Consider the following 57671-nt stretch of genomic DNA (forward strand, 5'->3'; position numbering starts at 1 on the left):
TTGTTTGTAAACCTGGTTCTACCCTCAATTAGAAAAGATTTGTCAGGCAGTCAGGATATCTGCTCTAGCAGATCGCGCTATCACAAGTTGAAATTTGCGGCTCAACTGTCTCCTCAAAGTACCAACTGGGATTGAAGAAATTTTCAACAAAAAAGGGCAGGTACATCACCCACCCCCATCATTGAGAGAATCATTAGAGAACGCGATCGCCCCTATTCTTCAGCATCAAAGTCATCATCATCTTCGTCTTCAGCCTCTGCTATTCCAACAGAGTTAGCAGAAACTACCGCGCCCATTTCTAGCTTCTCGCGCACCAGTTTTTCGACTTCTTTGGCAAAGTCAGGCTTTTCTTCCATGTACTTGACCGCATTGTCACGACCTTGACTGATGTTGTCGCCGTTATAGCTATACCAGGCACCCTTGCGAACGATCACGCCCGTTTCTTCTGCCAGGTCAACCAGACAGCCCAATGTCGAAATGCCTTTGCCAAAAATCACATCAAACTCAGCAATTCGGAACGGAGGCGCAACTTTATTCTTGGCCACCTTCACCTTGACGCGGTTACCAAATTCTTCGTTGCCCTTTTTCAGAGTTTGAATCCGACGAATGTCTAAGCGAACGGACGCATAATACTTGAGCGCCTGACCGCCTGTGGTCGTTTCGGGGCTTCCGTAAGTCACCCCAATCTTTTGCCGCAGTTGGTTAATGAAAATCACCGTACAGCCAGACTTGCCGATATTACCTGTGATCTTTCGCAGCGCTTGACTCATCAGACGAGCTTGCAGACCCATGTGAGAATCGCCCATTTCGCCTTCGATTTCAGCGCGAGGAACGAGAGCCGCTACCGAGTCAATCACCACGACATCAACGGCGGTCGATCGCACCAACTGATCCACAATTTCAAGGGCCGATTCGCCCGTGTCAGGTTGAGAGATCAACAGGTTAGCAATATCAACCCCCAAGGCGGCTGAATAGCTGGGATCAAGGGCGTGTTCGGCATCCACATAAGCGGCCACTCCACCCGCCCGTTGCACTTCGGCCACCGCATGAAGCGCCAAAGTCGTTTTACCCGAACTTTCTGGGCCATAAATTTCGATGACGCGACCTTTGGGCAATCCGCCACCCAGGGCGAGATCCAGCGTCAAAGCACCCGTGGGAATCGTCTCCACCTTCATGCGGGTGGCATCACCGAGGCGCATAATGCTGCCTTTCCCAAAATTGCGCTCAATTTGGTTTAGCACCAAAGTCAGGGCTTTTTGCTTGTCGGAAGTTTCAGATTTACTAGTAGCCATTAGCGCCTCAGAAAAAGAAAAATTGTAGAGGGAATGTGGAAAGGGTGAGCGCCCCTTGCGGTATCTGCAAAACAGTCCGCAGTCGGGATTCAGAATTTACGTTTGTAACACAGGAGAGCACGATCGTAACCAAAAAACCGTTCATTATTTAAGTGGCCCTTCCTCCAGGTTACACGCGATGTCAATGAATCTGCCTAGCATGATGGTTCCAGATGCGCCGCTCTCTGTGGGCGGAGTGACGGCTTACATTCAGTTTCTTCTAGAGCAAGATGACCAGCTTCGTCAGGTGTGGGTGACGGGGGAGGTTTCGAGCGCCACGAAGTATCGGAGCGGGTTGTTTTTTACGCTGCAAGACCCCGATGCCAAGGCTGCGATCAGTTGTGTGGTCTGGAGTAGCCAACTCGACAAATTAGCTGCGCTGCCAGCCCCCGGAGAACAGTTGATTTTGCTAGGTCGGGTGCAGGTTCATCCTCAGCGGGGCAGTTACCAGTTGATTGTCTGGCAAGCCCTGCCTGCGGGAGAAGGTCTGCGTGCCTTGCGCTATCGACAGTTGCGGCATCGGTTGGAGGCTGAGGGACTGTTTGACTCAGAGCGAAAGCGCCCGTTGCCAGCCCACCCCCAAACGGTTGCAGTGGTGACTTCGCCGCAAGCCGCAGCCTGGGGAGACATCCAACGCACGCTCAAACGCCGCTATCCAGGGTTGCAGGTGTTGTTTTCTCCGGCACTTGTCCAGGGAGAACAGGCTCCTGCTTCGATCGTGGCCGCGATCGCACGAGTCGAGCGAGATGCTAGAGCGGATGTACTAATTCTATCACGCGGCGGCGGGGCGATCGAAGATATGGCTTGTTTTAATGATGAATTGGTGGTGAGGGCGGTGGCGAACTGTTCGATCCCTGTGATTGCGGGCATTGGGCACCAGCGCGATGAGTCTTTGGCGGATCTGGCGGCAGATGTGTTTGTCCATACGCCCACGGCGGCAGCAGAACAGGCAGTTCCCTGTCTAATGGATCTTCACGACGAGCATCAAGAGCGGTTTCGACAGTTGACGATCGCCGTTCAGCAATACCTGGCGGTGGAGAACGATCGCTTGCAGAATCTGCGGAATCGATTCAAACGGTTAAAGCTCGATCGTCAGCTTAAACAAGAGGCGCAGGTGGTTTCCTGGATGCGAAGACGCTTGATCCAATCCACGCAGCAACGCTTTCAAGAAGCGGCTCAACATCATCAAATGCTGCAAGAAAAGCTGACGACCCTTGATCCCCAGGCAGTGCTGCGACGCGGATATGCGGTGGCGAGATTGGAACATGGGACGATCGCACGATCGGCTTCTGAGCTAACGGTTGGGCAAGCATTATCAGTTCAGTTGGGTCAGGGATCAGTGACGGTTACGATTACTTCAATTCAGTAGCGTTTCAGTTAGCTGGTCTGTCGAGCGTTTCAGTTAGCTGGTCTGTCGGAGGAGAGAGACGATCGCCTTAAAACTGTTATTTTTAATACAACTTGTGAAAGATGGCTAATCAATTTTTGTCCCCTAGTCTTGATATAGCTGGTAAATGACAAATACCAGTCAACCAAATTAAACACTAGGAGAAAGATCATGAGTTTAGAAGAAAAAGCTAAGGCTGCTGGTAAGAATATTGAAGGTAAAGCTCAAGAAGCGTTGGGCAACGTGACAGGTGACGCTGGTGACCAAGTTGAAGGCAAAGCAAAGCAAGCCGAAGCAACTGCACGCAACGCGAAAGAAGATGTGAAAGATGGCGTTAAAGATGTCGTCGATAAAGCATAGTTAACTTCAAAAAAGCCTGGGCGACTCTAGTAGTTTCTCAGGCTTTTTTTATGGATTAAATAACTCATCAAGCTTGTAGCTTAAAAGGAGAATAAAGTGAGTTTACCTCAACAATTTCGTAAAGCTTTGCTTGCGTTGTCCTTAGTTTTGGTTTTGGCGCTAACTGCCTGTCAGGGAGCCGTTGCGACTTCTCCATCGGGGAGCCAAAAAGTTAGCAATAACCCTCAAGTCAGCGTTAATAAAAGTTACGGTCAAACTGAACGCGGCACGACTCAAGCAGGCCAAAATTTTGGTGATTGGGTTGTGCAAACAAGCAAGGGCTTGGTTCAAGATGCGTATGTCCGGGGCAGTGACAAACTAGGAGTGGTGGTTTCTTCTCAGGTGCGCCCAAACGAAGTCCGTCCTTTGGCAAAATCTCTGGTACAAGGCTTTCGTAAAAATGCCCCTGATCGCGATCTGACAGTCTTGATGTATGCGCCAGATAAGAAGCTGATTCTGACTGCAAAGTACGACAATGCCACCAAGCAAATTCAGTACGAAGGATAGAATTTGAGACTGTAAAAATTGCAGTTTGAGACTTCAAGAATCCGCTTACAAATTATTAGCAGGAGTTTAATCAAATGCCCAGCAGCGACGAATATAAACGTCAGATTATGCAAGATTTGGCGCGGGGAGACAAAGAATCTGCGGACGATATCATTCCTAACGACGCTTCGGAAAACTACGAAAATTTTGACGATTTTGCTCAACGATCGTCCCGCGAAGAGCGCCGTCAACTCTTTGGCAAATCCTTTCATCCCGATCGCATTCCCTCCACTCAAATGGAGCCAGAACTTCAAAAAGCGATCGCTCAAATCAAACCCAACGAGCGCGATGATGTTGCTAAAGAATTTCTCAACCACTTCAAAAAACGGGGCTTGAACGATCGCGACCTCGAACAGCAATTGGGACTCTCGACCCACCACGCCAGCCGGATGCACGCCGATGATGTGAGTAAACTTGCAGCATTTGCTTACCACAACCATCCCGACATCTTCCAAGATGTGTTGGCTGACCAGCCTGCGCTAGTGAAGTTTATGAGCAATCCTTTGGTCGGTGCTGCTTTTGGAGCGATCGCCGCCAAGTGGCTCGGTAAACACAAATAGTTTGAGACTTGATTTAAAACAGGAAAGGGATAGAGACGAGCGATCGTTTTCTATCCCTTTTTTGGTGTGAATTTGAGGAAATTTTTGGCTTAAAGTCGCTTGCTGGTAAGGACTTCAGTTAGTCCAGGGCTTGCAACCAGGGCAAAAATTTCACTCGACTCAAGGATTAGGTGAATCTGCCCAGCGATCGTTTGCGCTGAATGCCGATCACAGCAGGTTTGGGCGGCCCTTCTGGGTTGCCTTGCAGATTGCTAGGCCAGTTGCTTCCACGAGAAACAGTACGAGTCTGGTTAAACAAGCTGCCATCCAGCGCCAACATTTCAATCTCACGACTCAAGGTAGCCTTGGGCACAAAGGGACAATCTTCGCCAGGGTGCTGCACCGCAATGATGAGCGTCTCTCCCACAAAAGTCGGCCCCGTCATTTCACAGCGAGGTGGCCCATAGGCAAACGGCACGACCTCACCCGCGTGTTGTCCACGAGTCGGGATGTAGAACAGCCAATTATTGCCAAAGACTCCTGTAAAGCTAGAAACATTGCCTTTGCTGGTGTGATTGATCGATGTTGGCTTGCCAGTTGCGCCCACCTCAAATCCGTTGTGAGTGCCTGTAGACATGTCGGTGACACCCCAGACGTTTGCAAGCTTATCGAAGGCCAGGTTGTCCACATTGGCAAACCCTGCGCCATCTTCAGATCCTGCCTCACCGCCTTGAGCAAATCGCTGCCAGCGGAAGGTAGTCCCGGCTCCGTCTCGGCTGTTTTCAATAATTTTGTAGAGTCCGCCTGACTGCTGAGTGTCTGCGGGCGCATCGCTGTACTTTGCCACGACAAAAATCCGCGAATCAGGATAGCCATCGCTACCAGGTGCCCCATCGGTGTAGGCGATGAAGACTTCCTTAGTTTTAGGATGAACTTCGAGATCCTCTGGGCGAGCGGTTGGCGTTCCTCCAATCAGGTTAGCCGCCAGGAAAGCATCGACCAAAATCGCCCCTTGTGAGGTGTAAAAGTCAGATAGCTTTTTGCCCTGGTAACCCGGTAGAGCAGCCGCCTCATTGAGACGAGTCAGCGCAAAGCTTCCGCCGTCTACGGTTTGTCCAGCTACTCCATTGCGACGCGGTAAGGGCAACAGTCCTTCGCGCTGGGCTGATCCCAAAGCGGCAAACTCCACCGAAGATAAGACGCTAGGAGGAATCGGATTCGTTGGAGAATTCAGGTTCAACGGCAACCATTCGCCCGTTCCGTCGGCGTTGTATTTGGCGACATAAAGCGTACCGTCTTCAAAGAGACGGCTATTTTTTTTGTCTTTTGGGTTGGTAATTTTGCCCTTGCTGACAAATTTCCAGGTGTGACCGCCGCGACGATCGTCCCCTAGATAAGCCACCAATTTTCTACCCGCTTCGGCTCTCATGGCGACGTTTTCATGGCGATAGCGTCCTAGCCAGGTATGTTTGCGAGGGCGATAGTTTGGATTGCCGGGGGCGATTTCTACTGTCCAGCCGTACTTTTCGCCGACTAGACCAAATTCGGTTCCCGTTGTGCCTGTGCTATATCCGGTCTGGGTGCCGTCGGGCTTGACCGCTTCGGTGACTCCTACAAAGAACGCGCTGCTTCCCTGGAAGTTTTCTTCACAAGAAAGAATAGTTCCCCAAGGGGTCGTGCCGCCAGAGCAGTTGTAGGCGGTGCCGATGATGCGGTTGCCCAGTCCGTCTGAGTTGATGGCTGCAAAGACTTCAGTGGCGGCGGGGCCCGTGCCAATCAGATAATTTTGATCGCCCTGTTGATAGGATTTGCTGCCCCAGGAGGTAACAGCGCTGTAGGAGTCGGAGCGATCGCGATTGATCCCCAGACCCGACAACCCATGCAGACGGCGATTTTTGGAGTCTTTGACGACAGCATAGCGTCTATTTCTACCCTGGGCAATCCGCACGATCGAGCCGCCCAGATTGTAGAGAAACTCACCCGATAGTTCGCGGCCTTTCACCGTCGGAAAGCCTGGAATGACGATCGGCCCACTTTCCTGAAACGCTTCTGTAATATCCGCCGGAGCTTCGGGAGCAAACCGCGAGATCGGGAAGCTGGCGTATTCGTGGTTGACCCACAGATAGCCTTCTCGGTTGCCATTGATCGGCACATAACCCGTGTAGTCGCAGTTGTAGCCAAAATACTCTTCTTCATTGGGAAACACCCGATCGCCCCAACTGACGATTAAGTAGCGCTCATATTCGGGAGGCACGACCACATCATCGATCGGCGTATAGCTGCTCAAATTCATCTGAGCCGGGGAGGTGGCTTCGCCCAAGAGCGTTCCTTGACCGTTGGCGATCGCCAGGAAGCTGCGTTGATTTTGGTAAATTGGCAAGGGATGAGGCAGCCGCACTGGGGTAAACGAAAGCTCGGTAGCCGTTGCGACTGAGGAGTCACTCCCAAAAAGTTTTTGACCAAAGGTAGGGGCTAATGCGGTGGTAGCGGCACTACTCCCAAAAAAAATCAGCAGTTGTCTGCGAGTTAAAGACATAAATCTCTCTAGAGGAAAAACAGCTCGAAGAAGACTAAAAAACCAGGCAAAAGCCTCAACAAGCACCCTGAGTATTGATTTGTTTCACTGAGACGGGTCATTGATATAGAAGGCCATAGGGCTGATAACCGTTCTCACCTCAGCAGTATAGGGATCTGACTTTAAGGGAGGATAATCCTTGGGTTAATACTGAGAAGTTTTGGACGTTAAGGATCATGAACTAGATAAACCTGGTGAATTTTCTTAGAAATCAGAATTAGATGACATTGAGTTTTGTAGGGTGCGGTGAGCGATCGAGAAAGGCACCGCCAATGGTCGAAATTGGGGCATTTCGCGTGTCTCAACACATCCACGCAATCGTCGGTTTCATCAAATTCACAATCCTTTGTTTTTGCAAGCGATTTGAACCGCCACCCAAAAGTGCAGGTTATTTTAATCCCTGCTCTTAGTCATCTCGAAAAGCAGGGTCATCTGCTGAGTTTTGAGAAATGGAACTGAACGGCGGGGCAGTTTGACCAACTTGACCCTCAAACTTGAGCAGTCTGGCCGCGATGCTGTAATAACGAGCGTGCGATCGCAACCGAGAATCCTTTTGCCAATCCGATCGCGTCACCTTCACTGTTAACAGAGGAACGGACTCCCCAGAGCGATCGCCCGATAGCCGCATCAAAACTTCTGTGACATCAGCCTGCTTAAACGCTTGAGACACTGATTTCTCAGCCAACTGCTCCGCCTGCTGCATCAGGGCTGCAAACGAAGGACTCATCTCCGCCTCAAGGGTCAAATCTGTTTGCACGACTCTTGCGCTGACCGATCGAGCACCGCCCAATCCCAACCCCACCAGCAGAAAAGCCAATCCCAGCCATCTATCCAGTCTTAAAAGCTGCATCAGGTATACTTTGCGCCGATCGGCGCTATCCTATCTCGAAGCCACTGGCAACTCGTGTTTTCTAGCGCACAACCACGAAATTCATGCGGTCTGAGTTTGTAGCAGTATCATGGGCGATGCGAGGCTAGGGGGAAGCCCATTAGCCCGGAGTTGAGGAGATTTTCTGAGGAGTTTAGTGATGTCATTCTCTCGCGTCTGTCAAAGGGTTGGTGGAGTTTTGCTAGTTTTGGGCTTGCACACCGGGGGAAACGCTGCTATCGCTAGTCCGATCTCTTCGAGTTATCCGCAAGGGATCGCTCAGTCAACTCCTCGGTCTGATGCGCCCATCTATCCGCCGATCGCGCCTCCGCCCCTTGTGCCGCCTCTACCCAGTCAACGTCGCCAGCAAGAAGAAACGACGATCGGGACAGATTACCGAGTCAGCGCCCTACAGCGAGACTATCAGGGCAATCTCTGGATCGGCACCTGGCAGGGATTAGCGAAGATTGACCCCAACACGGGCAGAGTTTTGGCGCGAGTCACGATTCCCAATGTGACGATCGGTGCCCTTGCTCAAGACAAAGTGGGCCGCATCTGGGTCGGCACCTATGAAGGACTACAGCGCGTCGATCCCCGCACCAATGAAGTCACGGCTCAAAATTTCTTTTTACCTTCCAATCGAGTTCTCTCGCTACAACTGGACAACCGTGGCTATTTATGGGTAGGCACTGACCAGGGGTTGGCGATGATCAGTCCTGACCAGGGATTGTTAATGACGACGCTCAAAAATTTGCCAGGAGTAAGCGCAAATGCCCTGAGTCTGGATGCGGACGGTCAGCTTTGGGTGGGCACCCTGGACGGACTGGTGAAGGTCAACACCGCAAGCGCCCTGATCATGAATCAAATCACAGGCTTATCTGAGGGAACGGTACAAACCTTAGCGCTCGACTCCAGGGGATCGGTCTGGGCTGGCACTGTCAACGGCTTATTGGAAGTAAATGCTAAAGAATCGCGAGTGGTGCGATCGGTAACCCAACTCAGAGGACGCAACATCACCTCAGCCCGATTTGATAAAGTCGGTAGCATTTGGGTGGGTACGACCAGTGGGCTGTTTCGCGTCAATCCCTTTAATGGGGCGATCGTCGGTCAGGTGGGCAATCTTCCATCTAGTCAGGTGATCAGCGTCTCGCCCGATACAGGCAACAAGCTTTGGGTCGGCACCAGTGACGGACTGGCCTGGGTCAGTATGAGTAGCTATCAAACTCAACGCCATTCTGTGTTTAGTCGAGCCTCTCAGTAAGCTGAAGTTTCTGGAACTGACCCTCTGGTTAGCCCTCTCAGTCACTACAATCCATCAGCTTCGTTGTGATATTTTAGGCAAGAAAAGCACTTATAATCTACCTAGAATATAGTCAGTGATCGCACGGCACAATGGAAACTTTAAAGGACTCTCAGATTGAGAATATTCCAGTTCAATTGGAGAACGGGGTACAAATCAGGGTTGAAGCAACCGTAATTGGTTCTAGTCTTCAAATTGGCGTTGAAGGTGAAGAGATTGAGTCAGATGTGGGAGCAAGGATTCAATCTCTTAAAGAGGTGACTGATGCGATCGAGGGAATTGCTGGTTCAGTCGTTGAAAGCCTCAAAAAATTCAGACCCAGCAAACCCAGCATCGAATTCGGTGTTGAGTTTGGCTATGAGTCTGGGCAGCTAACAGCTTTGATCGTCAAAGGTACAAGTAAGGCAAATCTCAAGATCACGATGGAATGGACTAAAGAGTAGATTGAAGAGAGGCTGGGTAAGAAGTGGTTGATCAAATCTATGACTTGTTTCGAGATTGTACCGTTCGGATAAAAACTCCTCAAGATCAGGGGACTGGTTTCTTTGTCACTCCTGGGCAAATTCTTACCTGTAAACATATATTGAGCAAGGGAGACAAAAAAGACAAAAAATATGTGGACAAACATGAAATTGAGATTTTCTGGAAGGAAAGGCGACTTAAACTGAGAGAAGTTGAAAAAGCAGAGGATCTGGATTTAGCCCTTCTGAAAGTTGATTTTGAAGATGGCCACCCATGTGTCTATTTAGATAGAGAGACACAGCCAACTCATCCACTTTACAGCTATGGTTATCCTCGTAGCTCTGAGGAAGGACAACCAATCAATACGACGTGTATTGGAATTAATAAAAGTCAGGTACTTACTATTGGTAACGAAAGTATTCAACCTGGGTTAAGTGGAGCGCCGCTTCTTAACTTACGCACTTATAAAGTATGTGGTCTTATAGTGCGCGAAAGGAAAAGGAATCTTGTTGATGATCTTTCAGATCTACCTCGCAAGGTTTTGAGAGTTGAGGGAGGGCAGGCAATTCCAACGCAAGTAATTTTTGATCAATGGATTGGTTTAGAAAGTGAACATAATGGCTTTCACTACCGCGATACTCGTTGGCGATCTCTGATTCCCAGGGCGATCGGAGAAATTATTTTTGGCAGACGACTGTTTACTTTTTTGTCACGAGTGGGGGTTAGAGTTGATCCCTTACCGTTCAATAAGGACATTCCTCAACCAATTGCCCTACAGAGTCCACTAAACCTACTGCCTCTACGTCCCGATTTGCTGGGTCGCAGAGTAGAACTTGAAGATCTAGCAGTTGCACTGAAACGCGAAGGCAAAGAAAAAGTAGCATGTTTTTGGGGCAAGCCCGGAGTTGGAAAATCTATGCTACTTAAGGACTTTGCTCATCATAAGATTGCATCAGAATTTCCTGACGGTGTAGTGTATGTGCCAGCAAAGCGATTTTATGTGGAAGCAGATTTACTTGAAGAAATTTTCTACCATTTTAACGAAAGGATTCGTGGTATCAAGTTTGACCTCGAGAAAATTAAAAGCACGTTAAAGCTTAAGAAGATATTGATTCTGTTAGATGATATTAGGTTGCCGCTGGATCAAATTCTTGAGTTACGCGAGGCAATGCCAAAGTCAGCCTTCGTGTTCACGCAGAAAGATGATCCCTCCAAACAAGGTGAACGTGCATTTGAACTTAAAGGCTTCTCCGAAGAAGAAGTGTTTGATTTAGTTGCTCAAGAGCAATCGATTGGACGACCATTAACTGAAGAAGAACATAAGGCTTTTCTAGGTGAAAAACCGTGGGGCGAATTTCTAACAAGTGAAGAAGATCGTCAAGCAGCTAAGAGCCTTTTAGATAAGTACGAGGGGCATCCCTGGAAAATTCGTCAAGCAGTCAAACTTGCAAGAAATCAAAATAAGCCATTGAAAGATATTGCTGAGGCAATTAAAAAAGATCCATCTGCAATATCAATCACTCAGCGAAGAATTCAATCTTTACCAGAACCCGCCCGTCGAATCTTAAAACAACTGTCTGTTTTAGGTGCAGCAGGAGCAGCACTTCTAATTTCCATCTCCCGTTCTGATTCTGCTGAAATTTCCAATATTGAACAGCATTTGAGTTCATTAATTCAACAGGATCTCATTCAAGTTTCTGATTCTCAGTACAGACTAACCTCCGATATCAACGAAATCTTGAGTCAAGAGTCAGACCTAAACGAGTTGAAAGAAAAGGCTCTGGATTATTTCAAAGGATTTGTCGAGCAGAACCAGGTAGAGCCTGATTTGGTCTTTCAAGATGCTGATGCCATCTCAACCATTTTGGAATGGGCTTTCGAGTCCGGTCGATATGCAGATGTAATCAAACTTGGTCAAGGATTGGAAGGCGCACTGGTATTTAACGGACTGTGGGGAATGTGGGAACGAGTTCTGCAATGGGAACTTCAAGCCTCACAAGCACTCAACGATGGACAATCCATATCTTGGGCGTTACATCAGCTTGGCACACGTGCCCTATCTCTGGGCGACAGTAGCACTGCTCGTTCTCGTCTCACACAAGCACTGACTCTTTGAGAATCACTAGGGGATACCGATGGTGCCGCTGTCACCCGCCATAATCTGGGATCATTGGCACCGCTTCCGATCGTTTCCCATCTCATGCCTCCAATCACTGTTGGCACTGTAGCTGCTCTACTATTGCTCGGCTTTTGGTTGATTCCTGACCCCTGTTCTCGTGGCTCAACAATCTGGCGGTTGCCTATATTGAATTGGCTGAGTTCTTATTTTTTTTCTGAGAATTGTCTCCTAGGTGAAGCTACGCTGAGAATTCCCGCCAAACCCAAAACTCTTGAGCCGACACCTTGTGTGATACAAGGAACTGAAGTATTCACCATTACACAAACCAAGGATCGTTTTAAGGGAGAAATTTCTTATCTTTTAAGGGGAAACCAAAAAAGAACTTTAGTAGAAGGAAATCGAACGAAAAGTGGCTGGTTCTCCATGAAATCTGTTGAACCTCAGCTTGACGAATGCTTCATCACTTTTGATGGAGAACAGCTTCAAGGTCTTCCTTTCTCCAGAAAACAAGGAGAAATAGTTGGAGGTGTAAGTGCTGATGAAGTCTTAATTGATGAGAAAACAAAGAAAATTAAAACTGACAAATCTCAAGGAGCATCAGGGGCGTTTCGTATGCTTGAAACTTCACTCAACACGTGGGCGCTTGAGATTCCTGAAGGAGAAAAATTTAGGCTAAGACCATCCCCTAAACCTGGACTACCTTCAACTGGTAATGGTTCATTTACAACTCCCTCAACTTCTACAAGTTCTTTAAGATCACAGACTCAACCGCCTTCGGGAGGTGATTCTAGCTCAAAGCCAAGCCAAGCCGACAAACCGATAACCCAAATCACAGAAGTGCCACCAATTTCATCCGGTTCTACTCAGGAGGAGCTTCGAGATGCTCTAAATATTGCAGTAAATAAGAAAGATTGGAGCAGTGCGATCGCAATTGTGGACAGATGGCTTAAAAATGCGTCCCCCAAAGAAGCCAAGGATCTTCAGGAATACCGAGTAGTGCTACAGAAGCGACTAGCTGAATCCTCTAATAATCCAGTGCAGACACCGAGGAACTAATCTTTGTCAAGTCGTGTGTCAAAACTCTTATTAAATGCGGGATGTGCTATGTTTCCTGTCCTCTCGCACAGCCGCTATAATTTTTATCATGATGCCAGTTTCTTCCCATAGTACCAAATGACCCTTTCTCAACCCCTATCTCCTCCACCAGGATTTGAGCAACTCACTAAAACACAACAAATTAATTACGTTCAGCAGCTCTGGGATTTGATAGTCACCACAGATGATGAGCTACCTATTCCTCAGTGGCATTTAGAAATCGTAAATGAACGTGTTGCCTCGCAGAGCAATTCATCGTTGAGCACATGGGAGGAGGTGAAGCAAAGATTATTGAGCAAATATAGTGAGCGATAATCTACCGATTGTGCTTGATTCTAGGGCTGAAGAGGATCTTGATGCCGCAGCCCAATGGTATGCCGAGCAACGCATAGAGCTTGCGTTAGAGTTTTTGGATGCCGTTGATGCTGTATTTGCAGTCATAGTTCAGTTTCCCCAGGTAGGTCGAGAGGTTGCTGCTGGTATTCGCAGAGTATTGACTAAGAAATTTCCATTCTGTGTCTACTATGTGATTGACGATGGACGTTTGACTGTTTTTGCAATCTTGCACCTTCGCCAAAGCCCTGACACTTGGCTGCAAAGGCTGGCGTAGCAAGACTTATTGGTGAGAAGCGAGGGCTACCAAATCATTGCAGTGGCGGAATGGAGATGCAGACGCAAAGCTCACTAGCCGTTGTTAAACTCAATCGAGCCGCTCGGCTGAAAATAGAGGCGAAAATAGAAGTTGGACAATCCGGTACAGAATCTCCACACTTCATAACCCCACACTTTACACCCCACACCTCAATGCCTGTCACGCCACAGCAGCTTATTCAGCGCAAACAGCAAGAACGCCCGATCGTGGTTTTGACCGCGTGGGACTATGCGATCGCTCAAATTCTCGACCAAGCTGGAGTTGACGTGATTTTGGTGGGCGATTCTCTCGCGATGGTGGCGTTGGGCTATGAGACGACGTTGCCGATTACCTTGGATGAGATGCTGCATCACGCTAAAGCAGTGCGGCGAGGGGTCAAAAACGCTTTGCTGGTCGTGGATTTGCCGTTTTTGAGTTATCAAGAAAGTTCCCAACAGGCCATTCATTCAGCCGGGCGAGTCTTAAAAGAGACGGGGGCGCAGGCGGTCAAGCTGGAAGGGGGGTATCCGGCGATCGCTGAAACAGTATCCCGTCTGGTGCAGGCTGGCATTCCCGTAATGGGACATGTAGGACTCACACCGCAGTCTGTTCGGCAAATCGGTTTCAAGCAGCAGGGCAAATCCCCCGAAGCCAGCGATCGGATTTTGAGTGAAGCGATCGCCCTTGAGCAAGCGGGAGCCTTTGCGATCGTGATTGAACACGTCCCCTCAGCTTTAGCCCTTCAAATTACTCAAAAGCTGACGATCCCCACGATCGGCATTGGGGCAGGGGTTCACTGTGACGGTCAAGTTCTCGTCACCACAGACGTTTTGGGACTCTCGACCTGGAAGCCTCCGTTTGCGAAATCCTATCTAGATCTGCACGACTTGATCAAGAATGCAGTGCAGTCCTTTGCGGATGAGGTGCGATCGCATCAGTTCCCGGAGCCATAATCAAAAACCTTGGGCGAGAACTTCTCTTAACGTGAATTCGATGGGAGTTTTTCGCTTCGGTATTTAACGCTTCTGCTCCCCAACCCTCCAATCTGGGGGACTATTAGATACTATTCTTCGTTTAAAGTCCCTCACTCGTGGGGGATATGGGGGGCTGCCCGGATTTGTGACGGCAGCGAAGGATTTCATCGAATTCACGTTAAGAGAACGTGAATTCGATAGAGTTTTTTCGCTTCGGTATTTAACGCTTCTGCCCCCCAACCCCCCAAATCTGGGGGACTTTCGGACAGGATTTCTTGCTCAAAGTCCCCCAAGCTTGGGGGATTTAGGGGGCTGCCTGGAGTGATCGCCACAGCGAGGGATTTCATCGAATTCACGTTTCTCTTAACGCGATGTGAACTCAATGAGATTGTTCGCTTAGATTGCCGAGTCGGGTTGCTTCCTAAATTCCTATGGGTAAGAGACTCTGAATCGACGGCCTCGTCCAAAAGTTCCCAAAATTGGCAGCTTGGGGGGCAGAAGCCGTAAACAACGAAGCCCAAAAACGCCTCAAATTGGCACTAAAAAAGCCCGGAAGCATAACACCTCCAGGCCAACCGAGATCTTTTGGGCGAAACTACTTCATCAGACCCAGCAACTCGTTTTGCTGAATGGCAGGTGCCACAAAGGAGAACTGAGGGAGAGTTTCGAGGTGCTGATTAGCCACAACCGGAACCGCACTTCGGACATGAGCCGCAATTTGGACGGTCTTCACATCGTAGGTTTGCGTGATCAGCTTGGGATAGAGACCAATCGCGACGATCGGCAGCAGCAGACAAGCTGCAATAAAAGACTCACGGGGCTTGGCATCTAGCAAAACTGCGCCCGCGATCGCCTTGCCTTCTTCGCCATAAAACATTTCGCGCAGCATCGAGAGCAGGTAAATCGGAGTCACAATCAGACCCACCGCCGAAAGCAGCACAATCACCGCCTTGAAAGAAGAACTATAAGCATCACTGGTTGTGAACCCTAAGAAGACCGCTAGTTCGCCGACAAATCCACTCATCCCAGGCAGTGCCAGCGAGGCCATCGACCCGATCGTAAAGAGCGCAAACACACTGGGCATCTTTTTCGCCAAACCGCCCATCTCATCTAGATCGAGCGTGTGGGTGCGATCGTAGGTGACCCCTGCCAAGAAGAACAGCGCCGCCGCGATCAGTCCGTGGGACACCATTTGCAACACCGCCCCACTCATTCCCAGGTCGCTAAACGAAGCCAATCCCAGCAGCACAAAGCCCATGTGCGAGATCGAGGAGTAAGCCATCCGCCGCTTCAAGTTACGTTGGGCAAAGGAAGCCAGCGCCCCGTAGACGATGTTGACGATGCCCAAAATAGCCAGCACTGGAGCAAAGTAGACGTGAGCGTGAGGCAGCATCTCCAGGTTCATGCGAATCAGCGCATAGCCGCCCATTTTGAGCAACACGCCCGCCAGCACCATTGAAACGGGAGCAGAGGCTTCGCCGTGAGCATCGGGCAGCCAAGTGTGGAATGGGAAAATCGGCAGCTTGACTCCGTAGGCAATCAGCAACGCTCCGTAAACGCACAGTTCAAAGGTTAAGGAGTACTCTTTCAGCCCCAATTCCTGCATGTTGAAGGTGACGTGATCCCCATAGAAGGCCATCGCCAAGGCAGCAATTAGGATAAAAGTAGAACCGATCGCCGTGTAGAGAATAAATTTAGTCGCTGCATACATGCGTTTTGGGCCACCCCAGATTGCGATCAGAATGTAAACCGGAACCAGTTCAATTTCCCACATCAAAAAGAACTGAATCATGTCCTGGGCACAAAACACCCCAATCTGAGCCGCATACATCACCAGCATCAAAAAGTGAAATAGGCGGGGCTTTTTGTCTACTCTCCAGGCTGCCAAAATCGAGAGCGTGGTCACCAATCCTGTCAAAACGACCAGGGGCATTGAAATGCCGTCTACTGCGAGAGACCAATTAATGCCCAACTGAGGAACCCAAGCGTAGCTCTCAGTGAGTTGAAACGCTGAATTCTGGAAGTCGTAGTGGTTCCAAAAGCTGTAGACAATCAGGGCGAGATCAGTCAGCGCTACGCCCAGCGAATACCAGCGAACCGTCTTGCCCTGCTTATCGGGAATGACCGGAATGAGGAGAGACGCTACCAGGGGCAGCAGAATGATCGTTGTTAGCCAGGGGAAGTGTGTACTCACGATGAGAACCTAAACAATTTTGTAGGGAGGACGCTGTTTACTGTTCGTTGTGAAACTTCTTTATTGAGTCTGTATCCCCGTTATCGAAGGTGGAAAGCCTGTAGAGTGCCAGACTCAGAGCGATAGGGGGGAAGCGGGAGTGGCGGTGTAATCGGGGTGTCTCAGGGTGAGGCGGTGACTTTCCACAAATCCCAGGGGTTGACAGACCAGGTTAGAGGCGTTTCAGAAGTCAATGAGGATTTATACTTACTGACCTATCTTACCCACAAATCATTAAGAAATGTAAAGCTGTGCAACGCTTTTGATTTGAAGTTCGATCGGCTTTCCATAGAAATCTTTGATGCACTCATGTTTTGCAGGGTTGATATCGCTGAATCTAGAATCAAGTGGTTGTCCACCCTTTCCGTAACATTCCTTAATATTGTAGTTGTTAAGAGATGTAAAGCGGAAAAACTTAACAATCGCCTATAACGGTTGCTCAAAGCCAGTTGTGAGCCATTCCCAAGTCAGCACAAAAAAAGAGGCAGTAAAAGTTGCCCCTCCCAGTCTCGGTATTTTCCGCAAAACCGCCCGTCAGGTTGCAGGTTTATTGAAATATTCAGTCGTCATCAGACCCGATCGACTCGATCGTCGCGTGTAGTTTTTCATCATGTAGCTGAGGTCTTCAGGGTTGAGCGACACGGACACCGCATCACTTTGGGTCACAACGCCCGCTTCATAGAGGTCAAAGAGAGCTTGGTTCATCGTTTGAGAGCCGTCTTTACCTTCTTCCATCAGTTGATAAATCTCATCAATACTGCCCTTTTGCAGGTAATCGCGAATCGTATCGGTGTTGAGCATAATTTCCATTGCGGCGGTGCGGCCGCCTTTGACCGTTGGCACCAAAGCCTGACCAATCACTGCTTGCATGGCTTCGACGATTTGCATTCGTACAATGTCTTGCTCGTCAGGCGTGTAAAAGTTGAGTAGGCGCTTAAGGGCGTTGACCGTGCCTTTGGTGTGGAGTGTTCCCAGCACCAGGTGTCCCGTTAGCGCAGCCCGAATCGCCGTATCCACGGTTTCTCGATCGCGCATCTCCCCAATCAGAATAATGTCGGGATCTTGTCTCAGAGCAGCTCTCAGCGCTTCTTTAAATTCTTGAGTGTGTAGCCCGACTTCTCGCTGGGTGATCAGACATTGGTTAGAAGTATGAACGTACTCGATCGGGTCTTCGATCGTCACAATTTTGCGCGGCAGCGTATCGTTAACATGGCGCAACATGGCGGCCAGCGTCGTTGATTTTCCAGAGTTGACAGGGCCGGTGACCAGGATGAGTCCCTGCCGCTCTTCTGCGAGTCTGCACAGGACATCAGGCAGCCCCATCTTGCCCACAGTCGGCACTTCTAAAGAAATCAACCGCAACACCATCACGCCGCCCATAATCGACTGAGCGCAGTTGACCCGACAGCGGACTAATCCTTTGTAAAAAACGGCGGTGTCGAGTTCTTGCCGACTGCGAAAGTTGTCTTTTTGTTCTGGAGACAGCACCTCCTCCAAAAATTCCTCAAATTGGCGAGGCGTAATCACTCCATAATTTTCTTGCAGGCGGATATGTCCTTGAATCCGGTAGCGCGGCACCTCACCCACCTGGAGGTGAATGTCAGAAGCGCCTTTTTTGCAGGCATCTTCGACCATGCCGCGAATCGTGCCCTGTTGCTCAATCTCGCTGCTGGGCTGATCGAGGGCAATCGAACTCAAACTCATCGCCTGAACGCCCTGTGTCGTCGGCCCACAATTGACGCGCCCCTGCATAAAGCCAGGAATTTGTACATTGGTATCCAGCTTTTGGGTCTCTAGATACTGCTTAAGCTGAGGCGCTGTCAAAACTTCTTGAACGTAATGACTAAAGCGATCGGGGGTCAAGATCGGTAGATGGTCTTGCGGAATCAGCTTTCCGTGGACGCGAAAGAACGGCGATCGACCAATCTGCATGTAAAGGGCCGTCGCACCCTGATTATAGGCATCCTGAATGAGTAGCCGAATCGAGGTGGTCGTCTGGGGTGCAGGGTCAGTAGAAACCTGGATCGCAGTCATAGCAAATCGCGTCGAGAGTTAATAAGAAAAAGCGGTCTAGTCAAGCTAAATAGTCAATCTAAAACTGATCAGACACTCATCAAAAACAGAAACACACTTGGAATCAGCTTAAAAACTGTTTCGTAGATTTTAGTTGAGAAATCAGTCAAACTACGCTGAAAAAACTCTAAAGGGATGAATTGCGCTTTTAATGACTCGATCGCTGAAAGAACGGAGGCGTTTTTGACAGGAGTGCTTCTATCTAAGGTTAAGTTGTAGCTTATAACGGATGACTCTTTTGGTAGAAAATTGTTCTCGTTACGATCGTTTAACTCCTGCTGTAGGGGACAATATCCCCTGAGTCGCTTTGATCAAGTAGCCGATTTGACCATAGCTGTAAACAAGATTTTCAAACCGCTGTGCAGGATCAGATACAAACTTGACCGCTTTGTACAGTCCCCGAATCAAACGCTCACCGCCACGACGAAACTGCCCCAGACCTGCCTCGCCTGCGAGTTGTTCGCGGTAACATTCACTAATTCCTTGCCACCAGCCTCGACTGAGAAACCAGCTTTGATTGACGCGCTCAGGAGCAACATGGTGAGCTACCAGCGCATCGGGTAGATAAGCAACCTGCCAGCCCGTTTGCAAGGCCAGATTCGTCATGTGCAGTTCTTCGTTAGAAAGCAGGTTTTTGCCGACGCGACCGAGGTTGGGATCAAAGCCACCAATTTGGTCTAGAAACGTTCGCCGAATTGAATAATTCAACCCTCTAGGAGTCAAACCGGGACGATCGACATACACTAGCGAATCTCCCAAATCGTAAGCACCCAGGTTGCCAGCCAATCCATCAGAGAGCCAGGGCGGAGGAGTCATATCATTCACCCAGAGTAAGGTTACCTTGCCGCCTGCGATCGCCAGCTTCTCATTCTGCTGATAGGCTTCGTAGAGATGTTTTAGCCAGTCAGGAGTGGCGATCGCGTCATCATCCAAATAAGCCAGAATCTCACTGTTTGCCGCTTTTGCCCCCGTGTTTCGAGCAACCGAAAGTCCGGTAATTGGCTCGTAGACGTACTTTAACCGGGGATCGCTCAAGCGAGCTTCGACGACTTCGCGGGTACGATCACTCGACGCATTATCCACCACCACCACTTCAAAATCGGCAAATGACTGGGAGAGGAGACTGTCGATCGCGAGTCCCAAATAGTGATCCCGATTGTGGGTACAGATGATGGCAGATACCTGGGGGTCGGGCATGGTTTCAGTTTCCAGAGAGGGTTTGACGCTTGGAGTTGTCTACATCACAACACACACAGGCAAGATCAAGATCCGTAGAATTCTGGTTAAACTTTGCAGGGACTGTAGCGCGCTTAAAGTTTTTGTCTTGATGCTTACTCTTTAAGATGGCTGTGCATGACGACGAGGGTTTCTGAAAGTTGATTGAGGCGAGTTTCGAGGTGTTGTTTGCGTCCGAGCAGCTGACGAAGTTTTTGGTGACGGGCGATCGCTAGGCTCAGACTCGGCACCTGTTCGGGAGGACAAGGACAAGACCAAAGCTGACCGTCTGCATTCAGCCCACACAATCGATAGCCTGTTCGTGGCGTTTCACAAGTCACTTGCTGATCAGGACTGGCACAGATTTCTTCGATGTAGTCCAACAAGCGATCGACTTCGGCGTGACGCAAAACTGAGGGATCGACCTCTGGCTCTTGAGAATGCGACTCTAGCCAACCGTCTACGATCGGGCCTTCCAGATAGAGATCTTGAATCTGACGCAAAATTTGGTGATGCTCAGTCTGCCAACTCTCGACGGTGGTTTGCAGTTCTTTAAGTAGATTGCTGGCTAGAAAGGGATTGGCCCCATTTTTGTGGCTGCTAAAGGTGGGCGTTTTGAGCCTGGGTAGATTAGGAATTTTGGATTCTGACGGCTCGACAGTGAAAGGCTGAACAAAGACTTTTTCTGCGTCCAGAGTAACGGTTTGAGTCGCGGACTCCTCTGGGGCAGAAAGTTTGGCGGGAGCGATGGCGGCTCTGACAGGCTTGGTCGCTGGTGGCTTGGTCGCAGCTCTGGGTTGCACCTCAAACGACAGCGCCTTGGTCGCACTTTGAGCAGAAGCGTTGGGAGCACTCACGGATGTCGAGCCAGGAACCTTAACCGTTAGCTGATTCAACGTTTCTTCGATTCGTCTTAGTTCTCTTTTCATAATTTCGCCACAACCACTGCCGGAACTCAAACCCGATGTCCTTGTGTAGTGGTTAATTGTAGCGGTGAAAATAGCGAGGATACCTATTTTCTTAAAAAAATACTGACAATTCTTTAGATTTTTTCTTCTAAAGGCTGACAAAAGGTTTGCACCCCTGTCTTGAGAACGTAGATAGCCACCGGGATGACCAGATTAGAGGGAATTTCGGTATCGGCAGCGATCGCGTCCATCACGTCGCCTGACAGCCCATCTTCTAGCCCTTCTTTAATCTCGGTATGACAGAGAATATGTCGCCAGCGTTTGGCTAACCCTTCGATCCAGCGCTCGTTGGTGTCGGGTTCTTGCCCCGCTCGAATCGCTAATGAGATTGCTGCATCTTCTAAGTCACCGTCACAGTCCTCAATGACTCTCAACGCTTCCAGAGCAGCGGGGTGGTCAGCTAATTCTGAGCGAAAAAACTCAAGCTCTTGAGGCGTGACAACAATCAGAGTCATGGTGCGATGAAATTATGCTTCGGGGTCTAGTTCTTATGATACGAAAGGGATGAGGGAATGGGTCGGAATTTCTCAAGTGGGGTTGAGATGAGTGACGATCGTCTCCACTGTCAATTGAAGCGATGTGATCATAGTCTTGAGATCTGCCACATCACTGCTCAAATGCTCTAATCGACGTTCGATCGCTTTCAGGTCGGGTTGGCTTGTTTGCCAAAGTGAACATTTGAGGGCTGAGAGAATCTTTTCAACGGTCGAAAAGGTTGGTTCGTACTGAGGATCATTCAAAATGCGGTGAATTTGTTGCGTATAGCCCAGGGCGCTTCCTCCATGCTCTTTGGCGATCTCTGCCGAAATTTTGCGAATACTCATGCCCTGAGTTTTCATCATTTCTCGAATCACCTCCACCACTTGTCCTTGCATAAATTTGCCTATTCCACTACTCTTTTCTGAAGAACTTGAATCAACTGAGTGACCTGCGCCGATCGGTGAGGGTCATTTTTTTAATTGCGAACGCGATAAAGTTTTTTTGCTGCGTTGCTGGCAAATTTGCGGTTTAACGTCCCTCACGGCTGGGGAAATCGAGGAGCGTTTCTAAATTTGCAGGCGATTCATCGAACTGAAGTTAGTTTCACATTTTCAAACGTGAAAGCTCCAAACGTGAAAGCTCAAACGTAAAAGCAGCAGAACTTGAGTTGCTCCACTGCTTATCCTTGAATCATTGACTGAGATTACAGACCAACCAATTCGCGGGATTCGAGTCCGGTTAGCTGTTGGGCGATCGTAAGACGGGTTTCTAGTTTGGCGACGCTAAACTCATTGCGTAAATGCTCTAAATGAGCCAGGGCATTCGATTTTTCGGTGGTGGCCCGATTGAGAGCATCGACGGCGCGGGAGTATTCTTGGTTGACTTGCAGCACTTCAAATCGGCGGGCTTTGCGCTGGTTGTCATTTTTAAGCGCAGTTTCAAAAGCCACCACCATATCGGCATTGCCTTCTAATCGAGCGATGTGTTGACGGACTTCAGCAATGTGTTGCTCCAATTCATTCACATGTTGGGCAGCTTGAGCGATCGCGGCGGGATATTGACCTAAACGAAGTTTCATGACGGCATTCCTCGAAGATTGGGTGTGGTCAGTAGCGGACTGAGCGTTTAATCAACGCTGGACTACGAACAACGGACAAAAAGCAGCCCTTAAGCCACGAGTTCTTGAAGCTGGGGGAGCGCCGATCTCTCCGAGTTACCCGCAAGGGGTCGAGTTGGCAACTCGTGCGTGTGAACTGGCTGGGAGGCAGGAGCCGCTTTTTCTAAAACTTGGACTTCGATCTTGACGGCGACCAAATAAGAGCCAGCTTGCTCACCCACGGCTTCGGCAATCAGTTCGGCAATGGCGGGGCGATCGGCGGTAATGGGGTCACGCAAAGAGCAACGATCCCATTCGTACTTGGCGGCGGGGTCAAGGTGCAGAATGTAATGTTTGGTCATGACATGAGAACCTGAATCATTTGTACTATTGTAGTTCAAAACCACAACGATTGACAAGGGGAAGAGAGGCGGGAGGGGTGAGGCAGGAAATCAGGCGGCGACTCCTTGCGGGTGACTCGAAGCGATCGCGGCTTCTCGTTTGGCTTTAGGAGCGGCAACAGGGGGCTTGGAGTTAAGACCAAACTGTTTGGTGTCTTGTCGATCCCAGTAAGCGAGAGCTTTAGCTAAGTCGGTGTGACCTAGAAGCTTGATTTCGTAAGGTAAATGGGTGATAAATTGACTTTTTTGTAGCTGAAAAAGATAGCCAGAAACCGTCAAACGTTGGGCAAATTTTTGGGCCTGAGTGATGTTTTCAAAGCCGAAGTAGCAAAATGCTTGGGGCTTGATTAGCTGAAAAGGCAGCCTGACCACTAAAACTCTGGGGGAAAGATATTGCCCAACTCGTCCTCTTTGTAAGGAGAAAAAGCGACCAATTTGCATAGATTGAAGCACTCTTTTGTATAGATATATTGTAGCCAATGCTCACTACAGATTTTGGGGTTTGGGTGGTGCAATTACCGTCTTCAAACGCTCCGACTGGACGCAGGATCTTACCCGTCAAGGGTGGCTTTCCGACTTCAGTTAAGATTGAGAGAGGTCAAGTAAAAGCACTGAGGATTAAAGTTGGCATTCGCTGAGGGCGATCTCTTTGAGTCAACTCCAAAAGGTCGCTGACAAAGTTTGCTCACACCAGGCTGAAACCTGCTTGCGATGGGGAAACAACTCAACTGATTCCTATTGTAGTACACACGTACTGAACAATGTAACGACGGAGTGGTTCAGTTGACAGGTTTAAAGAATCTTTACAATTGAGCAGAGATTTGTGCCATGCTCATTAAGCGCAGAACAAGCTTCTGGTCTGGACTTGACTTACTTATGGAACCTGATGAAGGATAAATCGGGGTTCATAGCCTCTTCAGGGATAGTCTCCGTATACGCAAACTCACGCTTTAGCAGACTCTTGTCCGCCTGGTCTAATGCATGGTGACTGGCATCGCGATCGCTTGCGGCTGATTTAAGACGATCGCCTGCGGGGCACTCAAAGCGATCTCACCTGTGTTAGATTCACCCTGAGAAATAAAGGTGGCTGACTCTGGAGTAGATCACTCTGAAGATTGCAGGCTAACTTTTTAAGAGGGGAACGAATCCCTCACACCCACATTTGACTTTTCTGAGGAAACAACTTCATGACTGCAACTCCCGTCCGGGCGAAGTACGAAATCAAAGACATCTCGCTTGCGCCTCTTGGTAAACAGCGGATTGAATGGGCTGGGCGGGAAATGCCTGTCCTCAAACAGATTCGCGATCGCTTTGCCCAAGAGCAGCCGTTTGCTGGAGTCAAAATTACTGCTTGCTGCCACATCACGACCGAAACCGCAAATCTGGCGATCGCCCTCAAAGCGGGTGGTGCAGATGCAATTCTCATTGCCAGCAATCCACTCTCGACCCAAGACGATACGGCAGCCAGTCTGGTCGCAGACTACGAAATTCCTGTCTTTGCCTTTAGAGGTGAAGATGCAGAAACCTATCATCGTCATGTTCAGATTGCGTTGGATCACCGTCCCAACATCATCATTGACGACGGCTGTGATGTCGTAGCCAGCCTGGTGCAACACCGCAAACACCAACTCGCTGACCTGATCGGCACGACCGAAGAAACCACGACAGGAATTGTGCGGTTGCAGGCGATGCTCCGCGATGGCGTACTGACCTTCCCGGCGATGAACGTCAACGATGCGGAAACCAAGCATTTCTTTGACAATCGCTACGGCACAGGCCAATCCACGTTGGATGGGATCATTCGGGCGACCAACATTCTCTTGGCGGGCAAAACGATCGTCGTCGCGGGTTATGGCTGGTGTGGCAAAGGCACGGCAATGCGGGCGCGAGGCATGGGTGCCAACGTAATCGTGACAGAGATCAACCCTGTAGCGGCGATCGAGGCTGTGATGGATGGTTTTCAGGTGATGCCGATGGCGGATGCGGCAGCGAAGGGCGACATCTTCATTACCGTGACGGGCAACAAGCATGTGATCCGGGGCGAACACTTCGACGTAATGAAAGATGGCGCGATCGTTTCCAACTCTGGTCACTTTGACATTGAAATCGATCTCGAAGCCCTGAAAGAACGCACCACTGATGTGCAAACCGTTCGCAACTTCACCGAAGAGTACAAGCTCAAGGGTGGCAAGTCGATCGTCGTTTTGGGCGAAGGTCGTCTGGTTAACCTGGCGGCGGCTGAAGGGCATCCCAGTGCGGTGATGGATATGAGTTTTGCAAACCAGGCGATGGCGGCTGAATATCTCGTCAAAAACAAGGGCAAGCTGACCCCTGGCGTTTACTCGATTCCTCAAGAGTTGGATCAAGAGATCGCTCGCTTGAAATTGCAGGCAATGGGCTTCTCGATCGATACCCTCAGCGCTGCACAAACCGAGTACATCAACTCCTGGACTTCGGGCACCTGATCGTTAGCCTGAATCGGTAAGGTTCTAGATCAAAAAGTCTGAATTGAAAAGGATGGGGGATTCAGTTTCCCTGTCCTTTTCTGTCATTTTGGGTGAGTGTTCTCCTAGATTTGCAACTCCTCAAAATTAAGCGTCTGGTACACTAATCCAAATGGTGTTCGGGGAGATTTTCTAAATGGTTAGAATTAGATCTTGAGAACATTATTTTTAGTGTTATCAACTCTTGTCTCCATCAAGTGCTATGACTGACTCTCAACCCAATCTAACAGAGCTTCGTCAGCAGCTAATTGAGAACTATCAAAACTTGGCGGCTCCCGATCGAGCGATCGTTCAGTTGCTTTCAGTCATCTATGAGCCAGTCAGTCGAACTGCATTTCTAAACTGCGTCAACCACACCGGGACACGAGATGCACGAGACAAGGCGTTTGTTAGTTCGACGTTGAAGGTTTATCTCGATCGCTTACTCGAATCTCAATTAATTATTCAGCAGGGCGGACAGGGGCCTCAGTGCAATCCGCTATTGGTGGAAGTTGCCACTCGTGATGCTCTAAAGGCGGGACGGTTTGAGACGTTTGTGAGTGCGATCGAGCGATTTTTACCCATTCCTCAACGCTGGAAAGACCAGGGGCCACGTAACTTTAAGAATGAACAACAACTGATTCGCGAAGTTCGGATTGGACTCTATCGCAAAGATGTTAAACACATCGAGCAACAGTTAGAAGATTACGAAAGATATAGCTACCATCTCAACAAAGTTTCAATTGGCGACATTCTAACGCGGGTTTGCAACAATCCCTTTGATGCCGATTGGTTTTGCACATTGCCCCAGGAATTGTATGAAACGGCCCTGATTTGTATTCTCAACGATTCGCTTCTAAATTTGACTCCTGCACCTGAAGCCTTTTCGCTGCTGCGATCGGAGTGTGAGAAAGCGTCGAGTGCCGACATGCAGCGCATTCTGCTTACCGAACAGTTGCTCCTGCGGGGTCAGTTGTCACAAGCTCAGGAAATCTGCGATCGCTTCTCTGAGCCTTACCGCACCCGCACCGCCGCTCTGAGAGGATGGCTACATTTTTTGCGGGGAGAAGATGACGCGGCAATTGGAGAGTATACGATCGCCCTCACCGCTCTCCAGAAAGGCCACGGCAAAAAGAAAGCTTACCTTCACTCAGTCGGTGGACTGTTTTTTGTATTAGCCTTGCTCAGAAAGGGATCGGGCGATAGTCTCAAACGAGCCGAAATCTACGCAGGGCTGGGACGACAAGCAAAACACTGGCTCAGTACGATCTATGTGGCGCTAGAAAAAGTCGCTCAATTTCAGCAGGGCGATCTCTCGCAAAAAGAGTTTGTAATTAGCCTGGCTCCCGACTCAAACAGCCACAGTTTAGAGATTCTGTTTCTGGCGCTGTGCGTTTTGTGGGTGGATGCCAACTATGCCAAAACTCATCTGCCTAAGCTGCTGGAGCCGTTTTATCGCAAAGCTGAATCCGCTGAATATCGCTGGCTCATGCTGGAAACGGGCGAAATTTTGTTGCGGCTCAAACCTCGCAGTCCATTAGGTAAAGTGCGTCAAGAAAATGGCATTGTTCCTTTGGCTGGTTTGATTCAACATCAGGAGCCGTGGGAACTCTGCCTGACTGCCTTGACCAATCTGCACAAAGACCCCCAGCCTGCCGCCAAATCTGAAACTCATCAACGTCTCGCCTGGTTTGTCACCTACTCAACGTCGGGCTGTCTGCTCCAACCACGTGAGCAAGCCCTCAACGCCAAAGGAGAATGGGGCAAGGGTCGCAATATCGCCCTCAAACGGTTGACCAATCCCAATAGTTTTAGCTATTTGACGCAGCAGGATGTTCAGGTCTGCTCTCACCTCAAAGCCTACAACTATGGTTACTACGGTCAGATCGATTATGCCTTTGGCGAACGAGCGATCGTTTCTCTCATCGGTCATCCACTCGTTTTTTGGGACGCAACGCCAGCGACGAAAATTGAAGTCGTCAAAGGAGAACCCGAACTCCTGGTCAAAAAAGGCAAAGGGGATCAGTTAACGCTACAGTTTTCACCCGACCTCAAGGGAGACAAAAAGATTCTCGCCATCAAGGAAACTCCGACTCGTCTGAAGGTCATCGAAATCACCGCCGAACATCGACGAATTGCGGAAATCTTGGGTAAGGAAAATCACTTACAAGTGCCCACAGCCGCCAAAGAACGGGTACTGGCTGCGATTCAGGCGGTCTCTAGCATTGTGACGGTGCATTCTGACATTGGGGGCGGTGTCGTTGCCGAAGAAGTGCCCTCTGATCCCAAACCTCACATTCACCTGTTGCCTGCGGGGACGGGGCTAAAAGTGGCGGTGTTGGTGCGTCCGTTTGCTCAAGGTGGCTCTTATTATCGTCCGGGGGCGGGTGGGGCGATCGTTCTGGCAGAGATCGAAGGTAAACGGCTCCAAACCACACGAAATCTGCGCGAAGAAAAGCAATTGGCCCAGAGTGCGATCGAGGCTTGTTCCACTTTGTCTCACTATGAAGAATTCGATGGAGAATGGCTCATTGAAGATCCAGAAGATTGTTTAGAGTTACTTTTAGAACTGCAAAATATAGCCGATCGCGTCATTTTAGAATGGCCTCAAGGTGAAAAACTGCGCGTCAGTCATCATGCTGGACTGAATGACTTTAAACTAAAAATTCAACGTCAAAATGATTGGTTTGATACCACAGGTGAAGTGAGGCTGGATGACGATCGTGTTCTCGATATGCAACGCTTGATGGAATTGGTGGGACAAAGTTCGAGTCGATTTATTCCGCTTGGTAATGGTGAATTTGTCGCCCTGACGCAAGAGTTTCGCAAACGGTTGGATGATCTGCGAACCTATGGGGACAAACAGGGAAAAGGGCTACGAATTCATCCTCTGGCGGCTTTGGCGATCGAAGACTGGATTGACGAAGTGGGCGATCTCAAAGTCGATCAACACTGGAAAGCTCACATTCAACGTCTCAAAGAAGTGCAAACCCTGGAACCAGAATTACCTTCCACTTTGCAGGCTGACCTACGCGACTATCAGATCGACGGCTTTCGCTGGATGGCGCGGCTGGCTCATTGGGGGGTCGGTGCCTGTCTCGCAGACGATATGGGATTGGGCAAAACCCTGCAATCGCTGGCGGTGATTTTGACTCGTGCGCCCCAGGGTGCCACGCTGATTGTCGCGCCTACCTCGGTTTGTATGAATTGGATGAGCGAGGCCCAACGATTTGCACCGACGCTGAATATGATTCAATTTGGGAGCGGCGATCGCCAAAAAGTATTAGATGATTTGCAGCCGTTTGACGTGTTGGTGTGCAGCTATGGCTTGTTGCAACAAGAAGAACTGGCGGAAAAATTGGCTAAAGTTTCCTGGCAAACGATCGTCTTAGACGAAGCCCAATCGATCAAGAATTTTGCAACCAAGCGATCGCAAGCCGCGATGAATTTGCAGGGCGGATTCAAACTATTGACGACGGGAACGCCGATCGAAAATCATCTTGGCGAACTGTGGAATCTCTTTCGCTTTATCAATCCCGGTTTGCTTGGTTCGTTAGAAAGTTTTAATCAACGATTTGCTACACCGATTGAGAAATATGGCGACAAACAAGCCCGCAACCAACTCAAAAAACTGATTCAACCCTTTCTCTTGCGCCGTACCAAAAATCAGGTGCTAGAGGAACTCCCGTCTCGAACGGAAATCGTGCTAAACGTCGAGCTAAGTTCTGAGGAAATGGCATTTTATGAAGCGCTGCGCCGAGAAGCCATTTCTAAACTGTCAAACAGCGATGCGGCCGCGGGACAAAAACATCTGCAAGTGTTAGCAGAAATCATGAAGCTACGTCGCGCCTGTTGTAATACACAGCTAGTCAGTTCTGATATGACGTTGCCCAGTGCCAAACTACAACTGTTTGGAGAAGTCCTCGCAGAGCTATTAGACAACCGCCACAAAGCGCTGGTATTCAGTCAGTTTGTTGATCATTTGCATCTGATTCGCGACTATCTCGATCGCCAAAATATTCGCTATCAATATCTGGATGGCAGTACCCCGGCGGGCGATCGCAAAAAACGAGTCGATGCCTTTCAATCTGGCAATGGCGATGTGTTTTTAATCAGCCTCAAAGCTGGAGGAACTGGACTCAATCTCACCGCCGCCGACTATGTAATTCACATGGATCCGTGGTGGAATCCTGCTGTAGAAGATCAAGCCTCCGATCGCGCCCATCGCATCGGTCAGCACCGCCCTGTCACCATTTATCGACTCGTGGCGGAGGGTACGATCGAGGAGAAAATCGTCAATCTCCACCACCACAAGCGCGACCTGGCCGACAGTTTATTAGAAGGAACAGAGATGAGCGGCAAAGTCTCCACAGATGAACTATTGCGGTTAATTAGTGAGGGATAAAAGAAGGAATAAAGGATGAATCGTTTACGGCTCAGAATTGACGTGTGGTGAAATGCCGCAATTGTAGATTTTGAAACGCCTATAAATCCTCCATAAGCCAGAGATTTTGAACTACAAATCTTGTCTTAAAGTCCCCCAAAACTGGCAGCTTGGGAGGCAGAAGCCCCAAACAACGAAGCCAAAAAACTCAATCAAGCAAACGTTATTAACTCTGGCATCTTTACCCTTCATCCCTCATCCCTCATCCCTCATCCCTTCTTTCATCCCTCATCCCTTCCCAGAAGGTCACTAACTTTAAGTGATCGGGATTTTTGATCAACTCCTTGGCTAACAAGTAACCCGCGATCGTCCAGGTCTGAAATTTTCGCGCTTCTTTGCCGATGAGCCGACCGTCTGGGCCATCGTAATATTCAGCCCATTGGTCTTGGACGAGCCGACGTTCTGCAACGGCGATCGCATGGTGAGCCAATTCGCCTCGACCCATTTTTTTGGCCGCCGCTGTCAACATCCACAAAAGAACGGGCCAGCTTCCGCCATTGTGATATGACCAGGGACGATTCTTGGGATCAGCCCCCGTGACGGTCTGCCAATCCGAGTTTTCGAGGGCGGGATAACAGAGCTTCATCGGCATCTGACCCACCAGATCGCTCCAGCGTAGCTCGATCAAGTTGAGAATTTTGTGCGATTGTTGTTCAGTCGTTAGTGACAGGATAACCGCCATCAAATTTCCCAACGAAAAGAAGCGGCAATCAAGCTGAGACGGGCCCAAATTACCTGCCAAAAAGCCCCCCGCTTCGGGCAGCCAGTTAGCCAACCGATAAAACGGAATCGAGTCAGAATAAATGTTGAATTGATTCAGCGCTTCTTCGCCATATTCTTCGACTTGAAAGCGATAGATCACATTTAGCCGCTCTGGATCTAGCCAATAGTGTTCTCGTAGTTGTTTGAGCAACGGATCAAGACGGTTTTTGACGGCTCGAATCATAAACTGGTTTGTCTGATTGGGAGTCAGCAACTCCAAACTCGCTTTGAGCGCACCATAAAACAGCGATTGAATATCGAGCGGATGTCCATATAGGCCCATACGACGATCGATCATACTAGCCGCATCGGGAACCAGCACCATCGGATACATATCAAATCGCGTCACCAAACACAGTTCTAAAACTAGACGAATGCCTTCTTGAAAATCTTCTCGCTCAACTAGCTCAGTGTCTTGAGTCGCAATCACATAAGCGCGCAGCAAAATCACCCACCACAAACAGGCATCCGCGGGAGCCACTCGACCGATCGCATGATCGCCAAAGTCTGCTTTGATATATTCTTGCCCGTTAAATGACGCAATTTTGAAACTAGCAGGCATCAAGCCACGACTGGGTTTTGAGCAGTCTAGCTGTCCTGTTTTGGGCTGTAATTTGAGCGTAACTTCTAAAAAATTGCGGACAATCTCAGGTCTGCCCTGCATCAAAAACAACAGTGCCGAAGAAATAAAATCTCGAATAAAACACTGGTCATAATTCAATGCCGCAATCTCTGGATCAAGGGCGGCGATCGTGCCCACGGGTTGTCCTTGATAATAGACAATGGATTCTTCAAGTGCTTGCCATGCTTGCTCTTCGATGGATAAATTGCCCAATCCTCGCGCCTCTCTAATAGATTAAAATTAAACCTCGTTCATCCTAAATCAATCGCCCCAGTTTCATCTGCAATTCATGAACAATTCATAGTCATTCACAGTCAAACTAGAACGCTAACGTCAATGCTAATTTCAAACTTAACCATTTACTTAACCATTTATTAGAGAAACACCAAGCTGAACCTCTAACCAACACAAACTAGAACCGTTCCAAATCACTCAGTGGAATCTTAACTAAATTTGTACCTTCCCGATCGAGAGCCACTTACGACACAATAGAGAAAATAAGCACGATCGCTCAAGGGGATAGCATGGCGGAATATGACGTTGTGATCATTGGAGGTGGGGTAACAGGAACGGCCCTCCTGTATGCGCTGTCAAAGTTTACTGACTTAAAACGAGTCGCACTGTTGGAGAAGTATCCGACGATCGCAGCCGTCAATTCTAAAGCAACCAACAATAGTCAGACGATTCACTGTGGCGACATTGAGACTAACTACACGCTAGAAAAAGCGCTAAAAGTCAGACGGGCCGCTCGAATGCTGGTGCGCTATGGGGAGCAGTTGCCGCCTGCTGTTCGAGACCAGGTGATCTACAAGTTTCCTAAAATGGTGTTGGGAATTGGCGATTTAGAATGTGAGCTTTTGCACCATCGCTATACAGAATTTCAGCCTCACTTTAGCGGAATGCAGTTTTTAGAGAAAGCTCAAATCGCTGAGGTCGAACCCAATGTCGTCAATCTCAATGGGCACGATCGCCCCGAATCTCTAGCCGCGATCGCCCTACTTAATGAATACACCGCCATCAACTACGGTACCCTGGCCCAATCCTTTGTCGATCAGGCGCAAACGACCGACAAAACGATCGACCTGAGACTCAGAACTCAAGTGCAAGCGATCGAGCCAGTCGGCGAAAACTACCGGATCACGACGGCTGAGGACACCTTGATGGCGCGGTTTGTAGTCGTCTCGGCGGGGGGACACAGCCTACTGTTTGCTCACCGCATGGGAATCGGATTGGAGTATTCTTGTCTGCCGATCGCGGGCAATTTTTACTTTACGCCCCAGGTTCTCAACGGCAAGGTTTACACGGTGCAAAACGATAAGCTGCCTTTTGCGGCGATTCATGGCGACCCTGATGTGACGGTGCCCGGTAAGACGCGATTTGGCCCCACCGCCCTGCCGCTGCCTTTACTGGAACGCTATCACCTGCGGACGTTGGGCGAATATTTGGAAGTGCTGCGTCTCGATGGAAAAGTGGTTAGCGTTTTGTGGGATTTGTTAAAAGTGCCTGACATTCGTAACTACATTTTCAAGAATATGGCGTTTGAAGTGCCGCTGGTTGAGCGTCGCCTATTTCTACAAGATGCTCGAAAAATTGTGCCCTCGTTACAGTTGAGTAATCTACAATTCGCGCATGGCGTGGGGGGAATTCGTCCTCAGATCATCGACAAAACGCAGCAAAAACTGATTCTCGGTCAGGCAGAAATCGACCCTGGAAACGGCATTCGATTTAACATTACGCCTTCTCCAGGCGCTACCAACTGCCTCAACAGCGCCAAACAAGATTTGCTGAGAATCCAACAGCATTTAGGATGTCGATTTGAGCGATCGTGGTTTGAGTCTGAAGTTGGCATCACTTAAAGTTCGGTGAGGTCGATTAAGTTTTTTCGCTGCGTTGTTTGGATCTTCTGCCCCCCAACTACCCATTCTGGGGGACTTTCGGATAAGAGGACTCGTTTACATCTAGCTCAAAGTCCCTCACCTGTGGGGGATTTAGGGGGCTTCCCGAATTCGCAACCGAAGTGAGGAATTTGAGCGCATTCACACCGAATCTAGCAAAATAAGTTGTCAAGCCGTAGTCATAACGAGTATGATTTAGAAGTCACCCAAAAGAGTAGCGTATGGTTAGGGTACAAGAAATCCCCATTCAAGCAATTCGTCGCCCTTTGTTTCGGCAAAACGATCAGACTAAAGTGGCGGCCTTGATGGAGTCGATCGCCCAGATTGGCTTACAAGAACCGATCGATGTGTTAGAAGTAGACGGCCAGTTTTATGGCTTTTCTGGCTGTCACCGCTACGAAGCCTGTAGTCGTCTGAGGCACGAAACGATTCTCTGCCGGGTCAGACGTGCGCCGCGATCTGTGTTGCAAAGACATTTAGCGTGAGGCGATTTGCTTAGAAACTTTGAGAATCTGACGCTTTCGGCTATTTTCTTAAAGGCAGTTAAATCACTTAAGCCTGCCGCTCTCTTTTCACAATTATTTGGAAGACCATTCAGGAGAAAACTATGGCAACTCAAACGACCAATCCAGTCATCGACATCGGTATCGAAGAATCTCAGCGCAAAGCGATCGCCGAAGGGCTTTCTCGGCTGCTGGCTGACACGTACACGCTGTATCTCAAAACTCACAACTTCCATTGGAACGTCACCGGCCCGATGTTTAACACGCTCCATCTGATGTTTGAGACGCAGTATACCGAGTTGGCGCTGGCCGTTGACTTAATTGCTGAACGCATTCGCTCGCTGGGCTTTCCGGCTCCTGGCACCTATAGCGAATATGTGAAACTTAGCTCGATCGAAGAAACCCCTGGTGTCCCCAAAGCCGAAGAGATGATTCGTCTCCTGGTGCAAGGACAAGAAGCGGTGGCTCGGACGGCGCGATCGGTCTTCCCCATTGCCGAATCTGCCAGCGACGAACCCACGGCCGATCTGCTCACCCAACGTCTGCAAACCCACGAGAAAACGGCTTGGATGTTGAGAAGTTTGTTGGAGTAGGGAGAACTTTGTTCCGCTTCGCGATGAGGGAGGAGGGATGAGAGATGAAGAAATTCTAGTCGTTCCGCATTCGTTGTTCTAAATTCATGCTGAACTTGCGATCCCGTTTTGGGTTATGAGTTAGGTTGTTGTCTTCTCGTAACGCGATGACTCAATCAAGTCAGCCAAACTTTACCCCTCAGTTGCAGCACTTCATGCAGTTGGGGGGGATTTCTACGTTTAAACAACTGTCTCAAAAGTCGGGTGTTTCTGAAAAGCAAGTGATGCGTTTGCGACGAGGTGAAATCGGACAGATGCGGGTCGAGATGTTACAAAAACTAGCAGAAACTTTGGGAATTACACTCTCTAACTTTCTCGCAGCCTTCGCCCAAGATACACTTTCTCACACACTGTCTGTCGAAGATAACGCTTCATCCACCCAACAAGACTATCAACAGGAATACCAACGCCTTCAAGAACGCTTAACCCAACAGCGTCAAGAACTGTGGCAAGAATTTCAGCAAATGAGTTTACAAACGCTAGAGCCGTGGATTTTACAATGGTCGGCGGCCAGCTATGCAGCACAACAAAATTCGCAACTAGCTGCTGTAAAATTGCTTCCCTTAATGCGTCCTGTTGAGCGACTGTTGGCAGACTGGGAAATTGAAGCGATCGCTTCCGTGGCTGTTGAGATTCCCTACAATCCTCAAGAACACCAACTGATGGACGGCACCGCAGAAATCGGAGCATTGGTCAGAGTGCGCTATGCGGGATATCGTCAGGGCGATCGCTTACTCTATCGGGCTAAGGTGAGTCCTGTTTAAGCGCCAGGTCGATCGCTGCGATGTTGACGATCAGTTGTCAGAAACTCAATGTCTCGCTGATGTCGCTGAACGATTTGTAAAAGGGCTTCGGCTGTTTTTCGCAGTTCGACGCTTTCTTGTCGTTGACTTTGTGCAGTATTGTTGAGAACTTCGATCGCTGTTCTCAGTTCAGCATTGAGGGCAAACTGACTTTCCATCATGGCTTCAAGTCGATCCAAACGTTCTGACATCGCAAATTCCTGAACCGTGCCATTTCAGTGTAAGAAGAAAATCTACCTTTTGAGGCGGGGAATCGATCGCGTTCACCTTGCCCTTCCTCCTTATGACTGATGCTCAGATTGGTTGCGATTTGTTGCAATAGTCAAAGTACAGCAATGCTGGAGAGCGATTCAAATGCGTAAGTTAAATATTGGATTAACGGATGAACAGCGTCAGGGTGTCTGTGAACTCTTGAACCGTGACCTGTCAAACACCTATCTGTTGGTGATCAAAACCAAAAAATATCACTGGGATGTCACCGGCCCTGAGTTTCGTTCACTGCATCAATTGTGGGACGAGCAATATCAGATTTTGAGTGAAAACATTGACTCGATCGCAGAACGGATTCGCACTCTGGGCAACTTCCCTGTCGGCACAGCAGAAGGGTTTTTGCAGTATTCCACAATCAAAGAACACACAGGTGATGTGCCTCCCTCGGATGGTATGGTGACAAACCTGGTGGAGGATCACGAAGAAATTATTCGCAACCTGCGCGAACACATTGACCAATGCTCCGAAGAATTCCACGATGAAGGAACGGCTGACTTCCTCACCGGATTGATGGAAGGACACGAAGAAATGGCCTGGATGCTACGCTCTTTTGTCGAAGGTAAGGCTATCAAGCCCGATGGTCAACAGGCTCCTGCCGAGATCAAGTTTCCTGCTGGAGTTGGCGCAAGCTAAGACAAGTAGATTTGATTGAGTTATTGCTTCGTTGTTGAGATCTTCGCCCCCCAACCCCCCAATTTGGGGGACTTGTAGAACTTCGATTTACTTTGATTTAAGTCCTTTGATTGTGGAAGTGGTTGTGGAAGTGGTTGTGGGAGTGATTGTGGGAGGTTTAGGGAATGCTCTCAAACCTGAAGTGAAGGAGTTCATTGAACTGTGCTAATCAACGTGTCTAATGATCGAATTTACGTCTATTAGACAGCGATCGCTTCCTTAAAAAGCTGATTAGAAAATAGACGCTAACTTTAACCAGCGCGACAGACTGGCAGGGATTTCTGTATTCAGTCGCAATGGTAAACCAGGCGTAGAAATGGATTGAGCATAGCCAGAGGTGAGAAACGTTTCATATGTTTTGGCCTCTGGTGTTTGCTGTTTGATAAATGCCAAACTCACACCCTGAAGAAACTGACGCAATGGAGCAACTTCTTGTCCTCTGCGCTCTTTGACCAAGGTTCCTTCACCGATCGCCCCACTAAAGTTGTCCGGATCGCTGACACTGAGATGAGTCGTGCCGATCGCTGTCACCAAATATTTAGGTTTGGGCAATTGAGAAAAGGGTTGAAGCTGTTGGCTAAAGGTCGGCGCTAAGGTGTCTTCTGTGCTGGTCAAAATTAGAGTGGGAGTAGCGATTTTAGTTAAGCCTGACTTGCCAAAAATTTGACCGATCGCAGGATTAAGGGCGACCGCTTGCACGACTCGGCGATCGCGTAAATTCACTTGACGGTTGGGCAAACCTGATGCCGCACACTGGAGCCAATCTGCTGGCACTCTCTGAAGCAAATTCCCGCTTTGACAAAAGTTGCGTAGATCATCCAAATTGAGTTCTGCTCCGGCGAGGGCCAGGGCTTCATAGCCGCCGAGAGAATGCCCAATCACCGACACCTGCTGAGTATTTAGCTTGCCTTGCAGAGTGCCAGATTGTTGATTGAGTTGCGTCAGTTCGTCCAAAACAAAACTAATATCTTTGGGGCGATCGACAAACTCACTTGCAGGTACAAGCTGATCTAATTTGAGAGAAATAGGAATGCCCCGATTGGCGAGAGAAGGATGCTCAAGAGCCGCCACCGTTAAGCCGTGGGACGCTAAATGACGCGCTAGATATCCCAAAAAACTCCGGTTTGCTTCAAATCCGGGAGCGATGACAACCAGTGGCCCTTGAGCCGTTTGACTCGAATAAATATCAACTGGAATTGTGCGATTTCTGGCTTGATCGCTAAAAGTGAACGTTTGTTTTTGCACCGTTGCCGCACCCGGAACCGAGGGGTCAAATGTGGGACGAAACTCAGCCCCTTTTTGCGTCAAATCTCGTTCTAATCGCGAACTAATGGCTTGACTCTTCCAGAGAGAAAAGTTGACTTGAGAAGCCACCCCGATCGCTTGCGTGACATCGATCGTCACCGTCTCTTGCGGAATTGACTTCAACACACTGATGGCATCCAGTCCATTCGCTTGTCTGGCGGCGAGCCAAAATCCGGCTTGAAGCTGCTCGATCGTCAGCCCTGGAGAGGCTTGCTGCAAGGTTTCTAACAATCGCTTGCCAGACGGAGACTTCAGAATTTCCTCAACGACCTGACTGCCCAAATTGGGGTCTAGCTGCAATCGGCTCGTCAACGCTTTTCGCAATTCGGGAGTCAACACGGGCGAATAAAGCTGCAACGCTGAAGGAACCTCTCCCGTTTGGGCAAATTTCTCTAAATCAGTCACCCGAACCGACTGCTCAAACGGCCCCAGCCGCAAATTGAGCTTCTCAGCCGCCAACCCTGGTGTCGCCATCGAAAGGAACGCGATCGCCGCCCCTCCCACAATTGTCTTTGTCGATCGTACGCTTCGCTTCACCATTATCGCCCCGTGCCAGTCATTCAGGTCAACCCATTGATTGTAGGATGCTCACAAATTCTCTGCCTACCAGACCGCAAACAAATTAGCTTATCAAGGTAGCATCCTCAAGAAGCTGACTAGAGGAGCGTTAGCTCGGTTCCCTAAATCTTCTCAAGCGCTCGCTTTAAGGCAATTTTGACGCGATCGTATTCACTCTCAAGCTGGACAATTAAAGTCTCTGCTGCCTCAAACGTTTTGGTTTTACCGATCGCTTCCAAATCTGCACAAAGTTGAGAAAGCGTATTGGCACCCAGGTAGGCACTGCTTGATTTTAGGCTGTGGGCAGCCCGAACCAGGGAAATCGGATCAGCTTGGACATGGGACTGTTTGATCGTCAAAACAAGCTGAGGAGCCTCGCTCAGGTAGCACTCAAAAATATCAATCAGAGCGGGGCCGCTGCCCTCAAACAGGTTGCACAGGAGGCTGAATGCATCTGGATCGAGGGCAGCGGGTAAAGAAAGCGTTGTCAGGTGTGGGGTGCTTTCGACCGTTGGCGTTTGACTGAGCACTCGCGTCAAAGCGTCTAATCGAATCGGTTTACTGAGGTAGTCATCCATTCCGGCGGCGAGGCATTCTTCGCGATCGCCCTGCATAGCGTTGGCAGTCATGGCAATGATTCTGGGTCGGCTGGCTTTTTGACAGATTTGACGAGTCGCGGTCAAGCCATCCATTTCGGGCATTTGCAGATCCATCAAAACCAAATCATAAGCCTGACGATCGAGCGCCTCTAGCACTTCTAACCCGTTGTTAACAATATCCGCGCAGTATCCCAAATGTTGAAGTAAAAGCTGTGCCATTTTTTGATTGACGACGTGATCTTCAGCGATAAGAATTTTGAGTGGGTAGCGTTCCGACAGCTTTGTATTTGACGCAGTTTGATGATGATTAGAAGGGTAATCTTTTGCATTCGCTGGTGGGTAACTTGATGTGACCGCAGGCACCACGATCGAGAAGTAAAACGTCGAACCCTTCCCGACCTGACTTTCGACCCAAATCTCACCGCCCATCATCTCCGTCAAACGCTGACTGATGACCAATCCCAACCCCGTACCGCCATAGTTGCGAGTGATGGATGAATCGACCTGGCTAAAGGGCTGAAACAAGCGATCGAGGCGATCGGGGGCAATGCCAATTCCTGAATCTTTGACCGCAAAACAGATGACATTAGAACAGGGCACATCCGCCGTTTTCAGATCAAGTGATCTCGAAGAGATATCTGCTGGAGCAGACCGCACCGTCACCGAAACTGTCACCCCGCCCACGTTGGTAAACTTAATTGCATTCGCCACCAGATTGAGAAGAATTTGCCGAACTCGTGTCACATCGCTGACGATCGTATCCGGGGTGTTGGGATCGATCTGATAAGACATCTCCAAGCCTTTTTCGGCGGCTCTGGGCGCTAACAGATCAAAAACTCTTTCGAGACAGGTCAATAAATTGAACGATCGCCGCTCTAGCGCTAGTTTTCCGGACTCAATTTTAGAGAAATCTAGAATGTCGTTAATGATGGTCAGCAGTGAGTCACCACTGTTGCGTATCGTCTCTACAAAGTCTCGCTGTAGTGGGGTCAAATGACTGTCTAACAGCAGTTCTGTCATGCCAATTACAGCATTCATCGGCGTGCGAATTTCGTGACTCATCATTGCCAAAAATTCGCTTTTAGTCCGGTTGGCGGCTTCGGCTTCTCGCTTTGCTTTTTCTAGAGCGATATTTTTGTTGGTGAGTTCTTGACGCTGTTGGGTTTCCTGTTCTAAAAGATGCTTTAAAGCAAATTCTGCTTGCTTACGAGCGGTAATATTTCGCGCCACCAACATGACGGTATTTTCGGAGATGGGGGAGAAGTTTGCAGCAAAATAGACTTCTTGATGATTAACGGTAATATTGTATTCGCCATAAATCGTTTGCTTTGCCTCCAGAGCTTGACGAATGTAAGCCAAAATCATGTCCGCTTGCAGTTGTGGCAGCGTTTCGTGTAGCGTTGCGCCAACCATTTGATCGATTGGTCTGTAAAGGTTGCTAAGGTTGGTGGGGGCGATTTTCAAACAGAGTCCGTTAGAGTCTCTCACGATCACGACATCCGTCATCGCCGCAAATAAGGCACGAAGTTCTGCTTCGGAGGCTTGCAGTTGTAATTGAGTTTGACGATCGCTCCCTGCTCCCTCCTGCTCGGCTACCGCTTCGACTAAAAGGATCAACTGATTCTCAAAGCCTGCGTCGGCTTGATTTTCTAAAACCGTCAGATTGAAATAAACAGGAGCCGATCGGGGAGTCGATCGAGGAATATTTTTGAGTTCAAAATCAGGTTTCTGCTGGTGTAAAACGGCTCCAAGCTGATCTTCAAGTCCACGCAATTCAGGGAAGCTCGATCGCACGTCTTCACCCGACTGAACAGGCACCTTAGAGAATCGCGAAATGCCAGCAGAATGTTCCAAAATACAGAACTGCTGATCCAAAATCAGGTACTCAATGCCCCGCAGGGCTGAAAGCTTATTGAGAATTCCCAGGGATTTTAGTTGAGAAGGTAGCGCCATGAATCTCAAAAAATTTCAGCTTGATCAGCCAAATCGGACAATCGCTCTCACGATCGCTCCTATTATAGGTCTGGTCAAATTTCTACAGGTATATTGAATGACGATCACTTCTATTTTTTCCTGATTGAGCCGTCAAATCCTCATAAAGATGGGAGACAACGAGGGCGATCGGGGCGATAATATAGGTAGTGTTCAATACAGTTTTTATGTCTACCTCTACGTCGGGGGTTGGTTGCTGCATCTCTGTTCTCAATCAACAATCCGAAACGCAGCATTATCAAAATCAAAGTGATTGCAGTCAGCGAGACACTCCACCTCATTCAACCCCTTTCAAAAGCTGCACTCTGGTCGAAAATGGGCGAGTTGTTGTCAAACCCATTCAGCCTGTGACCGCTTCTAAAGAAGTGACCTCGTGAAACTGGTTATAGTCAATGTAGCGGTGTCCCTCCTGGGTAAAGTGAATGATATCAACAAAGCGGTGGTTCCAGAAGATATCTTGAGCCGCGTAGGTATGGCGAGCATGAACCACTTGAGTCACCGTTTCGTCAATGCCGCTTAGAGAAATCACGATCGACGTATTCATCTTCACCAATGCGTCAGCATCGTATCCATAAAGCGGACTGGACTCCTCGATCGCGTGCATCACTGTCCAGCTTAGATTAAAGCCTGGGGTTTGACTTCTTAGCAGCGTCAGGTCGTGAATTCGCCGCATGTGTTGTCCGTCGCTGGTCACTTCATCGCGCATCAGGTAGACCCGCATCTGTGCTTCTAAAATCTGATTGCGCCGCTTGTTAGCCGTTCTAAACATTAAGACAGGTTGACCTTCGTGGGGAGCGATGACCGCAACTCGACTAAAGACCACACGAGCCGTCGGTTTTGAGAAGCGGGCAAACGCCAACCCGGTCAGCACCGAGATGCCCACCAGACCAAACATCGCTTCAACGGTCACCACCGAATTGGAATACACCGTTTTGGGATACATGGCTCCATAGCCGATCGAAGCCAGCGTTTGTACACTAAAGAAGAACGCATCTAGAAACGATCCCGGTGTCGCGTTAGCAATACAATCTCCGCCCAATAAGTAGGCGATCGCAAACAGTGAATTAACGCCCAAATAAGTCAGCGTGATCAGGCAAAAGAACCCCATCCAGGGAATCGTCAGCACCAGATGATAAGGGTCGCGCCAGTAAGAGTACCAGGCTCCCATGCCAACGACTTGAAACCGTCCATCTTGAATTAGAATTTTAATCCTTGGCAGCCGTCGTTTCTGAGTCGGTTTCTTTTGTGCAGTTCTCATAATCATTTTGGAGAAGGTTAGTTCTATAGGGTCTTGTGAGGAGAAGATTTGCACTGATTCCAGGACATCTCACATCCAATCTGCAACGCCCGATCGAGAAGTTACTGACTGCGGGTAGAGGTAAAGATATCATCCAGACTGCTATTTTCAGAATTAATTTAAGGTTTAATTTTATGAATTCAAGTCATCAGTCGGGCTGGCGAAAAGAAGTTTTGCGAGTGATCTTGGCCGTTTCGATCAGCGTGGTGGGAGTGACTCACTTTTTGACTCCGATTCCTTATGTCAGAATTGTGCCACCCCAACTTCCGTATCCTCTGGCGCTTGTCTACATCAGTGGTTTCTTTGAGATCTTGGGAGGAATTGGACTCCTGATTCCTTTTGTGAGTGTGGCGGCCGCTTGGGGATTGATTGCTTTATTTGTTGCAGTGTTTCCCGCGAATATCAATATGGCTGTGAATCAGATTGCGATCGAGAACGTTCCTCATATCCCCGCACTCTATTGGGCGAGACTGCCTTTGCAAGCGGTTCTAATTGCCTGGGCCGGGTGGTACACTCGCAAACCTGAAGCGCAACCGGGGGCGGTGGAGGGATGAGGGATGAGGGATGAGGAATGAGGGATTTCTAGCAAAGAAGTTACCAAAAACGATGCAGTGGAAAAACTTCATCGAATTCACGTTTTAGAGTTTGAATTCGTCAAATTTGACAACGGAAGCTTGGGGATCTTTGGTGTCAAAATGGTAGCTGCTGATGATTCCAGTTCCGGTGTCTAAAATACTGAAGGCTGTGATCTCGTTGCTGGCGATGTAAGGCATTGGCGTTCCCGTTTCGTCTAGTAATGGTTTGAGTGTGGGAGTGATGGGTTTTAATCCATTGGGATTGTCGATCGCCGCATAGGTTTCTCTACTATCTTTGGGAAGCGATCGCTGTTTCTCTCCCACATAGGCACCATAGCTATTTCCTACGTTAGACGTTTCTAAAAAGTGGATTCCTTTAGCGTTGACAAATCGATTCCATAAGTGTGAGTGACCGTAGAAAACTAGCTGTACGCCTGAGCGTTCCAACAGCGGTACGACATCTCGAATTAAATAATCATCTGCTTGAGGATATTCATAGCGAATGGATTGGATTTTGTCTTTGGTGCGGGCGATTACCTCTTCGGGGAACTGCGAAGCAACCACTGGCACAGGATCGGTATAAGGCGGGACAACGTTTTCGCCGAGCGAATGGGGCGGATGGTGAAACATGACAATCTTGTATTTCGCCTGTTTGAAAGCTGCACTCTCAAGCTCTGATTCTAGCCAGGTATATTGAGGACTGCCTTGGGCGATCGGTTCAAAAATATGCTGACCATATCCCCAGTTTTGGGGCTGATTGAAATCGGATTGTCGCTCGCGATATTTGCCTTTTGCGTCTGCTTCCAGGCTCGGTGTTCGCCACATATTGGTCGCATAGAGAACCACTAATCTCACATCGCCAAAGGTCGTCGCGTAGTAGCGTTTTTTTCCGGTAGAACTTTCTGGAAAGGTGAAAATTTCTTCGTAAGTATCGGTGTTAAAAGAATGATTTTTGAGCCAGGATTCATCCAACTTTGCGCCGTCTAATTTCTCAGCCACCGATCGCGGAATGGCATCGTCAAACTGCTCATTTAAGCTCGTCCGCATTGACCATCGACCCATCACTTCATGGTTCCCGATCGCTGCATACAGGGGAGCATGTTGAATAATTTCGCCACCCTGATACCGCTTACCATTTAGCTGATAATTTGCCCGACCTTGCAGGCTAGGAAAGAAGGCATTCCCGCGATTATCGTCAAACCATTCGGACGCGCGATCGGACACATTGATCAAGTCACCGACACAAAAAACGGCATCGACTCGCCCGATCGTGTCCACCACTTTTTGCAGGTTGGCAGGCACCATTGGTTTGAGTTGATGGTCAGACGTGAGCAAAATTTTTAGAGGAGTTCCCACAGTTGGATTGGGCGCTAAAGTGAAAGACTTACTGGCGATCGCTCGACCATCTTCGCGCACGCTCGTCACCCCGTAGGGAATGCGCTGTCCTGGTTTTAAGCCTTCTACGATAGCTTCGTGTCGCCAAATCGGACGGTCGATCGGACGTTGATATTTTTGTCCATCCTGCGTTTGTTCTGCGACTCTAGAATTTTGATCTTCGCGGGTGCGGCTGAGTTTTGTGGTCGTCGCGATCGCTCGTCGCTCAAAGTTTGTCCCATAAGAAACCGTGTGGCGGCCCGTAAACTCCGTAAACCAGACAACGCGCACAGACGACTCTGTTGGAAGCTGCAAAAATGGATCGCTTAAAAGCTCGATAGGAGGGTGCATAGAGGCTACAAGTTGACTGCTCAAAACAATTGCAAACGTCACCAACAAACTGAAGATGAGCCGACTGAACGCTTGTCCATTCATGACTTTTTAAGATTAATCGACTATTATCCCAACCATTACCTTCTATTAACCAAACTCATTCGCAACTTTGATACTCTAACGAAAGAAAGTTATTTAGGGGTGATGACTCCAGTGTACGATCGCATTCCTCAACTGCATCCCTAAATCGTTTTTTCTATGAGGAGGTTTGCTATCGTAATTCGTTTTTCTATTCGTGGTTTTTTGGGAGTGGTCGGCTGTGCGATCGCGCTCACGGGTTGTGGTAAATCGCTGGATGCGGCTCAGATGGAGGCCTCCATTCAAGAGAGCATTGTTAAGCAAGGCGGAACCTCATTAACGTCTGTGATTTGTCCCAAAGATATTAAGCCTGCCGAAGGGCAAGTGTTTGAGTGCGTGGGCATTTTGGATTCTAATAGCGGATTTGCGATTCCGGTGACTCAGCAAGATGGTCAGGGCAAAGTTCAGTGGGAGGTTCCTAGCGTCAAGGGGCTCCTGAACATGGCTAAGATTCAAACGGCTGTTCAGGAAGGGTTACAGAAAGAAGTGGGGCAGGTAACGGTCGATTGTGGCAGTGGTGTTTACAAAGCAGCGAAGCCCGGTGAAATCTTTGAGTGCAAATTGATTAAACGCGACGGTAAATCAAGTGAGAAAGCCTCGACGGTAGATGTGAAATCTGAAGAGAAATCAGACAGCAAACCCGAAGAGAAGCCTGCACAATCAGAAAAAGATGGGAAAGTGATTGCGAAAGCGAATCCCACAGACAAAATTCAGGTTACGATCGAGCCTTCGGGTGATGTGAGTTGGCAACGGATTATTGAAGTCCCGATCGCGCCCTCGGTTGCCAGTGCTGTCCCCTCATCGCCTGCCCAGCCCGACGCTACTAAGCCCGACGCAAAGACAGAACCTTCTACGACCAGTTCACCGGCCCTGCCTGCGGGCAAATCTGCCGAAGAATTTCTCAATCAACCGGGGGCAGCCGACGATTTTGAGTAGGTGAAGGCGATTGGTTTAGCGATCGTCTGTGAGATCGTCCCAACAGCCACTCAGATTCCAGTTGCGGATGTGCCATTCGATCGAGCAATCAATCTGCTGCATGGTGAACCGCTGCCAGAATTTGCTGAGTTTTTTTCTAGATTTTTGCGGTCGTGGCTTTGAGTTTTGACTTAAACTTTTGCATTGCCAGATCGGTTTGGAATTCATAGCAGATCCTCGTTTGGCGATAGTTTTTGGGATGAATTCTCGTGGGCGATCGCGGGTAAAAAATTTGTACCTAAAATTGATATTTATTGCTGGAGTAGGAGTAGAATGTGAACGACGGTTTACGGTTCGTATGTACTACTTTATCAGAGTGTTGTGGCTAACGCAATGTCTGATGACAAATTTTGCAAACTATAGTTATCACAACTGCTATGAATCACTTTGGACAACAAGTTCGCGATCGTCGCCTCCAAGAAAATCTCAGCCAGGAAGACCTCGCCCAAAAGATCGGGATTTCTCGCAACTATCTATCTCAAATCGAGCGGGGGCAAGCCACCAACCTTTCCTGGCAAGTTCGTGAAAAACTCTCCGCCACCTTGGGACTTAAGGAAGAATCCCCCGATTTGACGACACAAGAAGAGCCAAAATTGCCGCCAAGTCTCGCTAAATTTGCCAAATCTGCGAAACTGCCCCCTGACGATGTGATCATGCTGGCTCGACTCAAATATCGCGGACAACAGCCTACCACGCCCGAAAAATGGGAGCTTCTCTACAGCGTGATCAAGGTGACAATGGGAAAAGGATAAAATCAACGAGTCGCTCACCGTCGCCGTCGATCGGGCAGATTTATGAACTATCGCCATCCTGGACATGCTTTTTTGGCTCGTTATGGCGCACTCCAACGTGAGGAAGATGTCTATTTATACGTGGACTTTTTGCGGCGATCGGCTGGATTAAGCGATGAACCTGCGATCGATCTCTCTCTGATTTACAACCACTTTGGCATTCCCAATCCCATTCGCGCACCGCTGGATGAGCAGCAGGGAATTCTCATTGACAGCAACACCGGGACGATTTTGATCAAAGAAGACGATCCGATCGCTCGACAGCGCTTTACCGAAGGACACGAATTGATGGAACTGTTGTTCGACGCTCACTTAGAGATCGCTAACTCCTTGCCCTGGAGCGAACAACGCAAAGAAAGCCTCTGTGATCAGGGTGCCGCCGATTTGTTAATGCCGCGATCGTCCTTTATTCCTCGCCTCAATGATTTAGGAATCTCTTTTGATACGGCACGATCACTTTCAGAAACCTATCAAACATCACTTTTAGCAACGCTGGTGAGAATGATTCAGCAAGGATCTGACAACGCTGCACTGATTGTCTGGCGTTACTCACTCAAACCCACCGAACACAAACTCGACAATCCCGAAAAGAAATTACGGATCTGGTGGAGAACCCAAACTCAATCATGGAGTGGTGGCTTTATTCCCAAACACAAATCTGTCTGCGATGATTCCCAAATTTGCACTGTTTACGAAACCGGATATCCCTACAGAGGGCGAGAAACGATTGACTTAGGCAGCGTTCAGATTAATTGTCAAATCGAAGCGATTCCCATGACGATCGGCGATCAATTCTGTGTCCTTTCGTTACTGCACTGTCTCCACTAATGTCTCCACTAATCGCCATTAATTACATAGTTCTCGCCAAATTCTTTCCGCACCTTTCCGACATGCTCAACCTCTGCCAACTTCGATAGGTATTGATTTCAATCCATTCATTATGCAAAGCCATATTCTAAAGTCTTTATCTCTATCTTTGCTCTTAATGCAGGATCAACAGTAGCGACGATCGTACAATCATCTTCTATTTTCTCTGCTCCAACCATTCTCGGTGCATAAGATCCGCGCACTTGATCTCATCCTCCCAAATTGAGAACGTGATGGAGATGTCGGATTCAGATTTTTCACAAACTGGTTTGAACACTGCCTGGCTGATTCGATTGGGATTTTTGGCAGTACTGCCGTCTCGAAATGTAGCGGGTGCGATCGGATCAATTTCTGCTCAACGATACGAACGCTTGCTAAAAAATAGAAGGTGCGCTAGGAGCGTTTTTGACAGAGGCTACGATCGTCCTCACTCACATTTGAATTATTTTGCAAGTAATCGTGGAGCCAGTCACAACCTTGATCTAATAGCTCCGGTAGATTGAGATCCCAACGCCACAAAACGATCGTATGGTCACGACTTGCCGACGCTAAAATCTGACCATTCGGGCTAAAACTCACGCTCTCGATCACATCCCGATGTCCCCTCAAAGTTTTGATTAGCTTGCCATCCCGACTCCATAATTTGACGCTGCCATCTTGACCACCCGTTGCGATTAGCGCTCCGCGCAACTCCGAAGGAACCGTCTGACCATTTGGGCTAAAACTCACCGTGTAAACAGGGCCTTCATCCCCCTGAAACGTTTTGAGTAAGCGACCTCGAAGAGATATCTGCTTCAGCAGATCGGGCAACTCCCAATATCGCACCGTTCCATCGTTGCCCACGGATGCAATCATCTGCCCATCTGGACTAAAAGCCACCCCATAGACTCTGCCACTGTGTCCCCGTAGCGTACTGAGCAACTGTCCGTTTGGAGTCCACACGCGCACCGTTTCGTCGCCTCCTGCTGAAACTAAACGCTGTCCATTCGGGCTAAATCGAACGCTGTAAACTCGACCACTGTGACCTTTGAGCGTTCTCAGAAGCTCTCCATTCCGATTCCAGAGTTTGATTGTGGCATCATAGCCTGCGGAAGCGATCGTTTGTCCATCAGGGCTAAAACTAACGGCGTAGACTCGATTTTTGTGTCCTTTTAGCGTTTGTATTTGTGCGCCATTGCGATTCCAAAGTTTGATTGTTGAATCTCGACTGGCGATCGCAACCATTTGCCCATCGGGGCTAAAACTGACAGCTTGAAGCCAATTAGAACCTTGAGTCAGCGTTTTGAGGAAGGTGAAATCGGTCGCATCAGTGGATGCCAAATTCCAGAGTTTGACGCTGCCATCTTGACCCGCAGAAGCGATTCGCCCATCTGAGCTAAAACTGACGCTATTGACCTCCGCTGTGTGAGCCTTGAGATCTTGCCGCAGCGGATTGTGAATTCTCCAAAGTTTCACCGAGTTGTCATAGCTTCCAGTTGCCAGCTTTTGACCATCAGGGCTAAAACTCACGCCATAAACGGCTCCTTTGTGTCCTTGAAAGCTATCAATCTCACTGCCATCTGAGACACGCCAAAGCTTGATTGTGCCGTCTTGATAAGCAGCCGCCAAACTCAGACCATCAGGACTAAAAGCAACGCTGTAAACTGATCCATTTTTGCGGGTCAAGGTTTTGAGTAATGTGTCCTGTTTCCAGAGTTTAACGGTGCCATCGTTGCTTGCAGATGCCAGCGTTTGATTGTCAGAACTAAAGCTGAGACTATTGACCTGTTGAGGGTGGGCTGTCCACTGTTTGACCAAATTTCCGTTGAGATCCCAGAGCTTGATGTCGCCCTGCTGTCCAGCCGTTGCCAACCTTTCGCTATCAGGACTAAAACTGACGCTGTAGACAGCTTTCTGATGTTTCATCATGGTCTTTGTCTTGATCGCTTCACCGTTCCGATTCCAGAGTTTAACAGTATTGTCCCAACTTGCTGAAGCAATCACTTTACCATTGGGACTCACTGCAACACTTTCAACCGCTTCTCGATGCGCGTTAATTGTCTGAACTAAATCACCATTTCGGTTCCAAATTCTAATTTTTCCAGTTTGTTCAGCCGTTACAATCGATTGATTATCTAAACTAAAGCTAATCCCATTAATGATGCCGCAGCGTTGAATTATTGATGTTGTCGATCGACAGGAAAGCGTTTTAATCAATCGTCCATCTGATTGCCAAAGTTTAACGGTTGCGTCGTCGCTCACTGATCCAATCTGTTGTCCATCGGGACTAAACGCCACACTATTAATTTTATCCTGGTGTCCCTGGAGGCGATTTAATTCGTGAATACTATAGGTTGCCAGTTGCAGTGCGTCTGTGGTCTGAGCCGTGAGATTATCTTTGTCTAACCGCCGATCGATATAAGGTTCCTCGATCGCTGAAATGCCTCGATCGCTGTTTTTTTGCTCAGATTTCCGTCCCGATAAGGGACTCAAAAGCTGCTGACCTGCTCTCACACTCGCCACCAGTGCTCCCAACTGATCATGCCTCAACAACAGCAATTGACTCGAAGCATTGAGGCTAGAAATCTCGGCTGCTCTGCGTTTTGCCTCTGCCTGCTGCATCAAAAGACGCGCATCTAAACTGACCGTGATCGAAATGATCGCCAACAGCGCCAGCATGATGAATCCCAGTCGAGCTACCCATCGAGCTTTCCATTGAGTTCTTGCGAGTCGCTGATTGGCTTGGCGTTCGGTTTCCAGGGCAAATTCTGCTTTTTGTCGAGCCTGAGTGAGAATTTGATTCGCCTGTTCTGCCACTTCCTTGGCGTGTTTCTCGGTTGCCAATGCCTTCTCAACGTCTCGCTTTTCTAACTCGCGACTGGCATCTAGAAACCAATAGTCGCGATCGCTCAAACTCTTGTCGGCCGCCCAACTCTGAGCTTCTCGCAGTGCATATCCCCGCAGCAACCAGGACTCATCGCGATTAGCTGCGATCCAACCCGCCAGCGCCTCCGAATAGGGACACAGCCCCGTCAACCCCTTTTGCACCCAGTCCAGGTCAAAAATCGCTGCATAAATCGGATTGGAAACCGTCAGTTTGCCTTGTCGCTCGACAACGAGACCAGAGAGCCGCAGTTCGATTTGTTCGGCGCTGTCATCGGGGGGAATGCCGAGGGGTGAGGGGTGAGGAGTGAGGGGTGAGGAGTGAGGAGTGGGGTTTGGGATGCTTGGGTGAAGAATTTTTTGGTAGAGTCCGAGGAGTCGTCCGGCGCGTTGTTTGTTGTGGAGGAGGCGATCGCGGATGGTTTTGAGGTGGGTTGGCTCGTCGTGAAATTCCCAGTGGTCGAGAATGTGGGATTGGACGAGGCGATCGATGTTTGTGGTGGATTCTTGAACGGCTAATCGACAGAGCTTTTGGGTCAGAAAGGGTTGTCCGCCCGTCCAGTGCAAGATGGCTTTCAGGGTCACGATCGGATCGTTGCCAAGCCCTTGGGCCAACACGTCTGCTTCGGGGAGTTGAAATCCGGTTAGCTCGATCGCTTGCCCAATATTAAAGGGAGTCCGTTGCTTATCCTGCATTAAATCAGAAGGAGTGGCAACGCCTAATAGAGAAAATGTTAAACGCTGGTAAGATGAACTTTCGGCGCGGTGGTTATAGCAAGCACGAACTGCCGCAAAAAAATCTTCAACCGGAAATGGAAGGCTAAGAACACTATCAATTTCATCAATAAAGATCACAATTTGACTGTGAATCTGATTCAGCAGAACGTCTTCTAAAAAATGACTCCAACGCTGAACGGGCGAAAGTAATTGACGATCGCGCCACCAACTCACCAGATCCATTTTCAGCTTAAAACTATTTACCAGACTTCCGATCAGACTGGCGTACCACTGTTCTGGGCTGATTTGCTCAATCCCGATCGTCGTCAAATCGATCACCGCGCAGGCGATTCCTTCAGACTGAAGCCGATGCATTGTGCGAACGCGCAAACTTGATTTTCCCATCTGCCGCGAGTTGAGAATGTAGCAAAATTCTCCTGCTTTTAGACCTTCATACAAGTCGCGATCAGCTTTGCGGGTGACATAGGTGGGAGCATCGATCGCTAGATTGCCGCCCACTTGATAAGAGAGAGGATGCATCATGGGAGGCGATCGCGAAAGTACTGTCGATACAATTCACAGCGAGGAATCACTTGATTTTCTTGAAGGTGTACCAGCCCCATACTTTCAAGCTTAAAGGACTGAAGCGTGTCGAGTTGGAGCGGACGATCGACCCTAATCAGCGTCTTGAAGGCCTGAGCAAGAGCGGGCTGCTGCTGCAAGTGAATCAAATGACGACGCAAATGATCGCTGTAGACCCCCGATTCAGTTGTGGCGGTTTGTAATAGCTGGTCGAGGGTCAGTTTGTGGTGAGCAATTTGAGAGAGCGCTTGTTGAATTAGATAGGGGTGACCGCCGACGATCGCCATCAGTTTTTCTACCTCAAAATTGCTCCAACCAAGCTGATATTTTTGCGTCAATTCTCGAACTTGATCGAGGCTAAATTCGGGTAGTTTGATCACTAATCCAACGCCGCCTAAAGGAGAGTGATTGATGTCTAACGCTCCGTAAACTTCAGTAGAATGCACGACGATTAACCGCAGCTTTTTCCAGATGGTGCCTGTCTCGTCTCCCTGGGTAGCTCGTTGATTCCAGCCCCGCAGCAAGGCACAAAAATCGTTAGCGATCGCAGCATGTTCAAACACCAGATCGACATTATCCAATGCTAGAACGAATGGAGTCGTGATTGCTGGCAGTAAATAGGTTTCAAAATACAGCGTGCTGTTATAGTTGCAGCCAAAAATATCACTCCAGCGATCGCTCAGTTGATTGGGTAAGCCCAAAGATTGAGCAACACTGGCGCAAAACCACTGAGAAAACTTATTTAAATTCGTAAAAATCGTACTGTCACACAAATCGAAACTCAACGCCTGGGTTTGGTAGCCTTTTTGTCTCGCCTGGGCCAAAGTTTTCTCCATCAGCCAGGTTTTTCCCATGTCCTGAGCCGCCTTGATCCGAATCAGCGCCCCTGGCTTCAAAATCTCCTGATACGCCTCCGACTCATAGGGATGGCGATCGGCTTCAGCAGCGATCTCTTTGAAACCAATCACACTGGCTTGAAGAGAACTGGGTAAAACCGTCTGCAACCGCTCGATCGGCCCCTGCAAATTGTTCTTTGTTACCTTTGTCCCGATCGCTTCAGAGAGCAGTCTCCATAACTCTGGGCCGACATTTCGCATTAGATGATCCAATCCGCACCGCTCCGCACAGTCCTGATGAATTTCTGTAAAGCTCTTGCCTTGCCACGCACCCCGAAAAACCAGTCGTTGCAGGTCATTCATCGGTTTTCCAGCTTTTTTGAGCAATAACTGATCAGCCAGCGCGATCGCGGTTTCCACATTCATATCAGGCAGACAGGACTTTTCCTCATTAAAACTCACTTTTTGGTAGCGTCAAAGCCGAACTTGCCCAAAGGTCAGAATTTTAATGCAAAAACTAGCTGAACTATCCTTAACTTTCCTGTATTGCCGTTGATTTCTTTTATTGAATAAAGTATTCACTATAGCTTACAAATTCTGTTGTCTGACCATTCACGCGCTCAATCCATCCTTAACAAGTTTCTTTACTTCTAGCAATCCAAATATTTTTGCACTCCAGCGATCGCCATGAAAACTTCTCCCGCCGAAAAAGCAGTTAACCCCAAGCAGTCTTATTGTTTTAATCCCAAGTGCCAGCATCCAGAAAACGAATTTAATGCTGAACACTGTCGTCACTGTGGAACAAAACTGCGGCTCAACGATCGCTACAGGGCGATTCGCTTGATTGGTCAGGGTGGGTTTGGGCGAACGTTGTTGGTCATCGACGAATCACCCCTCACGCAACCCTACTGTGTCGTCAAGCAATTTTTTCCGCAGCAGCAGGACAACACCGAAAAAGCAGCCGAATTGTTTCGTCAAGAAGCGCAACGACTAGAAGCACTGGGCACTCATTCGCAGATTCCCAAACTGCTGGAATTCTTTGAGGAGGATCAACGGCAGTATCTGGTGCAAGAATTTATCGACGGTCGCAATCTGGCTCAAGAGTTGGTGGAGCATGGCGCATTTAATGAAGCCCAAATTCGTCAACTGTTGCAGGATATTCTGCCGATTTTGCAATTTATTCACGCTCATCAAGTCATTCACCGTGACATCAAGCCCGAAAATATTGTGCGGCGATCGAGCGATCGTAAGCTAGTTCTCGTTGATTTTGGAGCAGCTAAATACATGTCAGAAACCACCTTGGGCAAAACCGGGACGATGATCGGATCTGCCGCCTACACTGCCCCAGAGCAAGTTAGAGGAAAGGCAATCTACGCCAGCGATCTCTACAGTTTGGGAGTCACCTGCATTCACTTGCTAACAGAAATGTCGCCCTTTGAGTTGTTTGATAGTGGTGAAAATAAATGGGTTTGGCAACACTACGTCAAAAAATATGCAACCCGTTCGAGAACGCAAGACGGATTCCTGACGACAACACCCCACGCAAAACGTAAAACAATCACGCCTCAGCTTGAATTAATTCTCAATAAGCTGCTAGAAAGCGGCACCACTCGACGCTATTTTTCGGCTGACCAGGTGTTGAAAGACTTAAAAGCACCCCATCGTCGGTTTAAAAAGCGGTGGCTTGCAGCAGGCGTTGTGTTGATTGCCAGTGTTGCGGGGGCGCGATCGCTGATGTTCCCCGTTACGCAAATGGTATCAAGGACTTACAGTACGCCTGACTATCAACGTCCACCCCAACAGAACCAGCCTGCGGCGATCGGAGGACTTTTCCTCAACACAGACGACAAACAGCAAGCTTTTCCGCTTCAACATACCGAAGTTATGGCGCGGGTGACTGGAAATGTGTCACGAGTCGAAGTCACGCAGACGTTCACTAATCCATTCAACAAACCGTTGGAGGCGGTGTATGTCTTCCCGTTGCCTGATGAAGCGGCAGTCGATGATATGGAAATTCGAGTCGGAAATCGTATCATTCGCGGACTGATCAAAAAACGTCAGGAAGCAAAGCAAATTTACGATCAGGCGAAACAGGACGGCAAAACCGCAGGATTACTAGAACAAGAACGCGACAACGTATTTACACAGTCTCTTGCGAATATTAAACCTGGTGAAAAGATCGATGTAACGATTCGATATACCAATAGTTTGAAGTTCGAGAAAGGAAACTATGAGTTTGATTTTCCGATGGTGGTTGGGCCACGCTATGTTCCCAGTGGTGTGATTGCGGACGCGAATAAAATTTTACCCGCAACGAAAGCACCAGAGACACGATCGGGGCAAGACATCAGAGTTACGGTCGAGATCGATGCTGGTGTACCCATTAAAGGCATGAATTCTCCGTCTCATCAGGTACAAACCGCTCAAGATGGCGGAGTGACGCGCATTCAATTGGCGAATGAAACAACGATCCCCAACAAAGATCTGGTGTTGAAATATCAGGTTGCAGATACCACGGCTCAATCGACGGTGTTAACGGATACCGATCGCCGAGGAGGACACTTTGCTGCCTATTTAATTCCCGCCTTGCAGTACCAGCCCAATGAGATTGTCCCCAAGGATGTCGTGTTTCTGATGGACACCTCCGGATCACAGGGAGGGCAACCTATTCAGGCTTCTAAAGAACTAATGCGCCGCTTTTTGAAGGGCTTAAATCCAGACGACACCTTTACGATTATCGACTTCGCCAGCGTCACGACTCAACTGTCAGACAAACCGTTGCCCAACACGCCAGAAAACCGCCAACGAGCGATCGAGTACGTCAACAAACTAGAGGCTAATGGCGGCAGCGAATTGTTTAACGGCATCCAAAAAGTGATGAGTTTTCCGCCCGCCGTAGATGGACGACTCCGCAGCATTGTACTGATCACGGACGGCTTGATTGGAGATGATGAACGGGTGATCGCTGAAGTGCAAAAAAACTTGAAACCAGGCAATCGACTCTACAGTTTTGGGGTGGGAGAAGTGTCTAACCGTTTCTTAATCGATCGCATCGCCGAACTCGGACGAGGAACTTCTCAAGTCGTGATGCCTAATGAGAAAGCTGGCCCGATCGTCGAGAAGTTCTTTCAGCACATCAACAATCCCGTTTTGACCAACATTGAGATCACGTGGGAAGGGTCAGGAGCCGCTCCACAAATCTATCCGCTTAAGACAGCCGATCTGTTTGCCAATCAGCCTTTGGTGATTTTTGGACGCAAGGGCGATCGCTCAGATGGTAACCTCAAAATTACGGGAACGGCGATCGGAGGAAAACGCTACGAGAAAATTGTCCCAGTCGATTTTGCGAATACTGGTAACTCATCTTCGTCACCGCTGTCGGGTGGCATTGCCCAACTCTGGGGACGCGCTCGAATTAAAGAATTAACCAATCAAATGTTCGCGAAGGAAACAGAAGCTGGAATCAAATCAGTCACAGATACTGCATTAGAATACCGATTACTATCAAAGTACACAGCTTTCGTTGCGGTGAGTCAAGAAAATCGAGTCGAACCTAACTCTGGAAAAACGGTACAGGTGCCTGTGGAAACGCCTGAAGGAATGAATCAACCGACTGGCAACGGGGCTGATCCTGTCCCCGAACCTGGAGAAATTTTGGGCAGCCTTGCCGCCGTTTTGTTACTCCTGTCGCGCTTTGGCTGGAAACGATGGAAGCAACGTTAAGCGATCGCCTCATTCTAAATTCACCCCTTCCGTCACTGATCTGACAGTCCGTATGAAGCAATCGCGTGGAATTCAATATTTGTTGCTGGGTTTGCTGGTAGGAACGATCGCGCTACATCTCAGTCTAGTTTCTCACAGCCAAAATACTGACCTCATGGGATCTAGCATTCTATTTTGGTTTGCGATCGCTGCTCTCGTATTCAAAAAGCGATCTCAATTGAATCTCAGCGGTGATATCTTTTCGATTAGTCTGGGTGCATTTCTGATGTCACTGGTCTTGATCAAAAGTAAGTTTCTGATTGGAAACGATATTTTTTTACGATTGTTGCCTTTTGTCTCTGTTCTCGGCATCAGTTTGATTGCTTCTGGTATGTCTCGACTCAAACACTACTGGCGAGAATTAATGCTTTTAGCATTCTTTCTAATTCCACCAGGATTCGTTTCTCTATTCATCGATCCGTCTCCACTAACGGCTAGATTCTCGACATTTGTGCTGTGGTGTCTGGGGTTTGATGTTTCGCGTCAGGGGCTGTTGATTCATTTACCTAGAGGCTCGATCGGAGTTTATGCAGGCTGTTCTGGGATAGCTGTCATTTTGCAACTATTGGGATTGGCGCTGATTTATCTGTTTTTGTGCCGAACTCGATTTCATCAAAAAGTGTGGCTGGTCACGATCGCGTTCTCCCTCGCTTTCACGATCAACGGGTTGCGAGTGGCGCTGATGGCTGTCCTGGTTGCCTTGTCCAATCAGTCGGCGTTTGAATACTGGCATGTGGGCGATGGATCTTTGATTTTTTCAACGATCGCCGTCTTCAGTTTTGGCGCATTCTGCAATTTTCTGATTCCGCAATCTGATGAACACTGACAAATTTCGCACTGGATTATTAATTTCCCTTCTGGGAGGGGTTCTTTTTGTGTTGGGTCAGTCTATTTTTAAACCTAATCAACCCAGAGCCGCCGCAACGCCTTTTGTGTTTCCAGATGCGATCGCTTTACCAGGATGGAAGTCAGCAGGCAACCGTTCTCTAGCTGATCATCCCATTCGTCGTAACTTCATTGCTGGAAAGGTTTATCAGTATTCTCAAAACCAATCTATTGTTGATGTCGAAATTCGCTACTTAGTCGATACCGATGGTGATGTAGAACACTATCTCAGAGACTATCAAAAGAGTCTTACCAACGATCGTTCCCGCATTCGTCATCAGCCTGGAATCGGATTCTACCAAGTATTCTCTGACCAAAATAAGGCTTATCTGAGTGTCTGCATCAATCCCCAAGGTGGCAGCACCGTAACGGGAATTCAGTTTCGGGACAATCGCAATGCTCATGACTTGAGAATCGATCGCATTGCTCCCTGGCTATTTGGGCGCTCAAACCTTCGCGATTTTCGTTGTCTCTGGACTCATCTCTCCACGCCCTTAAAAAACTCTCCAGAAGAAACGTATGCGACTTTGGAATCTGCCTGGACTGTCTGGTACTCATCGTGGCAGTTGCGCTTTCCACAGGAATAGCAAAGCTTTTAACTTCTTCTTTTGGCTTCTTGTCTAATAGACCTGTTGCTTTAGATCAACACTCTGGACAGAATTAGGCAGTGATAACGCCGTATGAGCGAAGACTCTGGTAGCTAGGATGAGATTTAATCGCTTTTGGGGACAGCGCTAACTTTGAGATAAAGAGGTTCAGCAAATGGTCGTTGAGTGCCCGTCGTTTGAGACTCGCCATCGAAAAGACCAGGGGTTGCTTGCCAGCGTCCTGCTGATGGGCATCGAGTTTGGCAAGATTCAGGACGGTAAAGCTGGCATTGAAATGAAAATCGAGCTTTTTGACATCTCGCGCTTGGCAATCACTCAATCCGGTGAACTGCTTGGCATCCCTAAAGATGAATTCGATTTGAAAGCGTAACTTGTAGAAGCGATAGATTTGCTCGGCGGCTTGATGCACATCGGTTGAGAACAGCACGACGTAGCTGGGCTTGTGAGGTTTGCGGGTGTCTTTGAGATAAGCGAGGCGAATTTGACGCTTGAGCGAGACGTGCCAGACGACTTGGGTGTAGAGGTCAAACCCCGGTTGCAGTTGGCACACCTAGGTGAACCGGGTTGAGTCTGCTAAATGTCGTATTTGCGTTTGGCACCTCGTGCCTTCTGCTGCCCCTCAAACACAAAGCGCAGGTTCGCATCGCGCCGCAGGCGACTAATCACCTCCAGCTTCAGCGCCACGACTCCGGTGATAAACGGTTGATTTGCATACGCGCCATCGACCGCAAGATAGCGAATTTGCTCAGGTAGCTGTGGGCGCACTCGCTGAAGTTGATCCAGGTAATAATCCATTCGCGTTAGTTCAGGAAACATCGCCTGCTCAAAGGTCTGCTC

General features: G+C 48.8%; 52 protein-coding genes (1 of these 52 running past the window's edge). 27 read left to right on the top strand and 25 right to left on the bottom strand.

Annotated features, from left to right (window positions below; translation table 11 throughout):
- Positions 1 to 212: 212 nt before the first annotated feature.
- Complete coding sequence (recA, locus tag ACJ2PR_RS12310; protein WP_446862529.1) at positions 213 to 1292, bottom strand: recombinase RecA; 1080 nt, start codon at positions 1290 to 1292, stop codon at positions 213 to 215.
- Between the two features lie 178 nt (positions 1293 to 1470).
- On the opposite strand from recA, the gene xseA reads away from it, so the two are divergent.
- The 4 genes from xseA to ACJ2PR_RS12330 all read left to right on the top strand — a co-directional run bounded on the left by xseA (position 1471) and on the right by ACJ2PR_RS12330 (position 4223).
- A complete protein-coding gene (gene xseA, locus ACJ2PR_RS12315; protein ID WP_446877204.1) occupies positions 1471 to 2700 on the top strand; it encodes an exodeoxyribonuclease VII large subunit in 1230 nt (409 codons plus the stop codon).
- A gap of 189 nt (positions 2701 to 2889) precedes the next feature.
- The gene (locus tag ACJ2PR_RS12320; protein WP_446862531.1) at positions 2890 to 3078 is read left to right on the top strand and encodes a CsbD family protein; all 189 of its coding nucleotides are present in this window, start codon (positions 2890 to 2892) and stop codon (positions 3076 to 3078) included.
- A gap of 96 nt (positions 3079 to 3174) precedes the next feature.
- Positions 3175 to 3624, top strand: coding sequence for a hypothetical protein (locus ACJ2PR_RS12325; protein WP_446862532.1), 450 nt, complete (start codon positions 3175 to 3177; stop codon positions 3622 to 3624).
- A 74-nt stretch (positions 3625 to 3698) separates the two neighbouring features.
- Positions 3699 to 4223 carry a hypothetical protein gene (locus ACJ2PR_RS12330; RefSeq protein ID WP_446877205.1) on the top strand — a complete coding sequence of 175 codons (525 nt, stop codon included), beginning with the start codon at positions 3699 to 3701 and terminating at the stop codon, positions 4221 to 4223.
- Positions 4224 to 4389: 166 nt separating this feature from the next.
- On the opposite strand, the gene ACJ2PR_RS12335 is transcribed toward ACJ2PR_RS12330, so the two are convergent.
- Together ACJ2PR_RS12335 and ACJ2PR_RS12340 are read right to left on the bottom strand one after the other, a co-directional pair.
- Complete coding sequence (locus tag ACJ2PR_RS12335; protein ID WP_446877206.1) at positions 4390 to 6738, bottom strand: PhoX family protein; 2349 nt, start codon at positions 6736 to 6738, stop codon at positions 4390 to 4392.
- 445 nt (positions 6739 to 7183) lie between these two features.
- On the bottom strand, positions 7184 to 7627 hold the full coding sequence (locus tag ACJ2PR_RS12340; RefSeq protein WP_446877207.1) for a hypothetical protein: 444 nt from the start codon (positions 7625 to 7627) through the stop codon (positions 7184 to 7186).
- 178 nt (positions 7628 to 7805) lie between these two features.
- Between ACJ2PR_RS12340 and ACJ2PR_RS12345 the strand changes: the two genes are divergently transcribed.
- The 7 genes from ACJ2PR_RS12345 (at position 7806) to panB (ending at position 14205) form a co-directional block, all read left to right on the top strand.
- On the top strand, positions 7806 to 8906 hold the full coding sequence (locus ACJ2PR_RS12345) for a ligand-binding sensor domain-containing protein (RefSeq protein ID WP_446877208.1): 1101 nt from the start codon (positions 7806 to 7808) through the stop codon (positions 8904 to 8906).
- 131 nt (positions 8907 to 9037) lie between these two features.
- The gene (locus ACJ2PR_RS12350) at positions 9038 to 9388 is read left to right on the top strand and encodes a CU044_2847 family protein (protein ID WP_446877209.1); all 351 of its coding nucleotides are present in this window, start codon (positions 9038 to 9040) and stop codon (positions 9386 to 9388) included.
- Between the two features lie 23 nt (positions 9389 to 9411).
- Positions 9412 to 11523, top strand: coding sequence for a trypsin-like peptidase domain-containing protein (locus ACJ2PR_RS12355; RefSeq protein WP_446877210.1), 2112 nt, complete (start codon positions 9412 to 9414; stop codon positions 11521 to 11523).
- Positions 11524 to 11607: 84 nt separating this feature from the next.
- The gene (locus tag ACJ2PR_RS12360; protein ID WP_446877211.1) at positions 11608 to 12582 is read left to right on the top strand and encodes a hypothetical protein; all 975 of its coding nucleotides are present in this window, start codon (positions 11608 to 11610) and stop codon (positions 12580 to 12582) included.
- A 117-nt stretch (positions 12583 to 12699) separates the two neighbouring features.
- Positions 12700 to 12936 carry an addiction module protein gene (locus ACJ2PR_RS12365; RefSeq protein ID WP_446871229.1) on the top strand — a complete coding sequence of 79 codons (237 nt, stop codon included), beginning with the start codon at positions 12700 to 12702 and terminating at the stop codon, positions 12934 to 12936.
- Positions 12926 to 13231: a type II toxin-antitoxin system RelE/ParE family toxin gene (locus ACJ2PR_RS12370; RefSeq protein ID WP_446877212.1), complete on the top strand. Its 306-nt coding sequence runs from the start codon at positions 12926 to 12928 to the stop codon at positions 13229 to 13231. Before ACJ2PR_RS12365 ends, ACJ2PR_RS12370 begins: the two co-directional genes overlap by 11 nt.
- A 56-nt stretch (positions 13232 to 13287) precedes the next feature.
- Positions 13288 to 14205: a 3-methyl-2-oxobutanoate hydroxymethyltransferase gene (gene panB / locus ACJ2PR_RS12375; RefSeq protein WP_446871232.1), complete on the top strand. Its 918-nt coding sequence runs from the start codon at positions 13288 to 13290 to the stop codon at positions 14203 to 14205.
- A 194-nt stretch (positions 14206 to 14399) separates the two neighbouring features.
- Here panB and ACJ2PR_RS12380 read toward each other — a convergent pair whose 3' ends face one another.
- The 10 genes from ACJ2PR_RS12380 to ACJ2PR_RS12425 all read right to left on the bottom strand — a co-directional run bounded on the left by ACJ2PR_RS12380 (position 14400) and on the right by ACJ2PR_RS12425 (position 23133).
- Positions 14400 to 14573, bottom strand: a complete 174-nt coding sequence (locus ACJ2PR_RS12380; RefSeq protein WP_446877213.1) for a hypothetical protein — start codon at positions 14571 to 14573, stop codon at positions 14400 to 14402.
- A gap of 248 nt (positions 14574 to 14821) precedes the next feature.
- On the bottom strand, positions 14822 to 16423 hold the full coding sequence (locus ACJ2PR_RS12385) for an NAD(P)H-quinone oxidoreductase subunit 4 (RefSeq protein ID WP_446870840.1): 1602 nt from the start codon (positions 16421 to 16423) through the stop codon (positions 14822 to 14824).
- 570 nt (positions 16424 to 16993) lie between these two features.
- The gene (locus ACJ2PR_RS12390; protein ID WP_446860249.1) at positions 16994 to 18493 is read right to left on the bottom strand and encodes a type IV pilus twitching motility protein PilT; all 1500 of its coding nucleotides are present in this window, start codon (positions 18491 to 18493) and stop codon (positions 16994 to 16996) included.
- A gap of 297 nt (positions 18494 to 18790) precedes the next feature.
- The gene (locus ACJ2PR_RS12395) at positions 18791 to 19729 is read right to left on the bottom strand and encodes a glycosyltransferase family 2 protein (RefSeq protein WP_446870831.1); all 939 of its coding nucleotides are present in this window, start codon (positions 19727 to 19729) and stop codon (positions 18791 to 18793) included.
- A 134-nt stretch (positions 19730 to 19863) separates the two neighbouring features.
- Positions 19864 to 20676, bottom strand: coding sequence for a hypothetical protein (locus tag ACJ2PR_RS12400; protein WP_446877214.1), 813 nt, complete (start codon positions 20674 to 20676; stop codon positions 19864 to 19866).
- 113 nt (positions 20677 to 20789) lie between these two features.
- The gene (locus ACJ2PR_RS12405; protein ID WP_446860252.1) at positions 20790 to 21170 is read right to left on the bottom strand and encodes a hypothetical protein; all 381 of its coding nucleotides are present in this window, start codon (positions 21168 to 21170) and stop codon (positions 20790 to 20792) included.
- 72 nt (positions 21171 to 21242) lie between these two features.
- The gene (locus ACJ2PR_RS12410) at positions 21243 to 21590 is read right to left on the bottom strand and encodes a helix-turn-helix domain-containing protein (RefSeq protein WP_446877215.1); all 348 of its coding nucleotides are present in this window, start codon (positions 21588 to 21590) and stop codon (positions 21243 to 21245) included.
- A gap of 308 nt (positions 21591 to 21898) precedes the next feature.
- Positions 21899 to 22273 (bottom strand): hypothetical protein, encoded by a 375-nt coding sequence (locus ACJ2PR_RS12415; protein ID WP_446860254.1) that lies wholly within the window; start codon positions 22271 to 22273, stop codon positions 21899 to 21901.
- Between the two features lie 89 nt (positions 22274 to 22362).
- The gene (locus ACJ2PR_RS12420; protein ID WP_446860255.1) at positions 22363 to 22653 is read right to left on the bottom strand and encodes a hypothetical protein; all 291 of its coding nucleotides are present in this window, start codon (positions 22651 to 22653) and stop codon (positions 22363 to 22365) included.
- Between the two features lie 90 nt (positions 22654 to 22743).
- Entirely contained in the window at positions 22744 to 23133 is a 390-nt protein-coding gene (locus ACJ2PR_RS12425) for a hypothetical protein (RefSeq protein WP_446870834.1), read from the bottom strand.
- 38 nt (positions 23134 to 23171) lie between these two features.
- Between ACJ2PR_RS12425 and ACJ2PR_RS12430 the strand changes: the two genes are divergently transcribed.
- The 3 genes from ACJ2PR_RS12430 to ACJ2PR_RS12440 all read left to right on the top strand — a co-directional run bounded on the left by ACJ2PR_RS12430 (position 23172) and on the right by ACJ2PR_RS12440 (position 29580).
- Positions 23172 to 23330, top strand: a complete 159-nt coding sequence (locus ACJ2PR_RS12430; RefSeq protein ID WP_446877216.1) for a hypothetical protein — start codon at positions 23172 to 23174, stop codon at positions 23328 to 23330.
- Positions 23331 to 23879: 549 nt separating this feature from the next.
- Positions 23880 to 25157, top strand: coding sequence for an adenosylhomocysteinase (gene ahcY / locus ACJ2PR_RS12435; RefSeq protein WP_446870835.1), 1278 nt, complete (start codon positions 23880 to 23882; stop codon positions 25155 to 25157).
- A gap of 241 nt (positions 25158 to 25398) precedes the next feature.
- Positions 25399 to 29580 (top strand): DEAD/DEAH box helicase, encoded by a 4182-nt coding sequence (locus ACJ2PR_RS12440; RefSeq protein ID WP_446877217.1) that lies wholly within the window; start codon positions 25399 to 25401, stop codon positions 29578 to 29580.
- A 241-nt stretch (positions 29581 to 29821) separates the two neighbouring features.
- Here ACJ2PR_RS12440 and ACJ2PR_RS12445 read toward each other — a convergent pair whose 3' ends face one another.
- Complete coding sequence (locus ACJ2PR_RS12445) at positions 29822 to 31216, bottom strand: glycoside hydrolase 100 family protein (protein ID WP_446870838.1); 1395 nt, start codon at positions 31214 to 31216, stop codon at positions 29822 to 29824.
- A 311-nt stretch (positions 31217 to 31527) separates the two neighbouring features.
- Here ACJ2PR_RS12445 and ACJ2PR_RS12450 point away from each other — a divergent pair, with 311 nt between their 5' ends.
- From ACJ2PR_RS12450 to ACJ2PR_RS12465, 4 genes are all read left to right on the top strand, one after another.
- On the top strand, positions 31528 to 32859 hold the full coding sequence (locus ACJ2PR_RS12450) for an FAD-dependent oxidoreductase (protein WP_446877218.1): 1332 nt from the start codon (positions 31528 to 31530) through the stop codon (positions 32857 to 32859).
- Between the two features lie 260 nt (positions 32860 to 33119).
- Positions 33120 to 33383, top strand: coding sequence for a sulfiredoxin (locus ACJ2PR_RS12455; RefSeq protein ID WP_446877219.1), 264 nt, complete (start codon positions 33120 to 33122; stop codon positions 33381 to 33383).
- 122 nt (positions 33384 to 33505) lie between these two features.
- Entirely contained in the window at positions 33506 to 33994 is a 489-nt protein-coding gene (locus tag ACJ2PR_RS12460) for a Dps family protein (RefSeq protein ID WP_446860262.1), read from the top strand.
- Positions 33995 to 34140: 146 nt separating this feature from the next.
- Positions 34141 to 34797 carry a helix-turn-helix domain-containing protein gene (locus ACJ2PR_RS12465; protein WP_446877220.1) on the top strand — a complete coding sequence of 219 codons (657 nt, stop codon included), beginning with the start codon at positions 34141 to 34143 and terminating at the stop codon, positions 34795 to 34797.
- Here the strand turns inward: ACJ2PR_RS12465 and ACJ2PR_RS12470 are convergent.
- Positions 34794 to 35027 carry a hypothetical protein gene (locus ACJ2PR_RS12470; RefSeq protein WP_446877221.1) on the bottom strand — a complete coding sequence of 78 codons (234 nt, stop codon included), beginning with the start codon at positions 35025 to 35027 and terminating at the stop codon, positions 34794 to 34796. The two genes, ACJ2PR_RS12465 and ACJ2PR_RS12470, sit on opposite strands and share 4 nt — an antisense overlap.
- Before the next feature lie 163 nt (positions 35028 to 35190).
- Between ACJ2PR_RS12470 and ACJ2PR_RS12475 the strand changes: the two genes are divergently transcribed.
- Positions 35191 to 35739 (top strand): Dps family protein, encoded by a 549-nt coding sequence (locus ACJ2PR_RS12475; RefSeq protein ID WP_446860265.1) that lies wholly within the window; start codon positions 35191 to 35193, stop codon positions 35737 to 35739.
- Between the two features lie 270 nt (positions 35740 to 36009).
- On the opposite strand, the gene ACJ2PR_RS12480 is transcribed toward ACJ2PR_RS12475, so the two are convergent.
- From ACJ2PR_RS12480 to ACJ2PR_RS12495, 4 genes are all read right to left on the bottom strand, one after another.
- The gene (locus ACJ2PR_RS12480; RefSeq protein ID WP_446877222.1) at positions 36010 to 37623 is read right to left on the bottom strand and encodes an alpha/beta hydrolase; all 1614 of its coding nucleotides are present in this window, start codon (positions 37621 to 37623) and stop codon (positions 36010 to 36012) included.
- Positions 37624 to 37763: 140 nt separating this feature from the next.
- A complete protein-coding gene (locus ACJ2PR_RS12485) occupies positions 37764 to 40193 on the bottom strand; it encodes a response regulator (protein ID WP_446877223.1) in 2430 nt (809 codons plus the stop codon).
- 82 nt (positions 40194 to 40275) lie between these two features.
- Entirely contained in the window at positions 40276 to 40434 is a 159-nt protein-coding gene (locus tag ACJ2PR_RS12490) for a hypothetical protein (protein WP_446877224.1), read from the bottom strand.
- Between the two features lie 138 nt (positions 40435 to 40572).
- Positions 40573 to 41490, bottom strand: a complete 918-nt coding sequence (locus tag ACJ2PR_RS12495; RefSeq protein WP_446877225.1) for an ion channel — start codon at positions 41488 to 41490, stop codon at positions 40573 to 40575.
- Positions 41491 to 41663: 173 nt separating this feature from the next.
- On the opposite strand from ACJ2PR_RS12495, the gene ACJ2PR_RS12500 reads away from it, so the two are divergent.
- Positions 41664 to 42083 (top strand): DoxX family protein, encoded by a 420-nt coding sequence (locus ACJ2PR_RS12500; protein ID WP_446877226.1) that lies wholly within the window; start codon positions 41664 to 41666, stop codon positions 42081 to 42083.
- Positions 42084 to 42167: 84 nt separating this feature from the next.
- Here the strand turns inward: ACJ2PR_RS12500 and ACJ2PR_RS12505 are convergent, their stop codons facing one another.
- Positions 42168 to 43829: a metallophosphoesterase family protein gene (locus ACJ2PR_RS12505; protein WP_446877227.1), complete on the bottom strand. Its 1662-nt coding sequence runs from the start codon at positions 43827 to 43829 to the stop codon at positions 42168 to 42170.
- A gap of 12 nt (positions 43830 to 43841) precedes the next feature.
- Between ACJ2PR_RS12505 and ACJ2PR_RS12510 the strand changes: the two genes are divergently transcribed.
- Entirely contained in the window at positions 43842 to 44057 is a 216-nt protein-coding gene (locus ACJ2PR_RS12510) for a hypothetical protein (protein WP_446868214.1), read from the top strand.
- Between the two features lie 12 nt (positions 44058 to 44069).
- Positions 44070 to 44885 (top strand): DUF4333 domain-containing protein, encoded by an 816-nt coding sequence (locus ACJ2PR_RS12515; protein WP_446877228.1) that lies wholly within the window; start codon positions 44070 to 44072, stop codon positions 44883 to 44885.
- 15 nt (positions 44886 to 44900) lie between these two features.
- Here the strand turns inward: ACJ2PR_RS12515 and ACJ2PR_RS12520 are convergent, their stop codons facing one another.
- A complete protein-coding gene (locus ACJ2PR_RS12520) occupies positions 44901 to 45092 on the bottom strand; it encodes a hypothetical protein (RefSeq protein ID WP_446877229.1) in 192 nt (63 codons plus the stop codon).
- Between the two features lie 209 nt (positions 45093 to 45301).
- Between ACJ2PR_RS12520 and ACJ2PR_RS12525 the strand changes: the two genes are divergently transcribed.
- Both ACJ2PR_RS12525 and ACJ2PR_RS12530 read left to right on the top strand, forming a co-directional pair.
- The gene (locus ACJ2PR_RS12525) at positions 45302 to 45676 is read left to right on the top strand and encodes a helix-turn-helix domain-containing protein (protein ID WP_446860275.1); all 375 of its coding nucleotides are present in this window, start codon (positions 45302 to 45304) and stop codon (positions 45674 to 45676) included.
- Positions 45677 to 45718: 42 nt separating this feature from the next.
- Positions 45719 to 46543, top strand: coding sequence for an ImmA/IrrE family metallo-endopeptidase (locus tag ACJ2PR_RS12530; protein WP_446868211.1), 825 nt, complete (start codon positions 45719 to 45721; stop codon positions 46541 to 46543).
- A gap of 432 nt (positions 46544 to 46975) precedes the next feature.
- On the opposite strand, the gene ACJ2PR_RS12535 is transcribed toward ACJ2PR_RS12530, so the two are convergent.
- Positions 46976 to 50704, bottom strand: coding sequence for a WD40 domain-containing protein (locus ACJ2PR_RS12535; RefSeq protein WP_446877230.1), 3729 nt, complete (start codon positions 50702 to 50704; stop codon positions 46976 to 46978).
- Positions 50701 to 52041 (bottom strand): AAA-like domain-containing protein, encoded by a 1341-nt coding sequence (locus ACJ2PR_RS12540; protein ID WP_446877231.1) that lies wholly within the window; start codon positions 52039 to 52041, stop codon positions 50701 to 50703. The genes ACJ2PR_RS12535 and ACJ2PR_RS12540 overlap by 4 nt, the downstream gene beginning before the upstream one ends.
- 225 nt (positions 52042 to 52266) lie before the next feature.
- On the opposite strand from ACJ2PR_RS12540, the gene ACJ2PR_RS12545 reads away from it, so the two are divergent.
- From ACJ2PR_RS12545 to ACJ2PR_RS12555, 3 genes are read left to right on the top strand one after another with little or no spacing between them, the layout of a single operon-like run.
- Positions 52267 to 55302: a protein kinase domain-containing protein gene (locus tag ACJ2PR_RS12545; protein WP_446877232.1), complete on the top strand. Its 3036-nt coding sequence runs from the start codon at positions 52267 to 52269 to the stop codon at positions 55300 to 55302.
- Between the two features lie 52 nt (positions 55303 to 55354).
- Positions 55355 to 56167, top strand: coding sequence for a cyanoexosortase A (gene crtA, locus ACJ2PR_RS12550; RefSeq protein ID WP_446877233.1), 813 nt, complete (start codon positions 55355 to 55357; stop codon positions 56165 to 56167).
- Positions 56157 to 56813 (top strand): cyanoexosortase A system-associated protein, encoded by a 657-nt coding sequence (locus ACJ2PR_RS12555; protein ID WP_446877234.1) that lies wholly within the window; start codon positions 56157 to 56159, stop codon positions 56811 to 56813. The genes crtA and ACJ2PR_RS12555 overlap by 11 nt, the downstream gene beginning before the upstream one ends.
- Positions 56814 to 56886: 73 nt before the next feature.
- Here the strand turns inward: ACJ2PR_RS12555 and ACJ2PR_RS12560 are convergent, their stop codons facing one another.
- Together ACJ2PR_RS12560 and ACJ2PR_RS12565 are read right to left on the bottom strand one after the other, a co-directional pair.
- The gene (locus ACJ2PR_RS12560; protein WP_446877235.1) at positions 56887 to 57384 is read right to left on the bottom strand and encodes a transposase; all 498 of its coding nucleotides are present in this window, start codon (positions 57382 to 57384) and stop codon (positions 56887 to 56889) included.
- Between the two features lie 23 nt (positions 57385 to 57407).
- On the bottom strand, positions 57408 to 57671 hold the 3' portion of the coding sequence (locus tag ACJ2PR_RS12565; RefSeq protein WP_446877236.1) for a transposase. The gene runs 402 nt beyond the window's last position; 264 of the gene's 666 nt are visible here — the last part of the coding sequence; its start codon lies beyond the right edge, outside the window; it ends in the stop codon at positions 57408 to 57410.

It is taken from the genome of Phormidesmis sp. 146-33 (assembly GCF_052939515.1).

Coding starts and splice junctions, on each gene's coding strand:
- recA (WP_446862529.1), bottom strand. CDS start 1,292: ATGGCTACTAGTAAATCTGAAACTTCCGACAAGCAAAAAGCCCTGACT.
- xseA (WP_446877204.1), top strand. CDS start 1,471: ATGTCAATGAATCTGCCTAGCATGATGGTTCCAGATGCGCCGCTCTCT.
- ACJ2PR_RS12320 (WP_446862531.1), top strand. CDS start 2,890: ATGAGTTTAGAAGAAAAAGCTAAGGCTGCTGGTAAGAATATTGAAGGT.
- ACJ2PR_RS12330 (WP_446877205.1), top strand. CDS start 3,699: ATGCCCAGCAGCGACGAATATAAACGTCAGATTATGCAAGATTTGGCG.
- ACJ2PR_RS12335 (WP_446877206.1), bottom strand. CDS start 6,738: ATGTCTTTAACTCGCAGACAACTGCTGATTTTTTTTGGGAGTAGTGCC.
- ACJ2PR_RS12340 (WP_446877207.1), bottom strand. CDS start 7,627: ATGCAGCTTTTAAGACTGGATAGATGGCTGGGATTGGCTTTTCTGCTG.
- ACJ2PR_RS12345 (WP_446877208.1), top strand. CDS start 7,806: ATGTCATTCTCTCGCGTCTGTCAAAGGGTTGGTGGAGTTTTGCTAGTT.
- ACJ2PR_RS12350 (WP_446877209.1), top strand. CDS start 9,038: ATGGAAACTTTAAAGGACTCTCAGATTGAGAATATTCCAGTTCAATTG.
- ACJ2PR_RS12360 (WP_446877211.1), top strand. CDS start 11,608: ATGCCTCCAATCACTGTTGGCACTGTAGCTGCTCTACTATTGCTCGGC.
- ACJ2PR_RS12365 (WP_446871229.1), top strand. CDS start 12,700: ATGACCCTTTCTCAACCCCTATCTCCTCCACCAGGATTTGAGCAACTC.
- panB (WP_446871232.1), top strand. CDS start 13,288: ATGCAGACGCAAAGCTCACTAGCCGTTGTTAAACTCAATCGAGCCGCT.
- ACJ2PR_RS12380 (WP_446877213.1), bottom strand. CDS start 14,573: ATGAAATCCCTCGCTGTGGCGATCACTCCAGGCAGCCCCCTAAATCCC.
- ACJ2PR_RS12390 (WP_446860249.1), bottom strand. CDS start 18,493: ATGACTGCGATCCAGGTTTCTACTGACCCTGCACCCCAGACGACCACC.
- ACJ2PR_RS12395 (WP_446870831.1), bottom strand. CDS start 19,729: ATGCCCGACCCCCAGGTATCTGCCATCATCTGTACCCACAATCGGGAT.
- ACJ2PR_RS12400 (WP_446877214.1), bottom strand. CDS start 20,676: ATGAAAAGAGAACTAAGACGAATCGAAGAAACGTTGAATCAGCTAACG.
- ACJ2PR_RS12405 (WP_446860252.1), bottom strand. CDS start 21,170: ATGACTCTGATTGTTGTCACGCCTCAAGAGCTTGAGTTTTTTCGCTCA.
- ACJ2PR_RS12410 (WP_446877215.1), bottom strand. CDS start 21,590: ATGCAAGGACAAGTGGTGGAGGTGATTCGAGAAATGATGAAAACTCAG.
- ACJ2PR_RS12415 (WP_446860254.1), bottom strand. CDS start 22,273: ATGAAACTTCGTTTAGGTCAATATCCCGCCGCGATCGCTCAAGCTGCC.
- ACJ2PR_RS12420 (WP_446860255.1), bottom strand. CDS start 22,653: ATGACCAAACATTACATTCTGCACCTTGACCCCGCCGCCAAGTACGAA.
- ACJ2PR_RS12425 (WP_446870834.1), bottom strand. CDS start 23,133: ATGCAAATTGGTCGCTTTTTCTCCTTACAAAGAGGACGAGTTGGGCAA.
- ACJ2PR_RS12430 (WP_446877216.1), top strand. CDS start 23,172: ATGCTCACTACAGATTTTGGGGTTTGGGTGGTGCAATTACCGTCTTCA.
- ahcY (WP_446870835.1), top strand. CDS start 23,880: ATGACTGCAACTCCCGTCCGGGCGAAGTACGAAATCAAAGACATCTCG.
- ACJ2PR_RS12440 (WP_446877217.1), top strand. CDS start 25,399: ATGACTGACTCTCAACCCAATCTAACAGAGCTTCGTCAGCAGCTAATT.
- ACJ2PR_RS12450 (WP_446877218.1), top strand. CDS start 31,528: ATGGCGGAATATGACGTTGTGATCATTGGAGGTGGGGTAACAGGAACG.
- ACJ2PR_RS12455 (WP_446877219.1), top strand. CDS start 33,120: ATGGTTAGGGTACAAGAAATCCCCATTCAAGCAATTCGTCGCCCTTTG.
- ACJ2PR_RS12460 (WP_446860262.1), top strand. CDS start 33,506: ATGGCAACTCAAACGACCAATCCAGTCATCGACATCGGTATCGAAGAA.
- ACJ2PR_RS12465 (WP_446877220.1), top strand. CDS start 34,141: ATGACTCAATCAAGTCAGCCAAACTTTACCCCTCAGTTGCAGCACTTC.
- ACJ2PR_RS12470 (WP_446877221.1), bottom strand. CDS start 35,027: ATGTCAGAACGTTTGGATCGACTTGAAGCCATGATGGAAAGTCAGTTT.
- ACJ2PR_RS12475 (WP_446860265.1), top strand. CDS start 35,191: ATGCGTAAGTTAAATATTGGATTAACGGATGAACAGCGTCAGGGTGTC.
- ACJ2PR_RS12480 (WP_446877222.1), bottom strand. CDS start 37,623: ATGGTGAAGCGAAGCGTACGATCGACAAAGACAATTGTGGGAGGGGCG.
- ACJ2PR_RS12485 (WP_446877223.1), bottom strand. CDS start 40,193: ATGGCGCTACCTTCTCAACTAAAATCCCTGGGAATTCTCAATAAGCTT.
- ACJ2PR_RS12490 (WP_446877224.1), bottom strand. CDS start 40,434: ATGCAGCAACCAACCCCCGACGTAGAGGTAGACATAAAAACTGTATTG.
- ACJ2PR_RS12495 (WP_446877225.1), bottom strand. CDS start 41,490: ATGAGAACTGCACAAAAGAAACCGACTCAGAAACGACGGCTGCCAAGG.
- ACJ2PR_RS12500 (WP_446877226.1), top strand. CDS start 41,664: ATGAATTCAAGTCATCAGTCGGGCTGGCGAAAAGAAGTTTTGCGAGTG.
- ACJ2PR_RS12505 (WP_446877227.1), bottom strand. CDS start 43,829: ATGCACCCTCCTATCGAGCTTTTAAGCGATCCATTTTTGCAGCTTCCA.
- ACJ2PR_RS12515 (WP_446877228.1), top strand. CDS start 44,070: ATGAGGAGGTTTGCTATCGTAATTCGTTTTTCTATTCGTGGTTTTTTG.
- ACJ2PR_RS12520 (WP_446877229.1), bottom strand. CDS start 45,092: ATGAATTCCAAACCGATCTGGCAATGCAAAAGTTTAAGTCAAAACTCA.
- ACJ2PR_RS12525 (WP_446860275.1), top strand. CDS start 45,302: ATGAATCACTTTGGACAACAAGTTCGCGATCGTCGCCTCCAAGAAAAT.
- ACJ2PR_RS12530 (WP_446868211.1), top strand. CDS start 45,719: ATGAACTATCGCCATCCTGGACATGCTTTTTTGGCTCGTTATGGCGCA.
- ACJ2PR_RS12535 (WP_446877230.1), bottom strand. CDS start 50,704: ATGATGCATCCTCTCTCTTATCAAGTGGGCGGCAATCTAGCGATCGAT.
- ACJ2PR_RS12545 (WP_446877232.1), top strand. CDS start 52,267: ATGAAAACTTCTCCCGCCGAAAAAGCAGTTAACCCCAAGCAGTCTTAT.
- crtA (WP_446877233.1), top strand. CDS start 55,355: ATGAAGCAATCGCGTGGAATTCAATATTTGTTGCTGGGTTTGCTGGTA.
- ACJ2PR_RS12555 (WP_446877234.1), top strand. CDS start 56,157: ATGAACACTGACAAATTTCGCACTGGATTATTAATTTCCCTTCTGGGA.